At 64.0% G+C, this 57,671-nt stretch carries 48 protein-coding genes (1 of these 48 running past the window's edge); 36 read left to right on the forward strand and 12 right to left on the reverse strand.

What is annotated here, in order from left to right:
• Positions 1-108: 108 nt before the first annotated feature.
• The 8 genes from NCS28_RS14370 (at position 109) to NCS28_RS14405 (ending at position 10,190) form a co-directional block, all read left to right on the forward strand.
• Positions 109-639: a DUF5943 domain-containing protein gene (locus NCS28_RS14370; RefSeq protein ID WP_250514435.1), complete on the forward strand. Its 531-nt coding sequence runs from the start codon at positions 109-111 to the stop codon at positions 637-639.
• Between the two features lie 39 nt (positions 640-678).
• Positions 679-2,742 (forward strand): NADH:flavin oxidoreductase, encoded by a 2,064-nt coding sequence (locus tag NCS28_RS14375; RefSeq protein ID WP_250514436.1) that lies wholly within the window; start codon positions 679-681, stop codon positions 2,740-2,742.
• 14 nt (positions 2,743-2,756) lie between these two features.
• Positions 2,757-4,667 carry a (Fe-S)-binding protein gene (locus tag NCS28_RS14380; protein ID WP_250514437.1) on the forward strand — a complete coding sequence of 637 codons (1,911 nt, stop codon included), beginning with the start codon at positions 2,757-2,759 and terminating at the stop codon, positions 4,665-4,667.
• Positions 4,668-4,671: 4 nt separating this feature from the next.
• The gene (locus NCS28_RS14385) at positions 4,672-5,832 is read left to right on the forward strand and encodes an electron transfer flavoprotein subunit alpha/FixB family protein (RefSeq protein ID WP_250514438.1); all 1,161 of its coding nucleotides are present in this window, start codon (positions 4,672-4,674) and stop codon (positions 5,830-5,832) included.
• Positions 5,829-6,587, forward strand: a complete 759-nt coding sequence (locus NCS28_RS14390; RefSeq protein ID WP_250514439.1) for an electron transfer flavoprotein subunit beta/FixA family protein — start codon at positions 5,829-5,831, stop codon at positions 6,585-6,587. The genes NCS28_RS14385 and NCS28_RS14390 overlap by 4 nt, the downstream gene beginning before the upstream one ends.
• Positions 6,588-6,670: 83 nt before the next feature.
• Positions 6,671-7,972, forward strand: coding sequence for an aromatic ring-hydroxylating oxygenase subunit alpha (locus NCS28_RS14395; RefSeq protein ID WP_250514440.1), 1,302 nt, complete (start codon positions 6,671-6,673; stop codon positions 7,970-7,972).
• A 23-nt stretch (positions 7,973-7,995) separates the two neighbouring features.
• Complete coding sequence (locus tag NCS28_RS14400) at positions 7,996-9,207, forward strand: FAD-binding oxidoreductase (RefSeq protein ID WP_502801191.1); 1,212 nt, start codon at positions 7,996-7,998, stop codon at positions 9,205-9,207.
• A gap of 128 nt (positions 9,208-9,335) precedes the next feature.
• Positions 9,336-10,190, forward strand: coding sequence for a glycine betaine ABC transporter substrate-binding protein (locus NCS28_RS14405; protein ID WP_250514441.1), 855 nt, complete (start codon positions 9,336-9,338; stop codon positions 10,188-10,190).
• Between the two features lie 207 nt (positions 10,191-10,397).
• Here NCS28_RS14405 and purU read toward each other — a convergent pair whose 3' ends face one another.
• On the reverse strand, positions 10,398-11,273 hold the full coding sequence (purU, locus tag NCS28_RS14410; RefSeq protein ID WP_250514442.1) for a formyltetrahydrofolate deformylase: 876 nt from the start codon (positions 11,271-11,273) through the stop codon (positions 10,398-10,400).
• A gap of 118 nt (positions 11,274-11,391) precedes the next feature.
• A complete protein-coding gene (locus NCS28_RS14415) occupies positions 11,392-12,303 on the reverse strand; it encodes a choline sulfate utilization transcriptional regulator (RefSeq protein WP_250514443.1) in 912 nt (303 codons plus the stop codon).
• Positions 12,304-12,412: 109 nt separating this feature from the next.
• On the opposite strand from NCS28_RS14415, the gene betC reads away from it, so the two are divergent.
• Together betC and NCS28_RS14425 are read left to right on the forward strand one after the other, a co-directional pair.
• Positions 12,413-13,948 carry a choline-sulfatase gene (gene betC / locus NCS28_RS14420; protein ID WP_250514444.1) on the forward strand — a complete coding sequence of 512 codons (1,536 nt, stop codon included), beginning with the start codon at positions 12,413-12,415 and terminating at the stop codon, positions 13,946-13,948.
• A 45-nt stretch (positions 13,949-13,993) separates the two neighbouring features.
• Positions 13,994-14,941 (forward strand): choline ABC transporter substrate-binding protein, encoded by a 948-nt coding sequence (locus tag NCS28_RS14425; protein ID WP_250514445.1) that lies wholly within the window; start codon positions 13,994-13,996, stop codon positions 14,939-14,941.
• A gap of 31 nt (positions 14,942-14,972) precedes the next feature.
• Here NCS28_RS14425 and NCS28_RS14430 read toward each other — a convergent pair whose 3' ends face one another.
• A complete protein-coding gene (locus NCS28_RS14430) occupies positions 14,973-16,289 on the reverse strand; it encodes a glycosyltransferase family protein (protein WP_250514446.1) in 1,317 nt (438 codons plus the stop codon).
• Between the two features lie 371 nt (positions 16,290-16,660).
• On the opposite strand from NCS28_RS14430, the gene NCS28_RS14435 reads away from it, so the two are divergent.
• On the forward strand, positions 16,661-17,809 hold the full coding sequence (locus tag NCS28_RS14435) for a porin (RefSeq protein ID WP_250514447.1): 1,149 nt from the start codon (positions 16,661-16,663) through the stop codon (positions 17,807-17,809).
• 2 nt (positions 17,810-17,811) lie between these two features.
• On the opposite strand, the gene NCS28_RS14440 is transcribed toward NCS28_RS14435, so the two are convergent.
• The gene (locus tag NCS28_RS14440; protein ID WP_250514448.1) at positions 17,812-18,789 is read right to left on the reverse strand and encodes a GlxA family transcriptional regulator; all 978 of its coding nucleotides are present in this window, start codon (positions 18,787-18,789) and stop codon (positions 17,812-17,814) included.
• Between the two features lie 120 nt (positions 18,790-18,909).
• A complete protein-coding gene (locus NCS28_RS14445) occupies positions 18,910-21,978 on the reverse strand; it encodes an acetoacetate--CoA ligase (RefSeq protein WP_250514449.1) in 3,069 nt (1,022 codons plus the stop codon).
• Positions 21,979-22,422: 444 nt separating this feature from the next.
• Here NCS28_RS14445 and NCS28_RS14450 point away from each other — a divergent pair, with 444 nt between their 5' ends.
• The 4 genes from NCS28_RS14450 (at position 22,423) to NCS28_RS14465 (ending at position 26,398) form a co-directional block, all read left to right on the forward strand.
• Positions 22,423-23,373, forward strand: a complete 951-nt coding sequence (locus NCS28_RS14450) for a choline ABC transporter substrate-binding protein (RefSeq protein ID WP_250514450.1) — start codon at positions 22,423-22,425, stop codon at positions 23,371-23,373.
• A 628-nt stretch (positions 23,374-24,001) separates the two neighbouring features.
• Entirely contained in the window at positions 24,002-24,931 is a 930-nt protein-coding gene (cdhC, locus tag NCS28_RS14455) for a 3-dehydrocarnitine:acetyl-CoA trimethylamine transferase CdhC (RefSeq protein WP_250514451.1), read from the forward strand.
• Between the two features lie 29 nt (positions 24,932-24,960).
• Entirely contained in the window at positions 24,961-25,908 is a 948-nt protein-coding gene (locus tag NCS28_RS14460) for an L-carnitine dehydrogenase (RefSeq protein WP_250514452.1), read from the forward strand.
• Positions 25,909-25,918: 10 nt separating this feature from the next.
• Positions 25,919-26,398 (forward strand): thioesterase family protein, encoded by a 480-nt coding sequence (locus NCS28_RS14465; RefSeq protein ID WP_250514453.1) that lies wholly within the window; start codon positions 25,919-25,921, stop codon positions 26,396-26,398.
• On the opposite strand, the gene NCS28_RS14470 is transcribed toward NCS28_RS14465, so the two are convergent.
• Positions 26,341-28,581, reverse strand: coding sequence for a heavy metal translocating P-type ATPase (locus NCS28_RS14470; protein WP_250514454.1), 2,241 nt, complete (start codon positions 28,579-28,581; stop codon positions 26,341-26,343). The genes NCS28_RS14465 and NCS28_RS14470 overlap by 58 nt on opposite strands.
• 390 nt (positions 28,582-28,971) lie before the next feature.
• On the opposite strand from NCS28_RS14470, the gene NCS28_RS14475 reads away from it, so the two are divergent.
• The gene (locus NCS28_RS14475; RefSeq protein WP_250514455.1) at positions 28,972-30,435 is read left to right on the forward strand and encodes a DUF1254 domain-containing protein; all 1,464 of its coding nucleotides are present in this window, start codon (positions 28,972-28,974) and stop codon (positions 30,433-30,435) included.
• Positions 30,436-30,624: 189 nt separating this feature from the next.
• Positions 30,625-34,359 carry a DUF748 domain-containing protein gene (locus tag NCS28_RS14480; protein ID WP_250514456.1) on the forward strand — a complete coding sequence of 1,245 codons (3,735 nt, stop codon included), beginning with the start codon at positions 30,625-30,627 and terminating at the stop codon, positions 34,357-34,359.
• A gap of 304 nt (positions 34,360-34,663) precedes the next feature.
• Here the strand turns inward: NCS28_RS14480 and NCS28_RS14485 are convergent, their stop codons facing one another.
• Complete coding sequence (locus NCS28_RS14485) at positions 34,664-36,232, reverse strand: DHA2 family efflux MFS transporter permease subunit (RefSeq protein WP_250514457.1); 1,569 nt, start codon at positions 36,230-36,232, stop codon at positions 34,664-34,666.
• Between the two features lie 181 nt (positions 36,233-36,413).
• Between NCS28_RS14485 and NCS28_RS14490 the strand changes: the two genes are divergently transcribed.
• Together NCS28_RS14490 and NCS28_RS14495 are read left to right on the forward strand one after the other, a co-directional pair.
• On the forward strand, positions 36,414-36,701 hold the full coding sequence (locus tag NCS28_RS14490) for an AbrB/MazE/SpoVT family DNA-binding domain-containing protein (RefSeq protein WP_250514458.1): 288 nt from the start codon (positions 36,414-36,416) through the stop codon (positions 36,699-36,701).
• On the forward strand, positions 36,698-37,036 hold the full coding sequence (locus NCS28_RS14495; protein ID WP_250514459.1) for a type II toxin-antitoxin system PemK/MazF family toxin: 339 nt from the start codon (positions 36,698-36,700) through the stop codon (positions 37,034-37,036). Before NCS28_RS14490 ends, NCS28_RS14495 begins: the two co-directional genes overlap by 4 nt.
• Before the next feature lie 43 nt (positions 37,037-37,079).
• Here NCS28_RS14495 and NCS28_RS14500 read toward each other — a convergent pair whose 3' ends face one another.
• Positions 37,080-37,862 carry an ABC transporter substrate-binding protein gene (locus NCS28_RS14500; RefSeq protein WP_250514460.1) on the reverse strand — a complete coding sequence of 261 codons (783 nt, stop codon included), beginning with the start codon at positions 37,860-37,862 and terminating at the stop codon, positions 37,080-37,082.
• Between the two features lie 23 nt (positions 37,863-37,885).
• Complete coding sequence (locus NCS28_RS14505; protein ID WP_250514461.1) at positions 37,886-39,040, reverse strand: methionine aminotransferase; 1,155 nt, start codon at positions 39,038-39,040, stop codon at positions 37,886-37,888.
• A 138-nt stretch (positions 39,041-39,178) separates the two neighbouring features.
• Between NCS28_RS14505 and NCS28_RS14510 the strand changes: the two genes are divergently transcribed.
• Complete coding sequence (locus tag NCS28_RS14510; protein ID WP_250514462.1) at positions 39,179-40,105, forward strand: LysR substrate-binding domain-containing protein; 927 nt, start codon at positions 39,179-39,181, stop codon at positions 40,103-40,105.
• A gap of 6 nt (positions 40,106-40,111) precedes the next feature.
• Here the strand turns inward: NCS28_RS14510 and NCS28_RS14515 are convergent, their stop codons facing one another.
• Entirely contained in the window at positions 40,112-41,266 is a 1,155-nt protein-coding gene (locus tag NCS28_RS14515; RefSeq protein ID WP_250514463.1) for a branched-chain amino acid ABC transporter substrate-binding protein, read from the reverse strand.
• Positions 41,267-41,633: 367 nt separating this feature from the next.
• On the opposite strand from NCS28_RS14515, the gene NCS28_RS14520 reads away from it, so the two are divergent.
• The 3 genes from NCS28_RS14520 (at position 41,634) to NCS28_RS14530 (ending at position 44,057) form a co-directional block, all read left to right on the forward strand.
• Positions 41,634-42,062: a MarR family winged helix-turn-helix transcriptional regulator gene (locus NCS28_RS14520; protein WP_250514464.1), complete on the forward strand. Its 429-nt coding sequence runs from the start codon at positions 41,634-41,636 to the stop codon at positions 42,060-42,062.
• Positions 42,063-42,142: 80 nt separating this feature from the next.
• On the forward strand, positions 42,143-42,850 hold the full coding sequence (locus NCS28_RS14525; RefSeq protein ID WP_250514465.1) for an SDR family oxidoreductase: 708 nt from the start codon (positions 42,143-42,145) through the stop codon (positions 42,848-42,850).
• Between the two features lie 13 nt (positions 42,851-42,863).
• A complete protein-coding gene (locus NCS28_RS14530) occupies positions 42,864-44,057 on the forward strand; it encodes a thiolase family protein (protein ID WP_250514466.1) in 1,194 nt (397 codons plus the stop codon).
• 9 nt (positions 44,058-44,066) lie between these two features.
• On the opposite strand, the gene NCS28_RS14535 is transcribed toward NCS28_RS14530, so the two are convergent.
• Complete coding sequence (locus NCS28_RS14535) at positions 44,067-44,483, reverse strand: YciI family protein (RefSeq protein WP_250514467.1); 417 nt, start codon at positions 44,481-44,483, stop codon at positions 44,067-44,069.
• 203 nt (positions 44,484-44,686) lie between these two features.
• On the opposite strand from NCS28_RS14535, the gene NCS28_RS14540 reads away from it, so the two are divergent.
• The 6 genes from NCS28_RS14540 to NCS28_RS14565 are packed head-to-tail and all read left to right on the forward strand — an operon-like array spanning position 44,687 to position 51,429.
• Entirely contained in the window at positions 44,687-45,706 is a 1,020-nt protein-coding gene (locus NCS28_RS14540; RefSeq protein WP_250514468.1) for a LacI family DNA-binding transcriptional regulator, read from the forward strand.
• Between the two features lie 2 nt (positions 45,707-45,708).
• On the forward strand, positions 45,709-47,196 hold the full coding sequence (locus NCS28_RS14545) for a sugar ABC transporter ATP-binding protein (protein WP_250514469.1): 1,488 nt from the start codon (positions 45,709-45,711) through the stop codon (positions 47,194-47,196).
• Entirely contained in the window at positions 47,177-48,193 is a 1,017-nt protein-coding gene (locus tag NCS28_RS14550) for an ABC transporter permease (protein ID WP_250514470.1), read from the forward strand. The genes NCS28_RS14545 and NCS28_RS14550 overlap by 20 nt, the downstream gene beginning before the upstream one ends.
• 32 nt (positions 48,194-48,225) lie before the next feature.
• Positions 48,226-49,191, forward strand: coding sequence for a substrate-binding domain-containing protein (locus NCS28_RS14555; protein WP_250514471.1), 966 nt, complete (start codon positions 48,226-48,228; stop codon positions 49,189-49,191).
• 46 nt (positions 49,192-49,237) lie between these two features.
• The gene (locus NCS28_RS14560; RefSeq protein ID WP_250514472.1) at positions 49,238-50,311 is read left to right on the forward strand and encodes a sugar phosphate isomerase/epimerase family protein; all 1,074 of its coding nucleotides are present in this window, start codon (positions 49,238-49,240) and stop codon (positions 50,309-50,311) included.
• Positions 50,308-51,429 carry a Gfo/Idh/MocA family protein gene (locus tag NCS28_RS14565; protein ID WP_250514473.1) on the forward strand — a complete coding sequence of 374 codons (1,122 nt, stop codon included), beginning with the start codon at positions 50,308-50,310 and terminating at the stop codon, positions 51,427-51,429. Before NCS28_RS14560 ends, NCS28_RS14565 begins: the two co-directional genes overlap by 4 nt.
• 59 nt (positions 51,430-51,488) lie before the next feature.
• On the opposite strand, the gene gnd is transcribed toward NCS28_RS14565, so the two are convergent.
• The gene (gene gnd / locus NCS28_RS14570) at positions 51,489-52,895 is read right to left on the reverse strand and encodes an NADP-dependent phosphogluconate dehydrogenase (protein ID WP_250514474.1); all 1,407 of its coding nucleotides are present in this window, start codon (positions 52,893-52,895) and stop codon (positions 51,489-51,491) included.
• A gap of 281 nt (positions 52,896-53,176) precedes the next feature.
• Here gnd and NCS28_RS14575 point away from each other — a divergent pair, with 281 nt between their 5' ends.
• The 7 genes from NCS28_RS14575 to ltnD form a co-directional block, all read left to right on the forward strand.
• Positions 53,177-53,518 carry a hypothetical protein gene (locus NCS28_RS14575; RefSeq protein WP_250514486.1) on the forward strand — a complete coding sequence of 114 codons (342 nt, stop codon included), beginning with the start codon at positions 53,177-53,179 and terminating at the stop codon, positions 53,516-53,518.
• A 30-nt stretch (positions 53,519-53,548) separates the two neighbouring features.
• On the forward strand, positions 53,549-54,484 hold the full coding sequence (gene panE / locus NCS28_RS14580) for a 2-dehydropantoate 2-reductase (protein ID WP_250514475.1): 936 nt from the start codon (positions 53,549-53,551) through the stop codon (positions 54,482-54,484).
• 413 nt (positions 54,485-54,897) lie between these two features.
• Positions 54,898-55,248 (forward strand): hypothetical protein, encoded by a 351-nt coding sequence (locus NCS28_RS14585; RefSeq protein WP_250514476.1) that lies wholly within the window; start codon positions 54,898-54,900, stop codon positions 55,246-55,248.
• Positions 55,249-55,314: 66 nt separating this feature from the next.
• Entirely contained in the window at positions 55,315-55,875 is a 561-nt protein-coding gene (locus tag NCS28_RS14590) for a hypothetical protein (protein WP_250514477.1), read from the forward strand.
• A gap of 85 nt (positions 55,876-55,960) precedes the next feature.
• The gene (locus NCS28_RS14595) at positions 55,961-56,299 is read left to right on the forward strand and encodes a thioredoxin family protein (RefSeq protein ID WP_250514478.1); all 339 of its coding nucleotides are present in this window, start codon (positions 55,961-55,963) and stop codon (positions 56,297-56,299) included.
• An 86-nt stretch (positions 56,300-56,385) separates the two neighbouring features.
• Positions 56,386-57,090 (forward strand): FadR/GntR family transcriptional regulator, encoded by a 705-nt coding sequence (locus NCS28_RS14600; RefSeq protein WP_250514479.1) that lies wholly within the window; start codon positions 56,386-56,388, stop codon positions 57,088-57,090.
• Positions 57,091-57,301: 211 nt separating this feature from the next.
• Positions 57,302-57,671, forward strand: the 5' end (the start) of a protein-coding gene (gene ltnD / locus NCS28_RS14605) for an L-threonate dehydrogenase (protein WP_250514480.1). Its footprint extends 527 nt past the window's final position; only the first 370 of its 897 coding nucleotides appear in the window; its start codon is at positions 57,302-57,304; its stop codon lies off the right edge, out of view.

The raw sequence follows: 57,671 nt of genomic DNA on the forward strand, positions 1-57,671 counted from the left end.
GCTGGAGCGAGTCGCGCATCAAGAAGGTGATGGGCGAGAACTGGATGCGCTTCTTCGGCGAAGTCTGGAACGTCTGAACGCCAACGACAAATACAAAGGAACCCTGCGATGCAACCTCAACTGCCTATCGACGTCGATCCGCAAACCGGCGTGTGGACCACCGACGCGCTGCCGATGCTCTACGTGCCGCGCCATTTCTTCACGAACAATCACGTCGCTGTCGAGGAAGCGCTCGGACGCGAGACGTATGCCGAGATTCTCTACAAGGCCGGCTACAAGTCTGCGTATCACTGGTGCGACAAGGAAGCGGAGAAGCATGGCATCAGCGGCATGGCCGTGTTCGAGCACTACCTGAAGCGTTTGTCGCAACGCGGCTGGGGCTTGTTCGACATCGTCGAAGCCGATCCGGCGACTTCGCATGCACGCATCCATCTGCGCAACTCGTCGTTCGTGCTTCAGCAGCCGGGCAAGCAGGGCAAGCTCTGCTACATGTTCGCGGGCTGGTTCGCCGGCGCAATGGACTGGGTGAACGACACCGCGCCCGACAGCGCGAAGAAAGGCCCGCGTTCGAAGTCGATCGAGACGCAATGCGCCGCCGAGGGACACGAGCACTGCGTGTTCGAAGTGTCGCCGCTGTAAGCGCAAGCCCGAAGTACATCCATTCCGAGGTCGATCGCAATGCGTTACCCGAACCTTTTCAAGCCTCTCCAGCTTAACAAGCTCACGTTGCGCAACCGCATCGTCAGCACCGCGCATGCGGAGGTCTATGCCGAACCGGGCGGCCTGCCCGGCGATCGCTATATCCGTTACTACGAGGAGAAGGCGAAGGGTGGCGTCGGCCTCGCCGTGTGCGGCGGTTCGAGTCCGGTTTCGATCGACAGCCCGCAAGGCTGGTGGAAGTCCGTGAATCTCGCGACCGACAAGGTCATCGATCCGCTGTCGCGTCTCGCCGAAGCGATGCATCGCCATGGCGCGTTCATCATGATCCAGGCGACGCACATGGGCCGCCGTTCCGCATGGCACGGCGAGCACTGGCCGCATCTGATGTCGCCCTCGGGCGTGCGCGAGCCGGTGCATCGCGGCAACGCGAAGGTCATCGAAGTGGAAGAGATCAAGCGCATCATCGCCGACTTCGCCGCGGCCGCGAAGCGCGTGAAGGATGCGGGCATGGACGGCATCGAGATCTCCGCGGCGCACCAGCATCTGATCGATCAGTTCTGGAGCCCGCGCACGAACTTTCGTACCGATGAATGGGGCGGCTCGCTGGAGAACCGCTTGCGCTTCGGCACGGAAGTATTGAAAGCCGTGCGTGAAGCCGTGGGCGCGGACTTCTGCGTCGGGCTGCGCATGTGCGGCGACGAATTCCACGAAGACGGCCTCTCTCACGACAACCTGAAGGAGATCGCGCAGGCGATGTCCGAAAGCGGTCTCATCGATTACGTCGGCGTGATCGGTTCCGGCGCGGACACGCACAACACGCTCGCCAACTGCATGCCGCCGATGGCGCTGCCGCCCGAGCCGTTCGTGCATCTGGCGGCGGGCATCAAGTCGGTCGTGAAGCTGCCGGTCATGCATGCGCAGAGCATTCGCGATGCGGGCCAGGCCGAGCGCCTGCTCGCGAACGGCATGGTCGATCTCGTCGGCATGACGCGCGCGCAAATCGCCGATCCGCACATGGTCATCAAGATTCGCGATGGCCGCGAGGACGAAATCAAGCAGTGCGTCGGCGCGAACTATTGCATCGACCGTCAGTACAACGGGCTCGACGTGCTGTGCGTGCAGAACGCGGCGACATCGCGTGAAGCGACGATGCCGCATGTCATCGAAAAGACGCGCGGCCCGAAGCGCAAGGTCGTCGTGGTCGGCGCGGGCCCTGCGGGTCTGGAAGCGGCGCGTGTTGCACGTTCGCGTGGACATGACGTCGTGTTGTTCGAGAAGAACGATTACGTCGGCGGCCAGATCATGCTTGCCGCCAAGGCGCCGCAACGTGAACAGATGGCCGGCATCGTGCGCTGGTTCGACATGGAGACGAAGCGTCTGGGCGTCGATCGCCGTCTCGGTGTCGCGGCCGACGACAAGATGATCATGGCCGAGAAGCCGGACATCGTCGTGCTCGCGACGGGCGGCTCGTCGTTCACGGGCCAGGTGCCCGCGTGGGGCGTCGATGAAGGCCTCGCCGTCAGTTCGTGGGACATCCTCTCGGGCAAGGTCGAGCCGGGCAAGAACGTGCTCGTGTACGACGGCGTGTCGACGCATGCGGGCGCGGGCGTTGCGGACTTCATCGCGTCGCGGGGCAATAACGTCGAGATCGTCACGCCGGACGTGAAGGTCGCCGACGACACCGGCGGCACCACGTTCCCGATTTTCTATCGGCGTCTCTATGCGCAAGGCGTGATCCACACGCCGAACTACTGGCTCGACAAGGTGTACGAGGAAGACGGCAAGAAGATCGCCGTGATCCGCAACGAGTACACGGAAGAGCAGGAAGAGCGCGCGGTGGATCAGGTCGTGATCGAGAACGGCATCACGCCGAACGACGCGCTCTACTGGAAGCTCAAGCCCGAGTCGCTCAATCGCGGGCAGATCGATGTGCACACGTTGTTCGCATCGCAACCGCAGCCGTCGTTGAGCGAAGAACTCGGAAACGGGCGCTTCCTGCTGTTCCGCGTCGGCGACTGCATCTCGATGCACAACATCCACAGCGCGATCTACGATTCGCTGCGCCTCTGCAAAGATTTCTGACGAGGTATTCGACGATGAACCCCGTGTTTGTCATCACCGCTTTGCTGTGGCTTTCGGTGGCGGGCCTCGCGTTCGCCTTGGCGAAGCGCGCAGCCTATTGGCGCGAGGGCCGCGCGACGACGGCGGGCGCGTACGGATGGGCGAACTTGCTCACCATCCCGAAGCGCTATTTCGTCGATCTGCATCATGTCGTGGCGCGCGACCCGTATATCGCGAAGACGCACGTCGCGACCGCGGGCGGCGCGATTGCCGCAATGGCGCTCGTCTTCATCAACTACGGTCTCGCGATCTACTCGCCTTGGCTCGATCGCGCGATCTTCCTCGCGGCAATCGTCATGCTCGCGGGCGCGGTGTTCGTGTACCGGCGCCGTCGTGCGAAGGACGTGCCCGCGCGTCTGTCGCGTGGCCCGTGGGACACCCTGCCGCTCTTGCTCGGCTCGTTCGCCGTGGGTCTCGCGTTGTTCATGCTGTTGCCCGCTTCGTGGATGTCGGGATCGCTCGCGATCATCGTGGCGCTGCTGATCGCGGCGGGCGCATACACGATGACCTTCAGCGCGGCGCAGGGCGGCCCGATGAAGCACGCGATGGCGGGTCTCTTGCATCTCGCGTTTCATCCGCGTCAGGAGCGCTTCAGGGCGAAGACAGAGCACGAAGTGGTGCCGCCGACCGCCCTGAAAAAGCCCCTGCTCGACGCGAAGGAATACGGCGTCGGCAAGCCGGTCGAGTTTCGCTGGAATCAGCTCTTGAGCTTCGATGCCTGCGTGCAATGCGGCAAGTGCGAAGCCGCGTGTCCCGCGTTCGCATCGGGTCAGCCGCTCAATCCGAAGAAGCTGATTCAGGATCTGGTCGTCGGCATGGTCGGCGGTTCGGACTCGCAATACGCGGGCAGCCCGACGCCCGGCATTCCCGTCGGCAGGCACACGGGCGGTCCGGCGAAGCCGCTCATCTCGCAGATGATCGAAGCGGACACGATCTGGTCCTGCACGACATGCCGCGCCTGCGTGCAGGAGTGCCCGATGCTGATCGAGCACGTCGATGCGATCGTCGACATGCGCCGCAATCAGACGCTCGTCGAAGGCGACGTGCCGGGCAAAGGTCCGATCACGCTCGCGAATCTGCGCGAGACGGGCAGCCAGAACGGTTACGACATCGGCGCACGCTATGACTGGTCGGTGGATTTGCAAGTGCAGGTCGCGCAACCGGGCCGTCCTGTGGATGTATTGCTGATCGCGGGCGAAGGCGCGTTCGACATGCGCTATCAACGCACGCTGCGCGCATTGGCGAAGGTGCTGAACAAGGCGGGCGTCGATTATGCGGTGCTCGGCGGCGTCGAAACGGATACCGGCGACACGGCGCGGCGTCTCGGCGACGAGGCCACATTCCAGCAATGCGCATCGAAGCTCATGAACACGCTGTCGCAGTATCAGTTCCGCCGCATCGTCACCGCCGATCCGCACGTGCTGCACAGCCTGCGCAATGAATATCGCGCGCTCGGCGGCTATTACGAAGTGCAGCATCACAGCGCGTTCATGGCCGAACTCGTCGCGAGCGGCAAGCTCTCGCCGAAGGCCGCCGCCGTGCTCGCGGACAAGAAGATCACGTATCACGATCCGTGCTATCTCGGCCGTTACAACGGCGAAACGGAAGCGCCGCGCAAGTTGTTGAAGACCATCGGCATCAAGGTCGTCGAGATGGAACGTCACGGCATGCGTGCGCGCTGCTGCGGCGGTGGCGGCGGCGCGCCGCTCACGGATATCCCCGGCAAGCAGCGCATTCCCGATATCCGCATCGCCGATGCGAGATCGGTCGGCGCCGACGTGGTCGCGGTGGGTTGCCCGCAATGCACCGCGATGCTCGAAGGCGTGGTCGGTCCGCGTCCCGAAGTGCTCGACGTGGCGGAACTCGTCGCCGCGGCGCTGGAGTGAGTCCATGAACGACATCAAACGAATCGATCCGCGCCGGCCGTTCATCGTCACGTCGGCGGGGCTCAAGCGCATCACGCTCGGTGAAGCCGGCAATGGCGTCGTGCTGGAATTCACGCATGGCGGTCACAAGGACGCAGCGAAGCCGCGCCGCACGACGAAGCCCGCGACGCGCTCGCTGCTCGTCGCGGCGCATACGGATCGCGGCGCGCTCGACGATCACGCGCGCCAGGCGCTCGCCGCCGCCGCCTTGCTCGCCGACGATCAGACCGAAGTGGTGCTGATCGCGTTCGGCGAATTCAAGGACGATGCCGCGTCGCTGGGCGCGGATCGCTATATCGAACTGCCCGCGTTCGACCGGCGCAACTACGCGCCCGATGAAGAAGTGCGGGCGTTGACGGCATGCGTCGCGGCGTTCGCGCCCGCGCATATCTTCATGCCCGACAACGCGACCGGCGACGGCGATCTCGGCCGCCGTTACGCGGCGCGCGCCGATGCGTCGCTCGCGACGCAGGTCGTCGAGCTGGATGCGGCGCATGTCGCGTCGTATGCGCATGCGGGGCGCGCGCTCGCATCGCGCGCATTGCCCGATGTCGTTTTGCTTGCAACCAATGCCGTCGATGCGAAGCTGCCGTTCGTCGGCGCGGGCGAGGCGGCGAGTCCGGAAGGCATCGTGCCGGCATCGAAAGCGAGCGCCTATATCGATCTCGGCATCGAGGAAATGGACGCCGCCCAGGTCGCGCTGGAAGAAGCGGACTTCATCGTGTCGGCGGGCAACGGCGTAACCGACATCGCCGCGTTCGAGGCGCTGGCGGGCACGCTGGGAGCGGCGATCGGTGCGAGCCGCGTCGCCGTCGACGATGGCAAGTTCACGCGCGACAAACAGATCGGCGCAACGGGCAAGACCGTCGAGGCGAGCGTGTATATCGCGTTCGGCATTTCGGGCGCCGTGCAGCACTTGCAGGGCATCAAGGATTGCCGTCACGTGATCGCCGTGAATCTCGATGCGAGCGCGCCGATCGCGAAGCGCGCGAATCTCACGATCGTCGCCGACACGCAGGAAACGATCAAGGCGCTGACCGATGCCGCCGCCGCCGCGCGCGCCGCGCGTGCGAATGGCGCGTCGATCGTGGAAACCGCGCACGTTGCCGAGGGAGTTGCAGCATGAAGATCGCCGTTCTCGTTTCCACCGGGCGTCATCCCGTGAGCGGCGCGCCGCGCTATAGCCGCAACGATGCGGCAGCGCTCGCGATCGCCATCGACATCGCGAAGGCGCAGCGCGCGCAACTCGACGTGCTGTATGCAGGCGATCCCGCTAATCCGGCGCTCGCGGAATATCTCGCGCTCGGCGCGCCGAAAGTCGAAGTGCTCAATACGCAAGGCGACGCGTGCGCCGCGCTCGGTAGCCGGCTCGCGGGCTACGACCTCGTGTTCACCGGCACGCGCGCCGAAGGCGCATTTGACAGCGGCACGCTGCCCTACAAGCTCGCGGATGCGCTGAACGTGCCGATCGTCGGCGCGGCCGTCGATGTCAACGTGACGAAGGAAGGCGTCGAAGTGCGGCAGTTCATGCCGAAGGGTTTGCGCCGCCGCGTGCGCACGACGCTGCCCGCGCTCGTCGCCGTGCATCCGCTCGCCAACGCCGCGCCGCGCTATGCGTATGCGCGCATGTGCGAAGGCCGCGTTGCGCCGGTCGCGGCGAGTGCGCCCGCCGACAAGGAAAGCGCGGCATGGAGCATCGGCCCGATTACGGCGAAGCCGAGGAAACTGGCCGCGCCCGAGAAGCGCTCGGGCCACGCGCGCATGCTCGGCGCGACGACGACCGAAAGCCGCGGCGGCAGCGTCGTAATTGAAGGGAGTTCCGTCGAAAAAGCACAAGTGATTCTGGCGTATTTGCGCGAGCATCAACTCGTCGATTACTAGGTCTTGACCCACACAAGAAAGCAGCAGCCCGCGTTCAAAGGTGTTTGGCGGGGCACCAGACGTGACGCAAAACGGAGCACACGATGAAAGTTTCGGCAGACGTTCGCGCTTTGATCGAACGCCGCAAAAAGGGCCATACGCTCGAGGCGCCGTTCTACACGAGCGAAGAGATTCACGCGCTCGACCTCGATGCCATTTTCCGCAAGACCTGGATTCAGGTCGCCGTCGAACCGGACATTCCCGAGCCGGGCGATTACACCACCATCGAGATCGGCAACGATTCGATCCTGATCGTGCGCGACGACGACATGGAGGTCCGCGCCTTCTACAACGTGTGCCGTCATCGCGGCGCGCGCCTGTGCAATCAGGAGAAGGGTTCGCTCGGCAATATCGTGTGCCCGTATCACAGCTGGACCTATAACCTCTCCGGCGACCTGATGTTCGCCGAGCACATGGGCGACCAGTTCGACCGCTGCAAGCACAGCCTGAAGAAAGTGCACGTGCAGAATCTGGCCGGCCTCATTTTCATCTGCCTCGCCGACGAACCGCCCGCCGACTTCGCCGTGATGCGCGAAGCGATGGAGCCGTATCTCGCGCCGCATGGCCTGAAGGATACGAAGATCGCGGCGAGCATCGACATCGTCGAGAAGGGCAACTGGAAGCTCACGATGGAGAACAATCGCGAGTGTTATCACTGCGTCGCGAACCATCCGGAGCTGACCATTTCGCTCTACGAATACGGCTTCGGTTATCAGCGCTCGCCCGCCAACGAAGAAGGCATGGCGGCGTTCGAGAAGACCGTCGAAGAGCGCACGAAGCAATGGGAAGCGATGTGCCTGCCGTCCGCCGAAATCGAACGCCTCGCGGATCTCGTGACGGGCTTTCGCACGCAACGTTTGCCGCTCGACCGCGAAGGCGAATCGCAGACGCTCGACGCGAAGGTCGCATCGAAGAAACTGCTCGGCGGTTTCGAACGCGCGGACCTGGGCGGGCTGTCGTTCTGGACGCAGCCGAATTCGTGGCATCACTTCATGAGCGATCACATCGTGACGTTCTGCGTGATTCCGCTTGCATCGGGTGAAACGCTCGTGCGCACGAAATGGCTCGTGCACAAGGATGCGCGCGAAGGCATCGATTACGACGTCGACAACCTCACCGCCGTGTGGCGCGCGACGAACGATCAGGACCGCACGCTCGTCGAGTATTCGCAACTCGGCGTCGCGAGCAACGCGTACCAGCCCGGTCCGTATTCGCCGTTCACGGAAGGACTCGTCGAGAAGTTTTGCGAGTGGTACATCGGACGTCTTGTCGATTACGCCGACACGCCGGAGCACGGCGGCGTCGATGCGTCGCGCGGCGAGAAAGTCGTTTCCTTCATGCGCTAAAGCAGTCGTAGTAGGAGCAGAACATGATGCGCGATCAGGCTACGTTCGAGCCGACCGAAAGCCGCGTGACCCAGCCGAAGTTCTGGGGAACGCTGCCCATGCGCTGGGATTGCGACACCGACGAGACGCTCGTCTGCTGTCACGTCCGGCAGGAAACGCACGACGTCAAAAGCTTTTTCTTCAAGGCGCCCGGCGAACGCACGTTCGTGTTCGAGCCGGGGCAATTCATCACGCTCGAACTCGATATCGACGGCGAGCAGATCAACCGCTGCTACACCATCTCGTCCGCGCCGACTCGCCCCCACACGATTTCCATCACGGTGAAGCGCGTGCCGGGTGGCAAGGTGTCGAACTGGCTGCACGATAACGTCGTCGCAGGCACGACCGTGCGCGTGCTCGGGCCATCGGGCGAATTCACGTGCGCGCGTCATCCGGCGCGCAAGTACCTGTTCCTGTCGGCGGGCTCGGGCATCACGCCGCTCATGTCGATGAGCCGCGCGCATCACGAGCTCGGCGACGATGCCGACATCGTGTTCGTGCACAGCGCGCGCACGCCCGACGACATCATCTTCGCGCGCGAGCTCGATTTGATCGCGTCGAATCACAAGAACTTTCGCACGTCGTTCGTGTGCGAGCGCATCGGCGCGCGCACGAGCTGGCCGGGCGTGACGGGCTTTCTGAGCCTGCCGTTGCTGAAGCTGATCGCGCCGGACTTTCTCCAGCGCGAAATCTTCACGTGCGGTCCCGCGCCGTACATGAAGGCGGTGCGCGATCTGCTCGACGAAGGTGGTTTCGATCGAAGGCATTATCACGAGGAGAGCTTTTCGTTCGGCGTCGTCGAAGAAGTCGCGGCGGAACTGACGACCGCGCATGTCGCCGATGCACTCGCGGCGCAGACGGATTTCATCGAAGCGCGTGAAGAAGCGGTCGGCTTCGAACCGGCGCCACTGGAACCTGTCGAGACGATCGAAACCAAGTTCAAGGTGAGCTTCGCGAAGAGCCGTCGCGACATCGAATGCGGCAGCGGCGAGCACGTGCTCGATGCGGCGAAGAAAGCGGGCGTGCGTCTGCCTTCGTCGTGTACGCAGGGCATGTGCGGCACGTGCAAGGTGAAGCTCGTGTCGGGCGAAGTGAGCATGAAGCATGCGGGTGGCATTCGTCAGCGCGAGATCGATCAGGGCATGGTGCTGCTGTGCTGCAGCAAGCCTTTGAGCGATCTCGTCGTCGACAAGTAGAGGCCTCGGAGCCCTGATCGGGGGGGCGTCGTTTCATGACAACTGAGTGTCGGAAAAGTGCGTTACGGGCCAATTCTGGCTGGTGATTCTGTACGCTACACGGCGTGGGGCCGCTAAGGGGAAACCAAATGAAACCGATGAGAAGAATGCTCGTGCTCGGGGCGATGACTGCCGCCCTGGCTTCGAGCTTGATGGCAAGCGCCGCGGATAAGCCGACGATCAAAATCGGTTACGTCGAGGGCTGGGACGATAGCGTGGCGACGTCGAATGTCGCGGCACGGGTCATCGAGAAGAAGCTGGGTTATCCGGTGCAGCTCGTGCCGGTTGCGGCCGGCGTGATGTGGCAGGGTGTTGCGCGCGGCGATCTGGATGCGACGCTCTCGGCGTGGCTTCCGGTCACGCACGGCGCGTACTGGAACAACTTCAAGTCGAAGGTGGTGAATCTCGGTCCGAACTTTCAGGACGCGAAGATCGGTCTGATCGTGCCGGAGAACGTCGACGTCAACAGCCTGTCGGATCTCGAGGCGAAGAAGGCGGAATTCGATTCGCGCATCGTCGGCATCGATGCGGGCGCGGGCGTGATGCAGAAGACGAGCGAGGCGATCAAGGCCTACAACCTCGACTACAAGTTGCTGCCGAGCTCAGGTTCTGCGATGACGGCGGAACTGGCGCGTTCGGAGGCGGCCAACAAGCCGATCATCGTGACGGGCTGGAAGCCGCACTGGATGTTCGCGAAGTACAAGCTGAAATTCCTCGAAGATCCGAAGAAAGTTTTCGGTGATTCCGAGCACGTGGATAACGTGGTCAATCCGGATCTGGAGAAGAAAGCGCCGCAGGTGGTCGCGTTCTTGAAGAAGTTTCAGTGGAAGCCGGGTGAGATCGATAGTGTGATGCTTGCCACGCAGAATGGCGAAAAGCCGCAGGCGGCTGCCGATGCGTGGATCAGCGCGCATGGGGATCGGGTGGATAGCTGGACTAAGTGAGGTTTTTTTTTTGCGTTGGGCAACGCTGGAGCGTCGTGGGTTTTATTTCCTGCGGCGCTTTTTTTTTGGCGGGTCCCGTATTGGTGTTGGTCTATTAGCGTTGCCCCGCATAGGGGCCGTGCTAATAAACCAAAAAGAAAACGGGATCCGGCGAAAGCCGTTCTTCGGGGCAGCGCTAATAAACCAAAAAGAACCCGGAATCCGGCGCTACCGCAAAACCACCGTCCGCTCCCCATTGATAAACACCCGCCGCTCGATAAACGCCTTGACAGCCCGCGCCAGCGTAATGCACTCCACATCCCGCCCGGTAGCCAACAACCGCTCCGGCCCATAAGAATGATCGACCCTCTCGACTTCCTGCTCGATGATCGGCCCTTCATCGAGATCATCGGTGACGAAATGCGCCGTCGCGCCGATCAGTTTGACCCCTCGCGTATGCGCCTGATGATAAGGCTTGGCCCCCTTGAACCCCGGCAAGAACGAATGATGAATATTGATCGCGCGCCCGCCAAGCCTGCGACTCGTCTCGCCGGAAAGAATCTGCATATATCGCGCAAGCACCATCAACTCCGCCCCTGACGTCTCGAACAGATCGAGCAAACGGGCTTCCTGCTGGGACTTGGTATCGGCCGTGATGGGCAGATGATGAAACGGCAACCCATGCTGCTCGGCTAGATGAGCAAGATCAGCATGATTGGACCCGATCCCGACGATATCCATCTTCAACTCGCCCATGCGCCAGCGGAACAGCAAATCAGCAAGACAGTGCTCCAGTTTCGACACCATGATGAGCACCTTCGGCCGCACGGCGAGATCGTGCATCGCCCAGGTCATCGAGAAGCGCACGGCGATCGGCTCGAATTCGCGCTTGAGCATCGCGAGATCGAGCGCCTCTTCAGGTCGCGCGCCATGAAACACGCAGCGCACGAAAAAGCGTTCCGATAAGTCGTCGTCGAAGACGGTGAGCTCGTCGATATAACCGTGATGCCGCTCCAGAAATCCGACGATGGCGGCCACCTGCCCCGCCGCGCTCGGGCACGAAACGGTAAGCACCAGTTGATCAAAGCGGGAATCGGCTGCCATGCGTGCTCCACATTCAATGGTTGCAACGCCGCGAAATGCGGCGAGGGTACGCGCTAGTAGAGCAAACGCGAGCATGCCCGGGATAGAAGCGAACCGCCGCGCAGATAGTACGAAAGCGTCAGCCGGCAATGTCGCATTCGTCGAGCAGCCACTCGCTGAACGCGCGCACGGCCGCCGTCGGCTCGCGCGGCGTCACGAGCACATAGCCGCGATCGGTGACGAGCGGCGCATCGCAGAGCGCGACGAGCTGCCCCGTCGCGATGAGTTCGTCGATGAGCGGCGCCCAGCCGAGCGCGACGCCCTGTCCCATCACCGCCGCGTGCGCGACGAGCGCATAGCTGTTGAACGTGATGCCGCCTTGCGTTGGCGGCGCGGCGAGGCCTTGCGCCTCGAACCAGGCGCTCCATGAAAGCCAGCGCTCGGGGATCGTCGGTTCGAGATGCAGCAGCGGCAGTCCAAGCAGATCGGCGGGCGAAACGGGCTCGCTTCTGCCCGCGATCAGCGCGGGGCCGCACACCGGCATCACGCGCTCGTCAAAGAGCTTGACGGCGCTTTTCGTGCCCCATTCGGCTTGCGTATCGCCGAACACGATGACGACATCCGCATGATCGCCCGATGCGCTCGGCAAGCTCTGCGACGTGATGATCTTCACATCGACATCGGGCATCAGCGCCTTGAATTGCGGCAGGCGCGGCATCAGCCAGTAAGTGGCGAAGCCGAAGTCCGTCGAGAGCGTGAGCGTGCGCTGCGCATGACGCGAGCGGATATCCGATGTCGCCGCGCGAATGAGATCGAGACCGCGACGCACCGCATCGAAAAGACGCGCGCCGTCTTCCGTCAACGTGACGCCGCGATGCCCGCGCTCGAAGAGCGGCGCGCCGAGCGATTCTTCGAGCTGCACGACGCGCTGGCTCACGGCGGGCTGCGTCGAGCCCAGCTCGCGCGCTGCTGCCGTGAAGCTCGCGAGACGCGCGGCGGATTCGAACATCGATAACGCCTGCATCGGTGGCAAGCGGTCCGGCCGCGGCATAACTCCCCCTTATGAACGCATAACGTTTTGCTGTCTTCACAGCCGCGATTTAAACGGCAATAGTGACGCTGAACGCTTCAATCAAAGATTCTATTCGAGGCACGCATTCATGCTTGAGACGAAACAAAATATCCTCGTGTTGATGGCCGATCAACTCACGCCCTTCGCACTCTCCGCATACGGCAATCGCGTGACGAAGACGCCGCGCATCGATGCGCTCGCGAAAGAAGGCGTCGTGTTCGAATCCGCGTATTGCGCCAGTCCGCTGTGCGCGCCGTCGCGCTTCTCGCTGCTCGCGGGCAAGCTGCCATCGAACATCGGCGCATACGACAACGCCGCCGAATTTCCCTCCGAAACGCTGACCTTCGCGCACTATCTGCGCGCCGAAGGCTATCGCACGATCCTCTCGGGCAAGATGCATTTCTGCGGCGCGGATCAGTTGCACGGCTTCGAGGAGCGCCTCACGACCGACATCTATCCCGCCGATTTCGGCTGGACGCCCGACTGGCAGAACTTCGATGCGCGCCCGACGTGGTATCACAACATGAGCTCGGTCATCGACGCGGGGCCGTGCGTGCGCACCAATCAACTCGACTTCGACGACGAAGTGACGTTCACCGCGCGTCAGAAGCTCTTCGATATCGCACGCGAGCGCAATGCGGGCCGCGACGCTCGGCCTTTCATGATGGTCGCGTCGCTCACGCATCCGCACGATCCGTATGCGATTCCGCGCAAGTACTGGGACATGTATCGCGATGACGAGATCGACATGCCTTCGCATCGTGATTCGCTCGATGCTTGCGACCCGCATTCGAAGCGTCTGCGTCACGTGTATGAGGCGGACCGCACGCCTCCGACCGAGCAGCAGATTCGTCACGCGCGCCGCGCGTATTACGGCGCGGTGTCTTACGTCGACGATCAGTTCGCATCGATCCTCGAAGCGCTGGAACAGGCCGGCCTCGCCGACGATACGATCGTCGTCGTCACGTCCGATCACGGCGAGATGCTGGGCGAGCGCGGCCTCTGGTACAAGATGACGTTCTTCGAAGGCGGCTGCCGCGTGCCGCTCATCGTGCATGCGCCGAAGCAGTTCGGTGCGCGTCGCGTGGCGGAATCGGTCTCGCATCTCGACGTGCTGCCGACGCTCGTCGAGTTCGCGCGTGGAGAAGCGCCGCAATCGTGGCCCGATAGCATCGACGGCCGAAGCCTCGTGCCGCATCTGCGCGCTAGCGGCGGCCATGACGAAGCGATCGGCGAATATCTCGCGGAAGGCGCGATCGCGCCCATCGTGATGATCCGTCGCGGACGCTTCAAATTCATTCATACGAGCGTCGATCCCGATCAACTCTACGATGTGAAGGCGGACCCGTTCGAGCGCGAAAATCTCGCGAGCGATGAACGTCACGCCGCGCAAGTGGCCGAATTCCGCGCGGAAATCGCGCGCCGCTGGAACCTCGGCGCGTTGCATCAGGACGTACTGAAAAGCCAGCGCCGGCGCCATTTCCATTTCGCCGCGACCACACGCGGCACGATTCAGTCATGGGACTGGCAACCCCACGTCGATGCGAGCCAGCGCTATATGCGCAATCACATCGATCTCGACGATCTCGAAGCGATGGCGCGCTTTCCCGCCGTCGAGCACTGAAGCCGCGATCCAACGTTCATCATCCATATTCGACAGGAATGCACCATGAAAAAGGGCTTCATCCATGCGCTCTTCGCCGCCGCGCTGGTGTGCGTGGCTTCCCATGCGTTCGCCGCCGAGCCGCAGGCCTGCACGCAGGTGCGCATGGCGGGGCCCGGCTGGACCGACATCGACGCGACCAATGCGATGAGCGGCATCGTGCTCAAGGCGCTGGGTTATCGGCAGAACGTCGCGAACCTTTCGGTGCCGATCACGTATCAGGGCATGAAGAAAGGGCAGATCGACGTCTTCCTCGGCAACTGGATGCCCGCGCAAGCGCCGCTCGTGAAGCCGTTCTTCGAGGAGAAATCGATCGACGTGGTGCGCCCGAATCTCTCCAACGCGAAGTTCACGCTCGCCGTGCCGGACTATGTGGCGGCGGCCGGCGTGCACTCGTTCGCGGACCTCGCGAAGAACGCGGACAAGTTCGATAACCGCATCTACGGCATCGAGCCGGGCGCGCCCGCGAATCAGAACATCAAGCGCATGGTCGACGACAAAGCCTTCGGCCTCGGCGACTGGAAGCTGGTCGAATCGAGCGAAACCGCGATGCTCACGCAAGTGGAGCGCGCGGTGCGCGACAAGAAGTGGATCGTGTTTCTCGCGTGGGAGCCGCATCTCATGAACACGAAGTTCAAGCTCGCCTATCTAGATGGCGGCGACAAATATTTCGGCCCGAACTACGGCGGCGCGACGGTCAATACGGTGGCGCGCAGCGGCTACGAGCAGCAATGCCCGAACGTGAGCCGGCTCTTCAGGCAGATGGCGTTCAACGTCGATCTGGAAAACGGCGTGATAGCCGACGTGCTGGAGAAGAAGACCAATGTCGATGCAGCCGCGACGGATGCGCTGAAGCGTCATCCGGAACTGCTGAAGTCGTGGCTCGACGGCGTGACCACGGCGAGCGGCGGGAACGGCCTGGAAGCCGTTCAGACCGCGCTCGGGGTGAAGTGAAGAAAAGTGAAGAGAGAAGCGGAGAACTCGATCAGCCGAGCTGCATGCTGGCGCGATCCTGTGCGCCCATCAGCACGGCGCGCATGGACGACTGGATCGCGACGAAATGCACCATCAGGCTGTCCGCCTGCTGGAAGTACCACGGCGTGTTGATGGTCATGCAGTCGAGGCCGTGCTCGAGCTTCCAGCCGAGCCGGTCGATCAGCAGATTCGCGATGATCGTCTGGTCGCCGCCGTTCGCGTAAGTGGTCGATTTATCGGGCGCCGCGCTCACGTGCTCGTAGATCTCTTCGACGAACGCGATGGTCGCGGGCTTGCTGCGGAAACCGAGCACGCCGGCGTTGATGACCCACGGGCCGATGTCGTGCGCCGCGAGAATGTCGCGTCCGACGAGCAGCGGTTCGAGCGGCTTGCGCTGATTGAAGAAGAGGATATCGGCATCGACCCAGATCACCCATTCGTGATGCGGCAGATATTTGCGCAGGAACCACGGCTTGAGCCACGTGCCCGATGTGCCCGGCCCGACTTCGGCGGGCGTCTCGCGATAGACGTAGAGCGTGTAGCCGTGGCGTTCGCAATAGCGGCGCATGTTCCGTTCGGCGATTGCACCGTACGCGCGCACGTTGGGCGTGTAGTACGTGACGAGCGCGATGGGCTTGCCGGGGTTATAGACGCTGCACGCCTCGTCCGGCGTCGCGCTTTGTGCCGGAAACTGCAGCAGCGGCAGGCCCTTCTGCTGACAGTCGTTGATGTGCCCTGCGAGCGCGTTGCGAAAGCTCGACGGGATGCCGCCGTAGACCGCTTCCTCGGCCACCACGATGGTCCAGAGGTGCGGGTACTTCGTCCAGACCGGTTCGAAGCGCGGACCGCAATGCATCGTGCACGTGATGCCGCCGCGTGCGCCGTGCGGCTCGATGTAGTCGAGCGACGAGAGCATCGCGACCTCGTTTTGCGGCGCGCCGCCGAGCTTGCATTGCCCGATGAAATAAACGATGAGCTGACGGATTTCCGCCGTGTTGCGCCAGATCTGCACGGCCGTCTGATGCGCTGCGCCATTCCCGGATACGGCCATGAGCGTGTGTTGCCGTCCGTCGGCGATCGGTTCGACGGGATGCATATTCAGCACGATGCAGTCTTCGCCCATGCACACGAGCAGAGCCAAATCGGCCATCTGACGCAGGTGATGCAGGACGGCTTCGTACTTGAGCAGCAGACGTTGTGAAGGGCAGGGTATGCCCGCCATCGAGATGGTGGCGTGGTCGTAGCCCAGGCGGGCCGCGTAATGCTTGTGGTTGATGAGAACTTCGGGTGCGTCGGCTTGGAGGATGCTCAGGCAGCGGGTCGTCATATCGTTCGGATCGAATTCAGGTCGTGCGGCAATGCGGGTTTTTTACAGATTCGGAAGTATGGGAGCCATGCCCCGCCGTGCATATCGGGCATGTCCGAAATCGAACGAGTTCTATCGACGCCGCACGCTGCAATGCCGTAGTCGCAACTGGGCAGATTTGCGTCGCACCGGGTCGAGCCGCGACATATATGGGGCCTTATTTTTAACACCGTCGACGCAACGCTTCTTCGTCGCATCGGATAGCCGCTCAGAGGCGGTCTTCGGCAGTTCCCGGCAACGTCATCTCGACGCTATGTCCTCACGCCGCGCGCGCGAGGCAGGGCATCGCTTTTTCCAACGCAATACGAACAAGACGAGCAAAGGACCAGCACATGAGAAAAGGACATGCCGCGAAGATCGCAGGCCTCGCGTTCGCATCGGGCACGGCGACCATGCCGACGGCGGCGCATGCACAAAGCAGCGTGACGCTCTATGGCGTCCTCGATGCCGGCGTCACCTGGGTCAGCAACACCGGCGGCTCGCACGTCGTGAAGTTCGACGACGGCATCTCCTACGGCAACCGTATCGGTTTTCGCGGCACGGAGGATCTCGGCGGCGGATTGCAGGCGGTCTTCGTACTGGAGTCCGGCTTTCATCTCGGCAATGGCCAGTACGCATTCGGCGGCGCGGAGTTCGGCCGGCAAGCGTATGTCGGCCTGAAGAACCAGTGGGGCACGGTCTCGCTCGGCAATCAGCTCGACATGACCGAGGAGTTCGTCTATCTCTACAACATCTCGGCGTGGGCAAGCGGCTACGCGATTCATCAGGGCGACTTCGACCGCATGAACGGCGACCGCCTGCCGAATTCGATCAAGTTCCTGTCGAACAACTTCGGCGGCTTCACGTTCGGCGGCATGTATTCGTTCGGCAATCAGGCGGGCAACTTCCATCGCAACAGCGCGTGGAGCGTCGGCGGGCACTATGCGACGAACAGCTTCAACGTCGGCGCGGCGTACACGCAGCTCAACAATCCGAACGGCATCTATGCGTTCGATCCCTACGCGATGATCGGCGCGCGCACCTTCCTCGGCCAGCCGACCGTATCCGTCGATCCGGCGACGGGCGCGCTCACCGATCTCTACAGCGCGAACGCGTTCCCCGTCGATAAACAAGGCGCGTTCGCCGTGGGCGCGGCGTGGACCATCGGCAATCTGATGCTGTCGGGCAACTTCACGTACACGACCATCAAGGGCCTGGGCCAGACCTCGCACATGCAGGTGTATGAAGGCGGCGCGTCATACAGCTTCATGCCCGACCTGAGTCTCTACGGCGGCTATCAGCACACGCGCTTCGAAGGCAATCACTGGAATCAGGGCTCGCTCGGGCTGCACTATCTGCTCTCGAAGCGCACCGATGTCTATGTTTCCGGCGACTATCTGCGCGCGTCCGGTCCGATCGATGCGGTGATCGGCTACAGCTTCACGCCATCGTCATCGAACACTCAGGCCGATGTGCGTATCGGCATGCGGCATTCGTTCTAGTTTCAAGCCGCGGCGAGCCGCGCGGGCAGGACGGCGCGCAGTGCGCTGCGGTCCTGCCTCGGGCTCGTGCCGAAGCGCGTGCGATACGTGCGCGAGAAGTGCGACGGCGATTCGAATCCGCACGCGACGCACACGGCGAGAATCGACATGTCGGTCTGCTGAAGCAGTTCGCGTGCGCGAACGAGGCGCAGGCCGAGATAGAAATGCGTCGGTGTGTCCTTCAATATTGAACAGAAGAGCCGTTCGAGCTGACGCCGCGTGACGCCGATGGACTCGGCGAGCGCATCGGGCGAGAGCGGTTCCTCCATGTGCTGCTCCATCAGCTCGATTACCTGAATCAGCTTGCGATTGTGGATGCCGTAGCGCGCCGCAATTTGCAGACGCTGATGATCCGAGCGCTGCCTGATGCGCCCGAGCACGAACTGCTCCGACACCTGCGCGGCGAGGCTCGCGCCGTGCTCGCGCCCGATCACGTCGAGCATCAGATCGATCGACGCCGTGCCGCCCGCGCACGTGATGCGCCGCGTGTCGATTTCGAAGAGTTCCTGACTCGTCTCGATGGCCGGATAGCGTTCGGCGAACGCCGCCGCCGCTTCCCAGTGCAGCGTCGCGCGCTTGCCCGCGAGCAGCCCCGCTTCGGCGAGGATGAAGCTGCCGGTGTCGATACCGCCGAGCGTCGCGCCCGCGCGGTCGAGCCGCTTGAGCCAATCGCCGATCGCGCGCGTGTAGCCCGAGAGCGGCTCGAATCCCGACACGACGAACACCGTGCGCGCGCCGCTCACCTGATCGAACGCGCTCTCCGCATTGAGCGTGATGCCGTTGCTCGCGGCGACGGGCCCGCCATCGGCACTGACGATATGCCAGCGATACAGATCGCCCGCGAAGCGATTGGCGACGCGCAGCGGCTCGATCGCGGACATGAATCCGATCGACGAGAATTCGGGCAGCAAAAGGAAATGGAAATCGTGGGGAGCGGACATCGGATCGATCGATAGAGGCGGGTCGATGAGCAAGCCGTCCACGCTAGCAAGCGCAAAAAACGCGCGCAATCCGGCGCGCCCCGTAGGGCGGCCGAAGTCGATGCCGATATCGATGCCGAGTCAGGCGCTCGCGAGCGCGTTGGTGAGCGTGCGCGCGACGGTCGCGAGCTGCGGTTCGACGACGAGATCGGTGTGCCTGCCATCGATCTGCATGACCTGCAAGCCGTGCTTCGCGACGCGTTGCCAGACCGGCAGCGGATCGCTGCGCGAGTTGTCGAGCAGGCTCGCGCGCACGTAGACGATCGGGCCGCCTTCATAGCGGCGCGGCTTGTAGGTCGACATCGCGACGCGCATCGATTCGCGCACGCGCTGCAGCACGGGCGGCAACGCGGCCGCATCGGGCGCGGGCTTGTGCGCCTGCTTGCCCATGCGCATGCGCACGCGGTCGGTGATCACCGCCGCCTTGCCGCGCATGTAGCCGAAGCGCTGGCTCGCTTCGAGCGAGCGCAATTCGCGCAGCCGTTCCACGACCACCGCGGCCTGATAGCGCGTCCACTGTGTCAAAGGCAGGCAGCGCGTGTGGACGTAGGTATCGAGCAGGCAGAGCATCTCGATCTTCTCGCCCGCCGCGACGAGCTGTTGCGCGATCTCAAACGCGATCAGCCCGCCGAACGAATAGCCGACGAGCGCATACGGCCCGTTCGGCTGCACCTCGCGCATGCGCTGCAGGTAGCCGCGCGCCATTTCTTCGACGTTGTGCTGCGGCGCTTCGTCGCCGTCCAGGCCGAGCGCCTGCAGGCCGTAGACGGGCCGCTCGTTTTGCACCATGCCCGCGAGCGTCAGGCACTCCATCACCGAACCGGTGATGCTGTGCAGCATGAAGAGCGGCCGGCCGCTGCCCGCGCGCATCTGCACGAGCGTCGAGTCTGCCGCGCGCGTGTCCGGATCGGCGGCGAGCACGGTGGCAAGACGCGCGATGGTCGGCGCGACGATCATCGTCGAAAGGGGCAGCGTGCGGCCGGTCGCGCGCGGCACGTCGGCGAGCATGCGCGCAGCGAGCAGCGAATGGCCGCCCAGTTCGAAGAAGTTGTCGTCGCGGCCGATCGGCGAGAAGCTGAAATGCTGCTCCCAGAGCGCGCACAGATACGCTTCGATTGCTTCGGCCGAATCGCCCGGCGCGGGCAGATCGCGCTTCACGCGCGTGAGCGACGGATGCTCGCGAATCTGATCGAGACACTCCGGATTGGCCAGCGACGACACGTTGCGCGCGGGCAGGCCGTTGACCGCATCGCGCGCGGCGGCTTCCGAAGGCTTGTTGTTGTGCGTGACGGGCAGCCCGTCGACCTTCACGATCACGTCGGGCACGAGCGCGGCGGAGCCCTGACGCGTGAGTTCTCGGCGCACGCGCGCGGCGAGCGCCGCATTCAGTTGCTCGCCTGGCCGCAACACGAGCAGCAGCACGATGCGCTGGCCTGCATCGCCCGCGTTGGCGCCGGTCTGGGCCACGACCATCGCATGACGGATTTCGTGAATCTCGCTCAGGATGCGGTAGATCTCTCCCGGGCTCACGTTGATGCCGCGCACGTTGAGCACGCCGTCGCTGCGGCCGTGCAGGCGCGCGGAGCCTTCCGGCGAGAACTCGATCACGTCGCCGTGCGTCCACACGCCTTCGTTGGCCGCGAAATACGCCTTGTGAAAGCGCGAGCCGTCGTCGTCGCCGAAGAAACCGAGCGGTCGCGACGGGAACGGGTTCGTGCAGACGAGCTCGCCCGGCATGATCGTGCTTGCGCCCTGATCGAAGGCCTGCACGTCGAGGCCGAGGCTCTTGCACTGCGCTTCGCCCGCATAGACGGGCAGATTCGGATTGCCGAGCACGAAGCAGCCGATGATGTCCGTGCCGCCCGAAATCGATTGCAACTGCAACTGCTTGACGTGATCGTAGACCCACTGGAACTGCGAGTCGTAGAGCACGGCGCCGGTGGACATCATCGCGCGCAGGGCGGACAGATCGAACTGCGCGCCGGGTTCGATGCCCGCATCCTCGCTCATCTTGAGATAGGCGGGACTCGTGCCGAAGACAGTCGCGCGCTCTCGGGCGACGAGGCGCCAGAGTGTGTCGACGGCGGCGACGGGACCGTCGTAGGTAATGATCTCGACGCCCGACGCGAGCACCGACATCTGCCAGTTCCACATCATCCACGAGCAGCTCGTGTGGAAGAAGAGCTTGTCGCCGGGACCGAAGTCGCTGTGCAGGCGATGCTCCTTCACGTGTTCGAGCAGCGTGCCGCCCGCGCCATGCACGATGCATTTCGGCTTGCCCGTCGTGCCGGACGAAAACATGACGAAGAGCGGATGATTGAACGGGAAGCGCTTCCATGCGAAGCGCATCGCGTCGCCCCGCACGATCAGCGAGCGCAATTCGTGCTGGCGCTGCGTCACCGTGCTCGGCAACTCCGTATCGTCGAGGCAGACGATATCGGTCAGCGTCGGCAGTTGCGCGGCCACCGCGGCGACGTGCCCCGAGAGCGAGCCGCCGGTGTCGAACGGGCGCTGCATCGTGTGCGCGAACATCATCGTCGGGTCGAGCGGCGCGAAGCGGTCGAGAATCGCCTGCACGCCGTTTTCCGGCGCGGCCGTCGAGAGTGTCGCCCCGAGCGCGGTCACGGCGAGCGCGGCGGTGATCGCTTCGCAGTCGTTGCGCATGATCGCGACCACACGGTCGCCCGGCTTGAGGCCGAGCTCGGAGAGGGTCTGCGCGAGGCGCACGACACGCTCGCGCAACTCGCCGCGCGTGTAGGCGACGCGGCGGCCATCGGCGAAGCACGAGGTGATCGCGGGGGCGTCATCGGGCGCGATGCGTTTGCCGAGCAGATTCTCGGCGTAATTCAATTCGACGTTGGGAAAAAAGCGCGCGGTTTCGCATTGATTGCCGATGCAGACCGGTTCATCCGATCCCGACCATTCGAGTCCGTGCGCCGATTCGAGAAAGCATTTCCAGAATTGCCGATATTCACGCGCCGAATAGACATGCAGTGCCGAATAGTCGGCGAATTGCTCGCCGGTCGCTTTCTGGAAGGCCTCGGTAAAGGCCGTCACGCGCGATGCGGAAATCTGGTCGGCGGAAGGCGAGAACAGCGGTTCGCGCGCGTATAGCCGCGCTGTCTCTCGGATGGCGTCTTGGCGGTCCATTATCCAGGCCTTTGATTTGGAAGCGTGTAGTAAACAGCTATGGGCTCGGCGGCGTCGCGGGAAACCTCTCCATTTCGTTTGGCCGAGCCATTGCCGAGCCGAGCATAGCCCTTTGCCGGCACATTACCCGGTTAGAAATCCTTGCTATGTGCGACCACCCACAAAGGCCGTGGCGTTTCGGCAAAGATTGCCCTTGCGCAAGGGCCTCGGGCGTGCATTCCCGCGCCGAAGGACGGAATAAATGCGCATCCATTCCGGGCTTGTCAGTTCAATGCGCGTTAACACTATGGTGTCCGTGTGCTCCGCGCCGTCATGGCCGCGAGGTCGCAAGCGGTCAAGTGGCGGTCGCACGCGGGCGTTCGGGCGCTTTTATGCGGCGGTACTTTTGATGCACGCCGGCACTCGAACCGGCGCATCGATTCAACCCTCAATGGAAGGCTCGTCATGACACAACGCCTGATTTTCACTTTGCTCTTCGCCGGCGCGTGTGCCGCGTTCGCCGTTGCGCCGGCCGCGCATGCGGAGGATGCGAGTTGCCGCACGGTGCGCTTCGTCGATATCGGCTGGACCGACATCACGTCGACGACGGCGCTCGCGTCGGTCGTCTTCGAGGGGCTCGGCTATGCGCCGCGGACCACAGTCGCGTCGGTGCCGATTTCGCTCGCGGGCTTGAAGAGCAAGCAGATCGACGTGTCGCTCGGCTACTGGTGGCCGGTGCAGCAAAAGGCGGTCGAGCCGTTCCTGGAAGCGAAGAGCATCGAGAAGCTCGAACCGCCGAATCTGTCGGGCGCGAAGGCGACGCTCGCGGTGCCGTCGTACGCGTATGACGCGGGCATCAAGACGTTTGCGGATATCGCGAAACATCGCGACGAGCTGGGCGGCACGATCTACGGCATCGAGCCTGGCAGCAGCGCGAACGCGAAGATCCAGAAGATGATCGACACGAACCAGTTCGGACTGGGCGGATTCAAGCTCGTGCAGTCGAGCGAGGCGGGGATGCTCGTGACGGTGGAGCGCGCGATCCGCGAGAAGAAGCCTGTTGTGTTTCTCGGCTGGGAGCCGCATCCGATGAACATACAGATGAAGATCAATTACCTCGCCGGTGGGGATGAGGTGTTTGGGCCGAACTATGGCGAGGCGCGCGTTTATACGCTGACCAATACGGATTTTTTGACGCGGTGTCCTAATGCGGGGAAGTTTGTTTCCAATCTGCGGTTTACGACCGATCTCGAGAATCGGTTGATGCAGCCTGTGATGAATAAGGAACGACCTGCCGATGCGGCCAAGGCTTATCTCAAGAAGAACCCGCAGGTGTTGGATGCCTGGCTCGCAGGTGTGAAGACTGTCGATGGGAAGGATGGGTTGCCGGCGGTTCGGCAGTATCTGGGGCTTTGAAGGTTTTGTCTTTGCTTTCGCCGGATCCCGTTGTCGTGTCGTCTTAGCGTTGTCCCTCTGTGCTGCTGCAAAGAAAGTAACCAAAGAAAGCACCTCACTCGCCTAAGTGTCGCCCCCAAGGGCCTATTCGGGCTTGGCTCGCGCGCGGTTCGACGAGCCGGTTGTTGTAGGGCGCTGGTTCAGCACGAAAGAGCTTCGGCACAGCGCTACGCGCTGCCTTCGGGTCTGCAAGGGAAGCAAACGGAGCACATGTGCAGTGCATTGAGATGACGGTGTCAGCAACGAAGCGCACGCAGACCCGATTGACCCATCGGCCGCGAAGCGGGCCGGAGCCATTTCGTGCTGAACCAGTTCGTTCTTTGGTGCGATAAGTCAGACCGTGCGCGGTCCAAGTCCTTATCTGCTTGTGAGGGCACTCGCTACAGCCGGGCCATTTCGCCAATCGCCTGTGCCGCGGCCGGCGTGAAGTGCTTAGGCTGGGGATAGCTGTTTCTTTGGTCACTTTCTTTGCAGCAGCAAAGAAAGTGACCCCCGCCCCGGGGAGGGGCAGTGCTAATAGACCGACAAGAAATCAGGACTTCATAAAAAAGAACAGGAAACCTAACCAAGTTCCAAAAGGAGAAAAACCGTGAACTACGAAGTGATAGTAACGTGCGCAGTAACGGGCGCCGGCGACACGACGTCGAAACACCCCGCCATCCCCATAACACCGAAGCAAATAGCAGAAGCAGCAATAGAAGCGGCCCGCGCTGGCGCAACAGTCGCCCACTGTCACGTCCGCGATCCAAAAACGGGCAGAGGCAGCCGAGACCCCGCGTTGTACAGGGAAGTAGTGGACCGCATTCGATCGTCGGAAACCGACGTCATCATCAACCTCACAGCCGGCATGGGCGGTGACCTCGAAATCGGCCCGGGCGAGGACCCGATGCGCTTCGGCAAGGGCACGGACCTCGTCGGCGGCTTGACGCGCCTCGCGCACGTCGAAGAGCTGCTGCCCGAAATCTGCACATTGGATTGCGGCACGCTCAACTTCGGCGACGGCGATTACATCTACGTCTCGACGCCCGCGCAACTGCGAGCCGGCGCGAAACGCATCCAGGAACTCGGCGTAAAGCCCGAACTGGAAATCTTCGACACGGGCCACCTGTGGTTCGCCAATCAGCTGCTGAAAGAAGGCATGCTCGATGACCCGCCGCTCTTTCAATTGTGCATGGGCATTCCGTGGGGCGCGCCGCCCGACACCGGCACGATGAAAGCAATGGTGGACAACCTGCCGCCCGGCGCGCACTGGGCGGGCTTCGGGATCGGGCGCATGCAGATGCCGATGGCCGCGCAGGCAATGCTGCTCGGCGGCCACGTGCGCGTCGGGCTCGAAGACAACCTGTGGCTCGATCGCGGCGTGCACGCGACCAACGGCTCGCTCGTGCAGCGCGCCGTCGAAATCATCGAACGTTTGGGCGCACGCGCGCTCACGCCCGCCGAAGGACGCAAGAAGCTCGGACTTCCTCCACGCGGCGAACGTCCGCTGGAAAAGCGCATCGCCGAACAATTCGCCTGAATCCAAGAGAACACAAAGGACACATCGACATGCAAGTGAAGCAATTCGCCGCGCTCGGCGCGGGTGTGATCGGCAGCGGCTGGGTGGCGCGCGCGCTCGGAGCAGGCCTCGATGTCACCGCGTGGGACCCGGCCCCCGGCGCCGAGGCGCAGCTTCGCGCGAACGTCGCGAACGCGTGGCCCGCGCTCGAACGCGTCGGCTTGGCGAAGGGAGCGTCGCAAGAGCGGCTGCGTGTCGTATCGACGGTCGAGGAATGCGTCGCCAACGCGGATTTCATCCAGGAAAGCGCGCCCGAGCGCGAGGAACTGAAGCTCGCGCTGCACGAGCGCGTGAGCCGCGCGGCGAAGCCCCAAGCGATCATCGCGTCGTCGACGTCCGGGCTCCTGCCGAGCGATTTTTACGCGCGCGCCGTCAATCCCGCGCGCTGCGTCGTCGGGCATCCGTTCAATCCGGTGTATCTGCTGCCGCTCGTCGAAGTGCTCGGCGGCGAAGCGACGTCGGGCGAGGCGATCGATGCGGCCATGAGCTTCTACGCGTCCATCGGCATGCGGCCTCTGCGCGTGCGCAAGGAAGTCCCGGGTTTCATCGCCGACCGGCTGCTCGAAGCGCTGTGGCGCGAGGCGCTTCATCTCGTGAACGACGGCGTCGCGACGACCGGCGAAATCGACGACGCCATCCGCTACGGCGCGGGCATCCGCTGGTCGTTCATGGGCACGTTTCTCACCTACACGCTGGCGGGCGGCGAGGCGGGCATGCGACACTTCATGCAGCAATTCGGCCCCGCGCTCGAATTGCCGTGGACGAAGCTCGTCGCGCCGGCGCTGACCGACGAGCTCATCGACCGCGTGGTGGACGGCACGTCGCAACAGACGAACGGGCGCGGCATCAAGGAGCTGGAGCGCTATCGCGACGACTGCATCGCGAGCGTGATCGAGGCGATTGCACAGGCGAAGGCGCGTCACGGCATCGAAGACTAGAGGAACCACGATGATCTATCGCGATACGGTCAAGCCGGAATGGGTCGATTACAACGGCCATCTGCGCGATGCGTTCTACATGCTGATCTACAGCCTCGCGACCGATGCGTTCATGGACCGCATCGGTCTCGACGACGCGGGCCGCCGCGCGCGGCAGCGCACGCTCTTCACGCTCGAAGCGCACATCAGCTATCTGCGCGAGATCAAGGAAGGCGCTGCGGTGCGGGTCGAAGCGCGCGTGATTGCGCACGACAAGAAGCGCATTCATCTGTACATGGAAATGTTCGAGGGCGATGCCGCCGAGCCGGTGTCGGCGTGCGAGCAGATGATGATGCACATCGATTCGAGCGGCGCGCCGAAGTCCGCATCGTTCGATGACGACATCGCCGCGCGCATCGCCGCCGAGCCGGCCGTCGCGTTGAAGGACGCGCGTTACGCCGGCCGCGTGATCGGCTTGCCCGCGCGCGCTTGCTCGACAGCGCCGGCCTGAGCGCGCCACGTTCTCAGCAACAGCGCGTTGGTCACCACGCTCACGCTGGAGAACGCCATCGCCGCGCCCGCGAACATCGGATCGAGCAAGCCGAACGCCGCGAGCGGAATGCCGATCAGGTTGTAGACGAACGCCCAGAAGAGGTTCTGCTGGATCTTGCGGTACGTGCGCCGCGAGATGTCGATCGCGTCCGCAACGAGCGCCGGATCGCCGCGCATCAGCGTGAGGCCGGCCGCTTCGATCGCCACGTCGGTGCCGCTCGCCATCGCGATGCCGATGTCGGCGGCGGCGAGCGCGGGCGCGTCGTTGATGCCGTCGCCGGCCATCGCCACGATGCCGCCCGCCGACGCCTTCAGTTGCGCGACGACGCGCGCCTTGTCGTCGGGCAACGTCTGTGCAAATACGAGATCCGATGGAATGCCCAACGCGCGCGCGACGCTTTGCGCGCTGCCTTCGTTATCGCCGGTGACGAGCGCGCTCTTCACGCCCATGCTCGCCAGGCGATCGACGGCGGCGCGCGCGGTCGGCTTGATCGTGTCGCCGAACGCCATCAATGCAAGCACGCCGCTGTCGAGATCGATGAGCCAGGAAATCGTATTGCCTTGCGCTTCGAGCCCACGCGCCGGCGCATCGAGCGATGCGGGCACGTGCGCGCCCAGTTCCGCGACCCAGCGCGCGCTGCCGATCGCGATGCGCCGCGTCCCGACATTCGCCTCCACGCCACGCCCGGCCACCGCGCGCGCCGCGCTTGCATCGAAACGCGGCGCGTCGCTCGCGGCGGCCACGACGGCCTTCGCCAGCGGATGGTCGCTCATGCGCTGCACGGCGGCGGCGAGTCCGAGCGCTTCGGTCCGATCCTGCCCGGGCGCGGCATCGAACGCGACGAGGCTCGGGCGGCCGACGGTCAGCGTGCCCGTCTTGTCGAACGCGACGACGCGAATCGCATGCGCCTGCTCGAGCGCCTGAGCGTCCTTGATGAGAACGCCTTGGCGCGCCGCGACGCCGGTGCCGGCCATGATCGCGGTCGGCGTCGCCAGACCGAGCGCGCACGGGCACGCGATCACGAGCACCGCGACCGCATTGAGCAGCGCCGTTTCCGCGTTCGCGCCATGCAGCAGCCAGCCGGCGAGCGTGACGAGCGCGATCGCTAGAATCGCCGGCACGAATACCGCCGACACGCGATCGACGAGCCGCTGGATCGGCGCCTTCTCCGCCTGCGCCGATTCGACGAGCCGGATGATGCGCGCGAGCGTCGTTTCCGCGCCGATCGCCGTGGTTTCGATCGCGATCACGCCTTCGCCGTTGATCGAGCCGCCGGTCGCGCGCGCGCCCGGTTCCTTCACGACGGGCAGGCTCTCGCCCGTGATCAGCGATTCGTCGATATGCGTGCGGCCCTCGCGCACGATGCCGTCGACCGGCACGCGCTCGCCCGGCCGCACGATGGCGATATCGCCGACGCGCACCTCGGCAAGCGGGACTTCCCGTTCGCGCGCGGGATCGTCGCGGTCGCGCACGCGCGCCTTGTCGGGACGCAGCGCGTTGAGCGCGCGGATCGCGTCGGTGGTCTGGCGCTTGGCGCGCGCTTCGAGCCACTTGCCGAAGCGCACGAGCGTGATGACGACCGCCGACGCCTCGAAGAACAGATGCTCCGTCATGCCGCCGTGGGCGAACATCTGATAGACGGACAAGCCCCACGCCGCCGACGTGCCGAGCGCGACGAGCAGATCCATGTTGCCCGCGAACGCGCGCACCGCGCGATAGCCGCCGACGTAGAAACGCGCGCCGAAGCCGAATTGCACGACGCTCGCAAGCACGAGTTGCAGCCACGGATTCAGCGCGAGGCCGAACATCGGCGCGAGCAGCGGCACGGTGAGCACGGCTGCTGCGAACACCGCGGCGAGCTCGCGATCGAATGCGGGCGGCGCGGTAGCGGAAGGCGCGGCGTCGGGCAAAATCGGCGCGGCCTCGTAGCCGGCCTTCGCGACGGCGGCGACGAGCTGATCGTCCGTCACGGCGCCGCTCGCGTGCACGGTCGCCTTTTCGGTGGCGAGATTGACAGCGACGCTTTCGACGCCGGGCACGCGCCTGAGCACTTTCTCGACGCGCGCGACGCACGACGCGCACGTCATGCCGCTGACGGCCAGTTCCGCGGTTCTCGGATTCTCGGATGATGCTGTGGACATGATGAAACGCTCCGGTGTGGCTGGGATTGCAAAGATCCCTCACGAGACGAGTATCGACCTTCCAATGATTGGAAGGTCAAGGGCGCAATGCACGGCGTCGCGCGATCGTGGAATACGTCGGAAACGATCGTATTCGAACGACGAAACGCGCGTCATTCAGTGCTTTTAACCGGCATCTGGTGCATTCTTCGGCATGCCGGAGCGCTTTTATACGCTTCGTCTTGCCTATCGTCAGCGGATAAGTTAAAACCCGAATTTCGAGATAATGCTCGTGGCGCGCCGCGCGGGGAAATGAGGCGGCGTCGGGCCGCTTGCGAGCGTGCCGTAGATCGATCCCGAACCGGGTCGCGCGACAACCCATATCGAAAGAAGAACCGGATTTCCATTCGAATGAAGAACAACCGACGCTGGACGTTTCCGCTCAACACCGCGACCTGGATGAGCGTGAGTCTCGCCGGCATGGCGGTCCTGGCTGGCTGCGCGACCAGACAGCCCGAAGTGAAACCGACCAGCACGGGCTGGGTGAAGAATCAGGTCGCCGATTCCTACACGTTCGGCTTTCCGCTCGTCGCCTCCGATATCGCCCGCGAGCGCGCCAGCGGCCGCGCCGGACAGCCGGGCCAGACGCCGCTCAACGCGTTCCGTCATGCGAGCGCGCTGCCGTCGGCGGGCGCGGCGGGCTGGCCGAGCGTCGACACGCTCGAATCGACCGCGTGGCTCGATGTCTCCGCCGATCCGGTGATCGTCTCCTTGCCCGCCGCGCCGCGCGGCCGCTATCTCGACGCCCGCGCCTTCGATGCGTGGACCAACGCGCTCTATTCCAGCGCCGACACGACGCCGTATCCGAAGATGCAGCTGATCGCGTTCGTGCCCGCGGGCTGGACCGGCACGCTGCCCGCCAATGCGACGCGCGTCGAGACGCGCACGCGTTACGTGTGGCTCTCGGTGCGCGTGCGGGTGAGCGGCGCGCGCGACTTGCGCGAGGCGCGCAAGCTGCAGGCGTCGATGCGCATCGACACGCTGACGCCCGCGAAGGGCTCCGCCGCCGATCCGACGCCCGCGGTCGCCGGCGCCTGGCCCGCGAACGGCGCGCAGCAGCCCGCGGTGCCGCCGCTGTCCTCCGCGCTGGCGACGGTCGCGCCGGGCGCGCAGGCCGAGGCGCTCGACGCGAACGCGTTCTTCGCGCGCCTTGCCCGTTCGCTCGACGACAATCCCGCCGCCACCGACGACGCCCACGCGATGAGCCAGCTCGCCGATCTCGGCGTGAAGCCCGGCGAGCCGGTGCAGTTCAAGAAGACCGACGCGCCGCTCCTCGATTCCGGCCTCGCCGATGCGCGCGAGCGCCTCGCGACGGTGCCGCCGAACGCGATCACGAAGAACGGCTGGATCTGGTTCGGCGATGGCGTCGGCATCTACGGCACGGACTACACGCTGCGCGCGTATCTCGCCCGCCGTCAGACCGCGACGAGCACGAAGGAAGGCGAAGTGAAACCGGTGACGCGCGTGGACAGCGAAGGCCATGCGCTCACCGGCGCGAACACGTACACGCTGCACTTCGCGTCCGATCAATTGCCGCCGGTGCGCGGCTTCTGGACGATCACCGCTTATACGAAGGACGGCGCGCTCGCGGACGAGAACGTGCCGCGCCTGTCGATTTCCGATCGCGACCGGCTCAAGAAGAATCGCGATGGTTCCATCGACGTGATCGTGTCGGCGAAGTCGCCGGGACGCGCGCGCGAGGCGAACTGGCTGCCCGCGCCCGAAGGCGAATTCCAGCTCGCGATGCGTCTCTATGCGCCGAAGCCGCAGGCGAGCGACGGTTCGTGGGCGCCGCCGCCCGTCCAGCGGCAGTGAGTCAGCCGCGCGAAACCGGCGAGATCGAAACATGAACATAGAGGCCGCGATTCTTTCGCGGCCTTTATCTTTTTGAGATGCGGTTTGGCCAACGTTTGCGGCTCGCCTCGTCGTATACTCGAACATCATCTTTCCGGGACGGCGAAGCTCGGGCGGCGCTCATACGGGCGGCTCGTCGCCGCGCATCGAATGTCAAGCATCACCAGGTCTTCACTTGCTTCCGCCGGTCAAACCCTGCGCGGCGTCGTTCACGCGCGGCGCACGCGGCGCATCTTCATCGGCTTGCTGATCGCGTTACTCGTGATCGGCGCGTTGGGATTTTTCGTCGCGCCGCCGGTCATCCGGCATATCGCCGAGCAGCAACTCGCGCAGCAACTCGATCGCCCGGTCAGCATCCGGCGCATTTCGCTCAATCCCTACACGCTGGATATCGAAGCCGATGGCGTGCATATCGGCGAATCCCCCGCGAATCTCGCGAAGACGCCGGGCGCGTCGACCGATTTCGTCGATGTGTCGCGGCTCGTCGTGCGTACGTCGTGGGCGTCGGTGTTCAGGCTCGCGCCGGTCGTCAATGAACTGAAGATCGATTCGCCGCGCATCAACGTCGTCCGCTTCGACGGCGAGCATTTCAATTTCTCCGATCTGCTCGCGAAGTTCTCGAAGCCGTCGTCGCCGCCGTCGGACAAGCCCGCGCGCTTTTCGGTGTCCAACATCCGGCTGGAAAACGGCCAGATCACATTCGACGACAGGCTGCTGAAGGCGAAGCACGTGATCGACCGCTTCGCGCTCGGCATCCCTTTCATCGCGACGCTGCCTTCCGCCGCCGATATCTTCGTGACGCCGCTGTTGCAGGCGCGCATCGACGGCTCGCCGCTCGTCGTGAAAGGACGCACCAAGCCGTTTGCGCAGTCGCGCGAATCGGAGATCGCGCTCACGCTCGACGGCCTCGACGTGCCGCAGATGACGTCTTACGCGCCGGGCGCGGTGCCTGTCGCGGTGAAGAGCGGCAAGCTTTCGACGGACCTCAACGTGAACTTCGCGATCTCGGGCGATACGCCGACGATCCGCATCGCGGGCACCGCCGATCTCGCCGATCTCGCCGTCACCGACAAGTCGAACGCGCCGCTCGTCGCCGCCCGCGCGCTGCATGTGAAGATCGCGAACGCGGAGCCGTTGCGCGACATCTATCACTTCGACGAAGTGACGCTGACCAGTCCCGATGTGCATCTCGCGCGCGATGCGGCGGGGCAGTTCAATATGCAGAAACTGGCCGGTCCCGCGCCGAAGCCCGAAACGGCGAAGGAAGCGAAGGAAGCGAAAGAAGCGAAAGAAGCGAAAGAAGCGAAGGAAGCGCAGAAGGCAGCCCCGCCGCTCGATCTGGCGATCCGCCATCTCGCAATCGACGACGGCAAAATCGCGCTCGACGACCAGGTGCTGAAAACGCGTGTGCAGGGCTCGCTGACCGGCCTCGCCGTGACGCTCGACGATTTCTCGACGCTCGCGAAGACGCCCGCGAAATACACGCTCAAGACGGCGTTCGACAAGGGCGGCGCGCTCGATGCATCGGGCAACGTGACGCTCGCCAGAAAGACGGCGGATGCGAAGCTGGCGCTGAACGCGTTCGCGCTGCCGCCGCTGCAGCCGTATTTCGCGAACATGATGGCCGCGCGCGTGACGAGCGGCACGCTCGGCGCGAACCTGCCGGTGTCGGTCGACTGGAGCAAGCCGGATGGCGGCGTGCAGGTCGGCGCGGGCGACGTGAAACTCGATGCGCTCACGCTCATGCCCAATGCGGGCGGCGCGCCGATCAAACTGGCGTCGGCGGTGGCGAAGATCAACAAGGTCGACGTATCCGCGCGCAACGCATCGCTCGACAGCGTGCAACTAAGCGGCCTCGCGCTCGATGCGACGCGACGCAAGGACGGCAGCATCGACCTCGCCGCGCTCGCGGGGCCGCACGAGGCCGCGCCCGAGCAGACCGCGACGCGCAAGATCCAGAAGGCTCAGGAGGCCGGGCCGGCGTGGCGCTATCAGATCGGCGAGATCGCGCTCGCCGATGCATCGGCGAATATCACCGACGAAACCACCGCGCGGCCGGTCAAGCTGCACGTCGCGCCGCTCGCGGTGAACGTGAAGCAGTTCAGCGACGATTCTACGAAGCCGCTCGCCGTCGACGGCAAGCTCACGTTGAACGGCAAGGGCGCGCTCGCTGTCGGCGGCAATGTCACGGTCACGCCGCTCAAGCTCGCGCTGCACGTGAAGGGCGATCAGGTCGATGCCTCCGCGTTCGAGCCGTATTTCGGCGACAAGCTCAACATCGAAGTGACGAGCGCGTATCTGAGCGCGAACGGCGATGTCGCAATGTCGGGCAGCGGAAAGACGCTTGCGGCGTCGTACAAGGGCGATGTGTCGTTGTCGGACGTGCGCATGCTCGACAAGGCGACGTCGGACCGCTTCGCGGGCTGGAAGCTGCTCGGCCTCACCAACGTGAAGGTGAACTACGGCGAACGCGGCACGGATGTCGACGCGGCGCGCGTGACCTTCGCGAAGTTCTACGGCCGCGTGCTGCTCGACGCGCAGGGCAAGCTGAACCTGAAAAGCGTGGTGGCTGGCGAGGGCGGGCCGCAATCGGTGACGCGCGGCAGGACGAAGGAGGACGGCACGTCCGCCCCCACGGCGGCGAGCGCGCCCACGACGGTGCCGGTGAAGACCGCGCCGGCATCCGGGCCGCCGGTGAACATGCGCTTCGGCCAGCTTGTGCTGCAGGACGGCCGCGTGACCTATACCGACAACTTCATCAAGCCGAACTACACGGCGAATCTCGTCGCGATCAACGGCACGATCGGTGCGTTCGGCACGCGTTCGACAACGCCCGCGCCAGTCGATGTATCGGCGAAACTCGCGGCGAACGGGCCGGTAACGATCAAGGGGCAAATCAATCCGCTGATCGACAAGCCCGCGCTCGACCTGACGGCGAGCGCGCACGGCGTCGAGCTGACGAACCTCACGCCGTACTCGTCGAAGTACGCGGGCTATCCGATCACCAAGGGCAAGCTCAACGTCGATCTGCACTACATGCTGGCCGACAACAAGCTCACGGCGAACAATCATCTCTTCATCGATCAGTTGACGTTCGGCGATCACATCGACAATCCGACGGCGACGAAGCTGCCGGTGAGGCTCGCGGTGTCGCTCTTGAAGAATTCGCGCGGCGAGATCGACGTCAACATTCCGATTTCCGGATCGCTGGACAATCCGGAATTTTCGATCGGCGGGCTCGTTTGGCAGGCGATCGTGAATCTCGTGCAAAAGGCGGTGACCGCGCCGTTCACGCTGCTCGCGCACGCGTTCGGCGGCGGCAGCGGCGAGGATCTCAACTACATCGAGTTCGTTGCGGGTTCGGCCACGTTGAACGATGCCGCGCAAAAGAAGCTCGATACCATCGCGAAGGCGCTGGTGGACAAGCCCTCGGTGCGGATGGACGTGACGGGACGCGTCGATCCGAAGACGGACGAGCCGGCGTTGCGCGCCGCGTGGCTCGACAGCCAGGTCAAGCGGGCGAAGGTGCGCGACATGTCCGACAACGGCGAGAACGTGGACTGGAACGCGATCAAAATATCGGATGCCGATTACGACAAGTATCTGACGAAGGTGTACAAGTCGGCGGATTTCAAGAAGCCGACCAACTTCATCGGCATGACGAAGACAGTCCCCGATACCGACATGAAAGCAGCGCTGACGAAGAGCGCACCGGTGGATGAGGGCTCGCTGCGCGATCTGGCGCAGCGTCGCGCGCAGGCGGTGCAGGAGTACTTCGACGGCAAGATCGACAGCAAGCGGATCTTTATGGTTGCGCCGAAGATGAGCGCGGACGATATCAAGGACAAGGGGGCGGGTTCGCGCGTGGAACTCGGCTTGAAGTGAGCAGCGTTAGCCGTCTGGACGATCGGGACTTACACAGGAATGCAAACTAGCATGGGTGATACCGAAAATTCGAAGGAAGACGGGAATCAGCCGATGGGAACACCTGATGAGAAGGACGTCGTGGCGCGGTCTGAAGCCTATGCTCACCGAGGAGGACTGGATTGCCGATATGTGGGGCGACGTGCGCGAACAGGCGGCGAATGAAACGCGTATCCCGGCGTCGCCGATTTTCGGGACAACTGTCCGTGGACGAGACGTCGGTACTGGAGCAGGGGTTTTTGCCCGAGTAGAACGCGGCTCGCGCTCAATGCGCTCCCGAAGCCGCCCCGCCCCCGCCGCCCTTCGCCACCTTCGTAATCCAGATCAGCGGAATGATCAAAATAAAGATCACCGCCGAGATCAGAAAGATATCGTTGAGCCCCATCATCGCGGCTTGCGTGTTGACGGTGAAATTGAACATGCCGCGTGCTTGCGCCTCGCTGACATCGAGTGTCGATTGCGATAGCCCGAGCGACTGCAAGAACGCCGGGTTGTAGATATTCGCCTGCTCGGTGAGCCGCTCGTGATGGAGCGCGATGCGGTTATCCCACGCGTTGCCCGCGAGCGACGTGCCCACCGCGCCGCAAAACACCCGCGCGAAATTCGACAGCCCCGCCGCCGCCGGAATCTTCGACGGCGGCAATCCCGACAGCACGATCGCCGTGAGCGGCACGAAGAACATCGCCATCGGGATGCCCTGCAGGAGCGTCGGCAGGACGAGATGCCACGTGTCGATCTCGATCACGTACTTCGAGCGCAGCCAGAACACGAACGCGAAACCGACGAACGCCATCGTCGCGATGATGCGCGCGTCGCTGCGCGGCAAGACTTTGCCCATCACCGGCGCGAGCATGACGGCGAAAATGCCGAGCGGCGCGGTGACGAGCCCCGCATCGACGGATCGGTAGTTCAGATATTGCTGCATCCATTGCGGCAGCAGCACGAGATTGCCGAAGAACACGCCGTAGGCAACCGAGATCGCCACCGTCCCGCCGAAAAAATTGCGCCCGGCGAAAAGCCGCAGATCGACGACCGGATTCGGGTCCGTCAGCTCCCACACGACGAAGAACGCAAACGCGATGACCGCGACGATCGCCAGCACGACGATCAGCGGCGACGAGAACCAGTCGAGGTCGCGCCCCTTGTCGAGCATGATCTGCAGCGACGCGACCCACGAGACGAGCAGCAGGAGACCGACCACGTCGATCGGCGCCTTGCGTGTCGGCGATTCGCGATCGCGGTAGATGAGCCACGTGACGCCCGCCGCGAAGATGCCCACCGGAATGTTGATGTAGAAGATCCATGACCACGAATAGCTGTCGGTGATCCAGCCGCCGAGCGCGGGACCGGCGATCGGGCCGACGGTCGCGGTCATCGCCCAGAGCGAGAGCGCCATCGACGACTTCTCTTTCGGATACGAGCCGAGCAGGATTGCCTGCGACAGCGGAATCAGCGGCCCGGCGACCGCGCCCTGCAAAACGCGTGCGAACAGCAGCACCGGCAGATTCGGCGCGAGGCCGCACAGCCACGACGACAGCACGAACATCAGAATCGCGCCGACGAAAAGGTGCACTTGCCCGAGCCGCTGCGTGAGCCAGCCGGTCAGCGGAATGGAGACGGCATTCGACGCCGCGAACACGGTGATGACCCACGTGCCCTCGTTGACGGACACGCCGAGATTGCCGGAGATCGTCGGGATCGCGACGTTGGCGATCGACGAATCCAGCACGTTCATGAAGGTCGCGAGCGCCACCGCGAAGGTGGCGAGGACGAGCTTGCCGCCCTGGAGCGGCGGAGGCGGTGCTGGCGCAGTGGACGTCGGCGGTGTGCTCATGCAGCTCGTGATCCATGGGTTCGAGACGCCAGTGTGCCTGCGTTGCAAAAAGGCTGCTTATCCGAATGGCCGATGCCCGGCAAATGGATCGTTCCGGAACGTGTATCGATGTGTTGACACCTTATGTACCGTCCGAATAGGATGAATGTATCGACAAGTATCTACGTCGCTTGAGGACGTCATGCCAAAGCAGATCCTAAAACGTTGGGGCAATAGTCTTGCGGTGCGCATTCCTGCCAACATTGCCAGCGAACTTTCATTGGAGGAGGGACAGGAAGTGCATGTGGACGTTGAGGATGGACACGTTGCGGTGCGGCCGCATCGGGCGATTCGGCGTTTTTCGCGCGAACGGCTGATTCAGCAATTTCGCGAGGGCACGCTCGAGCGGCACGAGGAGATCGACTTCGGCGATCCCGTCGGCGAGGAGTGGGGTGGTCCGGGAGACCCGACGCGCGAGGGTCTCGAATGAAAGATGGCATTCCGGATGCGGGCGACGTGGTGAGATTGCACGTCGGCCCGGTGAGAGGCAATGAGCAGGATGGCTATCGCGCGGTGCTCGTGATCTCCGATATCGTGATGAACGACATCACGGGCCGCTTCACGGGACTGCCGATCACGCCGACGATTCGCGGCTGGGAAACCGAAGTGCCCATCGCGAGTCTCAAGCGCCCGGGCGTCGCGCTCGTCGATCAGCTTCGCAGTTGGAGCCATCTCCACAGGGAACTCGCGTTCCGTGGCGAGACGGTCACCGAAGAAGAACTCGACGCGGCGAAATACGCGATTCGCGCCTTTCTGCAGCTATGAATGCAGGCGCGCGACGCATACGCCGCCGCGCGCCCGCGTCATGTCACTTCGCCGAAATATCGATATTCCCCAGATACTTCTTCGCGTACTTGTCGATCGTCCCGTCCGCGCGGACCTTCTCGATCGCCGCGTTGAGTTTCGTCTTCAGCGCATCGTCGCCCTTGCGCACGCCGTACGCGATGCCGCTGCCGAGGATCTTGTCGTCGCGCACCGGCGCGCCGACGAACGCGAAGCCTTCGCCGTCCGGCTTCGACAGGAAGCCGCTCTGTCCCGCCGGCGCGAGCACGAGCGTCGCGTCGAGACGGCCCGACTTCAGGTCCGTGTACACCTGGTTCTGGTCCTGATACGGCACGACCTTCACGCCGTCGTTTTCCCAGTGCGCCTTCGCGAACGTCTCCTGAATCGAGCCTTGCAGCACGCCCACGCTCTTGCCCTTCAACGATGCCGGCGTCGGCTCCAGACCGCTGCCTTTCTTCGCGATCAGTTGCGTCGGCACGCGATACACGACCGTCGTGAAGTCGATCGCCTGGCGGCGTTGATCGGTCGCGTTCATCGCGGAGTTGATCGCGTCGAACTTGCGGCCCTGCAACGCGGGAATCAGGCCGTCGAACGACGTCTCGACCCACTTGCACTGCATCTTCGCGGCGGCGCAGACCGCATTGCCGACGTCGATATCGAGCCCCTGCAATTCACCCGTCGACGATTTCGATTCGAACGGCGGATATTGCGCCTCCAGTCCGAAGCGCAGCGTATCGGCGGCAAGCGCGGCACCGCTCGCGAAGCTGCATGCGAAGAACAAGGCGCCGGCGATGTGTTTGAGTTTCATCGTGTTGGTCTCCAGAGAAATCGTCAGATCGAAGAAAGGCGGCGCGCGCCTTCGACGAGCGTATCGTCGTCCTTCGCGAACGAAAGACGGATCAGGTGATTGTCGGTGCCGTCGGTGTAGAACGCGGACAGCGGAATCGTCGCGACGCGCGCCTCGCGGATCAGGCGCAGCACGAAGTCGCTGTCGGATTCGTTCGAGATCGCGTCGTACCGCGCCAGCATGAAGAAACTGCCCGCGCTCGGCAACAACTCGAAGCGCGAGCCCTTCAGCGATTCGGCGAGCAGGTCGCGCTTGTGCTGATAGAACGGTCCGAGATTCAGGTAGCTCGATTCGTCCGCGAGCGCTTCGGCGAAGGCCATCTGCATCGGCGTATCGGCGGAAAAGGTCATGAACTGGTGAATTTTGCGGATCTCGGCCGTCAGCGCCGCGGGCGCGAGACAGTAGCCGACGCGCCAGCCCGTCACGTGATATGACTTGCCGAACGACGACACGATCACGCTGCGTTGCGCGAGTTCCGGATACCGCGCCATGCCGTGATGCGGCGCGCCGTCGAACACGACGTGCTCATAGACTTCGTCCGACAGCACGACGATCTTCGTGTCGCGCGTGAGGGCGGTCAGCCGTTCGATGTCGGCGGAGGCGAACGCGCTGCCGGCCGGATTGTGCGGCGTGTTGACGAGAATCATGCGCGTGCGCGGCGTGATCGCGGCGGCGACTTCGTCCCAGTCGATGTGGAAAGTTTCGGGCGAGAGCTTGATCGCGACGGGCGTGGCGCCCTGCAACTGCACGATCGGCGCATAGCTGTCGAAGGACGGCTCGAAGTAGATGACCTCGTCGCCGGGATGCACGAGCGCGCTGATCGTCGCGTACAGGCCTTCGCTCGCGCTCGCGACCACGGTGACTTCCGTGCCCGGATCGTATTGCGCGCCGTACAGCTTTTGCGTCTTCACGGCGATCGCCTCGCGTAGCGCGAAGACGCCGGACATCGGCGAGTACTGGTTATGTCCTGCCCGCATGGCTCGCTCGACGCCTTCGATCAGCTTCGGATCGCACGCGAAGTTCGGCGCGCCCTGCGACAGGTTGAGCGCGTGATGCTCTTCGGCCAACTGGCCGATGACGGTGAAAATGGTCGTGCCGACATTCGGCAGCTTCGACTCGGGAATCCAGGCGCTTTGCACGGCAAGTGTCTCCGGAATTGCGTTTCGGCGATGACTGCCGTCGATTCAACCGCGGCAATAAAGCGCGGACAATCGAAACTTTGTCATACTAGCCATGCTTGCAGATCATGGCTACATGCCAAAAACCCGATGCCTCCGATGAAACCGCTTCCGTCCCTCGACGTGCTCAAAACGTTTCTGGTCGTCGCCCAGAAACTGAATTTCACGCGCGCGGCGGAGGTGCTCAACGTGACGCAGGGCGCGGTCAGCCGCCAGATCGCCGGACTGGAGGCGCATCTCGGCTACGCGCTTTTTACGCGGCAGGCGCGCGGGCTCGCGCTGACGCATCACGGCGCGCTGCTCGTCGCGCCGTTGAAGCAGGCGTTCGCGCATATCGACGATGCGCTCGCGAAAGGCGGCGCGCAATCGGGCATTCTGCGCGTGAAATGCCCGACCTGCGCCATGCGCTGGGTGCTGCCGCGCGTCATCCGCTTGCAGAACGAGCGCCCGGAGCTGGTGGTCGAAGTGACGGCGTCGGTGTCGCACGGCGTCGAGTTCGGCGCGGAGCCGTTCGATGCCGCGATCGTCTTCGGCGCCGCGCCGTCGCTCAAGGGCGTGACGGCGGATCATCTCTTCGATGAAGTCCTGACGCCCGTCTGCGCGCCCGAATTGTGGAAGCCGAAGAAGCACGCCGCGCCCGCGCCCGGCGATCTCGCCGGCAAGACGCTTCTGCATCCCACGCGCGACCGCCGCGACTGGCTTCTGTGGCTCGGCGCTTACGGCTACGCGGGCTTGCCGTCGACGAAAGCGCAGCATTTCGACACGCTCGATCTGGCGATGTCGTCGGCGATGCAGGGTTTGGGCGTGACGATCGGCGATCTTTCGCTGATCGAAGAGGACTTGCGCGCGAAGCGCGTGATCGCGCCGTTTTCGTTATGCGTGACGAGCGGCGCGGCGTATTACCTCGCGTATCCGGAGCGGCCCGCGCCGTCGCCCGCATTGCAGCAATTCGCGCAATGGCTGGGCGACGAGGCCGCGACCACGCGCGCGAGGGTTCAGGCCCGCACGCACGCGGCGCAGGCCTGAAGCGCGTCACATGCCGTGCTTGGTGACGACCGACGCCCACTGTCCGTTCTTCACCTGATAAAGCGTCGACGATGCGTTCTTCAGCGCGCCGTTGCTGTCGAACGCGATCGGCCCGGTGATGCCTTCGAACGAGTTCGATTTCAGCACCGGCCGGTACACGTTCGGATCGATGGAATTGGCCTTCTGCATCGCGTTGATCGCCGCCCACGCGGCGTCGTAGCCGAACGGCGCATACGAGAGAATCGCGACGCCGAAGCGTTTCTGGAACTTGTCGGCGAACGCCTTGCCTTCGGGCAGCTTGTCGAGCGGGCTGCCGTATTCCCACGCCTGCGCGCCCTCGGCGGCATCGCCCGCGAGCTTGAGGAAATCCGCGTCCATCACGCCGCCGCCGCCCACGAACTGCGCGTTCATGCCGAGCTGCTTCATCCGTTTGACGACCGCCGCCGCCTGCCGGTCGAGGCCGCCGAAGAAGATCAGATCGGCGTTGGCCGCCTTGATGCGCGTGAGCTGAGCGCTGAAGTCGACGGTCTGGTTGTCGCTGTACTCGCGCGTGACGATCGTGCCGCCCTTCGCCTTCACCGCTTTCTCGAACTCGTCGGCTTCGCCCTGACCGAAGGCCGTGCGGTCGTCGATGATCGCGATGCGCTTCGCCTTCGTCGTCGTCACCGCATAGACGCCGGCGTTGCCCGCGTTCTGCGCGTCGCTCGAAATCACCGTGAACATGTTTTCCAGACCGCGCGTCGTGATGGTCGGATTGGTCGCGGCGGGGTCGATCGTCGGGATGCCGGCGCTGTTATAGATCGGCGAGGCGGGCAGCGTCGTGCCCGAATTGAAGTGTCCGACGACGACCGCCACGCCGTCATCGACGAGCTTCTGCGCCGCCTGCACGCCGACGCGCGGGTCGGCCTGATCGTCTTCCGCGCGGATCTCGAACTTGGCCGTCTTGCCGCCGATCGTGATCTTCTTCGCGTTGGCTTCGTCGAGCGCGAGCTGCACGCCGTTCTGGAGGTCCTTTCCGTAACCCGCGTTCGCGCCGGTCAGCGGCGCGGCAAAACCCACTTTCACCAGCAATTCGTCGGCGCTCGCGGCGAAGGGCGCGGCGGCGAATGTGGCCGCGGCGCATGCCACGAGCCATGCCAGACGTTTGGTACGGATGCGCATGGTTTTCCTCTCCTTTTTGATTTGGCAATCGAATGGAACACGACCGGTTCAGTGCCGGCAAGAGGGACTTGCCCTCGATGGCCGGCAATCCGGCGATGAAAGCAGCCGCTTCGCGCGCGGCCCGGCACAGGCAGCGGACATGCGCAATGTAGGAAACCAATTTCGTCGCGTCTTGGTGTTAAGTCGCGCGTCCGATGCGGATTTCGGCACAGGCCCGACAGGCCGCGATCGCAGGCCCGGAGCGGCTCGGCGCGTTTCGCCGCCGCGCCGCGCACGACGATTCCCGACCATCTTGGAGATACGTCTATCGCAACCATTGGGAATTCCTCCCTTGACAAAGTGTATATGCACTCATATGCTGCCCGACATGACTTCCAACTCTTCTCCGCTCGACTGCAACTGCTTCGCGATCCGTCAGGCGGCGCGTTTTGTGTCGCAGATGTACGAGCGGCATCTCAACGCGGCCGGCATCACGGCGGCGCAGTTCACGATTCTCGCGGCGATCGGGCGCAAGCCCGGCGCGCAGATGGCCGAGCTCGCGGAATCGATGGTCATGGACCGCACCACGCTCGTGCGGGCGCTCAAACCCTTGCAGCGCGACGGCCTCGTCGAGGCGGCGCAGGAATCGGCGAGTTCTCGCGCGGTCGGTTTGCGGCTCACGGCGACCGGCAAGGACACGCTCGTGAAGGCGTCGGCGCAATGGCGCCTCGCGCAGGCGGAATTCGAGGCGAAGTTCGGCGAGAAGCGCGCGAAGGCATTGCGCCAGTCGCTCTTCGAACTGACGACGATGGAGTGAGTGGCTAAAAGCAGGCTCGCCGTGCGCGTGCCTTTTTCGTATCGATATAAGTGCATATGCACAGTTTGATGGAGCGCACCATGCAGATCAAAGGAAAAGTCGTTCTCGTCACCGGCGCCAATCGCGGCCTTGGCAAGCAATTCGCGAAGTCGCTGCTCGAAGCGGGCGCGTCGAAGGTGTACGCCGCCGCTCGCGACCCGAAGAGCGTCGATATTCCCGGCGTCGAAGCGATCCGTCTCGACGTGACCAACGCCGCCGATATCGCCGAAGCCGCCGCGACTTGCACCGACGTGCAAGTGATCGTCAACAACGCGGGCGCGACGACGCGCGGCCTGCTCGTCGATCCGGCATCGACGCAAGGCGTGCGCGATCTGCTCGAGATCAACACGTTCGGCCCGATCGCGCTCACGCAGGCGTTCGCGCCCGCGCTGAAGAAGAACGGCGGCGGCGCGGTCGTCAACATTCTGTCGGTGCTGAGCTGGGTCTCGTTGCCGGCGGGCGGCGCGTATCACATCTCGAAGGCGGCGGCGTGGGCGGCCACCAACGCATTGCGCGAGGAACTGCGCGAGCAGGGCACGCTCGTCGTGGCGGCGCATCCCGGCTACATCGACACCGACATGACCGCGCAAGTCAGCGCGCCGAAATCAACGCCGGCGCATGTGGTGAACGAAGTGCTCGCCGCGGTGGAAAAGAACCAGGAAGAAGTGCTCGTCGACGACACCGGCCGCGAGGTCAAGCGTTCGCTGTCGAGCGACACGCCGATCTATCTCACCGGCATTCCCCGCTAAGCGAGGCAACGACATGTTCGTGCAAGACATCGTGTTGTGTCATCCCGTGCGCACGGCGATCGGCGCGTTCAACGGCGCGCTGAAGGACACGCCCGCCGTCGATCTCGGTGCGGCGGCCATCGCCGAAACGCTGCGGCGCGCGGGCGGCGCGCTCGATCCGGCGTCGGTCGATTCGGTCGTATTCGGCAACGTGATCCAGGCGGGCAACCGCATGAATCCGGCGCGGCAGGCGTCGGTCGGCGGCTGCGTGCCGGTTTCCGTGCCCGCGCTGACCGTCAATCGCGTGTGCGGCTCGGGCGCGCAAGCCATCGCGACGGCCGCGACCGATATTGCGGCGGGCATCGCCACGCTCGCGATCGCGGGCGGCATGGAGAACATGGATCGCGCGCCGTATCTGCTCGATGGCGGGCGGCGCGGCTATCGCATGGGCAATGCGCAGATCCATGACAGCATGCTGCGCGACGGCCTCGTCGATGCGTTCTCGGGCGAGCATTCGGGCTGGCATACCGAAGACCTCGTGACGAAGCTCGATATCACGCGTGAAGCGCAGGACCGCTGGGCCGAGCGCTCGCAGCAGTCGTTCGCGGCCGCGCAGAGAGATGGCGCGTTCGATGCGGAAATCGTCGGCATCGATGTGAAGGCGGGCCGTGAAACCGTCGCGTTCGCGCGCGACGAGCAGCCGCGCCCCGACACGACGCTTGCGACGCTCGCGAAGCTGCGCCCGGCGTTCCGTCCCGACGGCACGATCACGGCGGGCAACGCGCCGGGGCTGAATAGCGGCGCATCGGCGATGATCGTGACGAGCCGCAAGGAAGCCGATGCGCGCGGTATCGAACCGTTCGTGCGGCTCGCGGCGTTCGGCGTGGCGGCGGTCGAACCGGGCATGTTCGGGCTCGGGCCGGTGCCTGCGGTGCAGCAGGCGTTGCAGCGCGCGGGATGGAACCTGGCCGATGTCGAGCGCTTCGAGATCAACGAAGCCTTCGCGGCGGTGCCGATCGCGGTGGCGAGGACGCTCGGCGTGCCCGAAGACATCGTCAACGTGGAGGGCGGCGCGATCGCGCACGGGCATCCGATCGGCGCGACCGGCGCGGTGCTCACGACGCGTCTCGCGCACGCGATGCGCCGCGACGGCGTGAAGCGCGCGATCGTCACGCTTTGCATCGGCGGCGGGCAGGGCATTGCGCTCGCGCTGGAGGCGATCGCGTAGACGCACGCATCAGGGCTTCGCCGCCTTCTGCATGTCGTCGAATCCCGCCGCGGCTTGTTGCACGTCCGGCGGGAAATCGTCCATCTCCATCACCTGCCGCACTTCGATCATCTCGTTGTCCGACCCCGGGCAGCGCTTCGCCCATTCGATCGCTTCCTCGCGCGATTTCACCTGAAGCATCCAGTAACCGCCGAGCACTTCCTTCGCTTCGGCGAACGGTCCGTCGGTGACGCGCGGCTTGCCGCCTTCGAACGTGACGCGCGCGCCCATCGACGGCGGATGCAGTCCGTCGAGCGCGAGCAGCACGCCGGCCTTCTGCAATTCCTCGTTGTACTTCATCATCGCGGCGACGGCGTCCGCAGTCGGCATCGCGCCGGGTTCCGCGCTTTCGTAGCCGCGCGGGATCATCAGCATCATGAATCGCATGTGGATCGCTCCGTCAAAAGAGTGTATTGGTGTCGGGCGACATTGCCCGCTCACACCTTACGACGAGCCACACCACAGAGGATCGACACATGCGCGTGAATTTCTGTCTTAAGCGTTTGTCCCTAGTCGATTGCTGTTGCCATCGCGCTCGTACGATCAAATAATGTAATCCATTACATCTCGATCGCGCGAGCAACGCCGCAATGTCGGATACGGTTCGTCCACGTGAGGAAGTATCGATTGCCGACGTCGCCGAGCGCGCGGGCGTGTCGGTCGCGACCGTTTCGCGCGTGCTCAACGGGCATACGAACGTTCGCGAAGCCACGCGCGGCAAAGTCCTCGAAGCGGTTGCGGCGAGCGGCTATCGCATCAACGAGCTCGCGCGCAATCTGCGCACGGCTGAAAGCCGCCTGCTGCTCACCATGGTCCCCGACTTCGGCAACCCGTTCTACGCGGCGATCGTGCGCGGCATCGACAGCGTCGCGCGCCAGAACGGCTACTTCATGCTGTTGTGCGACACCGGCGCGGACCCGCTGCGCGAGCGAAGCTATTTCGATCTCCTGCGCGGACGCCGCGCCGATGGCGCAATCTGCCTCGATCCCGCCGCCGTGCAGAACGCGCTCGCCGAAGAAGCGTCGGCGCTGCCGTGGGTCGCGTGCTGCGAGTTCGATCCCGCCGCGGGCGTGCCGTATGTCGGCATCGACAATCATCTCGCCGCGGGCGATGTCGTGCGCTATCTGACGGCCAAGGGTCATCGGCGTATCGCGCTCATCAACTCGGGGCAGGGTTATCTATACGGGCGTCAGCGGCTCGCGGGTTATCGCGACGCGCTGAAGGACGCGGGCATCGAGCCGCGCGCGGAATGGCTGATCGAGCTCGACAGCCTCGATTACGACGCCGGCGAACGCGCGGCCGCGCAACTCGCGTCTCTCGGCGATGCGAGGCCGACCGCCGCCTTCGCCGTCTCCGATACGCTCGCCATCGGTGTGATGAACGGCTTTCGCGGCGCGGGCCTCGCGGTGCCCGACGATGTCGCGGTCGTCGGCTTCGACGACATCGCCGTCGCCGCGCATGTCGATCCGCCTTTGACGACCGTGTCGCAACCGATGCAACTGCTCGGCGAAACCGCCGCCGAACTTCTGCTCAAGCGCCTGCGCGATCCGCGCGCCGAAGTGCCGGGCGTGTTGCTGCCGCATCGGCTGATCAAAAGAAGGAGCGCGTGACGATGAGCCTCGCCGTGCGCTTTCAGGGCATCGAAAAACAGTTTGGCCCGGTGCGCGTGCTGCACGGCGTCACCTTCGATATCGCGCCGGGGCGCATCTACGGATTGCTCGGCGAGAACGGCGCGGGCAAATCCACGTTGATGAAGATCCTCGCGGGCTATGAGCGCGCGAACGCGGGCGAGCTGTACATCGACGAACGCGAGCGCGACTTCGCGAGTTCACGCGACGCCGAACAGGCGGGCATCGTGCTGATCCATCAGGAACTCAATCTCGCGGATCACTTGAGCATCACGCAGAACATGTTCCTCGGGCACGAGCTGAAGAAAGGCTTCTTTCTCGACGAACCCGCGATGCACGAAGCCGCGCGTGCGCGCCTCACCGACGTCGGCCTGCACACGAATCCGGATACCAAGGTGCGAGACCTGATCGTCGCGGAGAAGCAGCTCGTCGAGATCGCGAAGGCGATGCTGCGCGACGCGCGCCTGCTCGTCATGGACGAGCCGACCGCGACGCTCACGCCATCGGAGACGCAGCGCCTCTTCGGCCTGATGGCGCGTTTGAAGGAGGCGGGCACGACCATCGTCTATATCTCGCACAAGCTCGACGAAGTGGAGCGCGTGACCGACGAAGTGATCGTGATGCGCGATGGCCGCTTCGTCGCGCGCGCGCCGACCGACGAGCTCACGCGCCAGCAGATGGCCAATCTTATGGTCGGCCGCGAAGTCTCCGACATGTTCCCCGACAAGCCGCCATTGACCGACGACGCGCCTATCGCGTTCGAGGTCGAAGGCGCATCGGTTCCGGGCTGGGCGAACGGCATCGGCTTCTCGGTGCGCAAGGGCGAAGTGTTCGGCTTCGCGGGGCTGGTCGGCGCCGGGCGCACGGAGTTGTTCGAGGCGCTCGTCGGCTTGCGTCCGCTTTGCGCGGGACGCGTCGTGATCGACGGAAAAAACGTCAACCTCAAAAGCCCGCGCGAAGCGATGAAGCAAGGCCTCACGTATCTGAGCGAGGATAGAAAAGGACGCGGACTGCACGTCGACATGGCGCTGAAAGACAACCTGACGATGATGACGCTGGAGCGCTATGCGCATCCCTTCATCGACATCCACGCCGAACGCGAAGCGTTGAAAAAAGCGGTGAACGATTTCGGCATTCGCACGGGAAACCCGTCCATTCGCGCGCGCATGCTCTCGGGCGGCAATCAGCAAAAGCTCGCGCTCGCGAAGTTTTTGAATCCCGATCCGCGCGTGATCGTGCTCGACGAGCCGACGCGCGGCGTCGATGTCGGCGCGAAACGCGACATCTATTTTCTGATTCATCGGCTCGCCGCCGAGGGCCGGGCGGTGATCGTGATTTCATCCGAGCTGATCGAGCTGATCGGCTTGTGTCATCGCGTCGCGGTGATGCGCGCGGGCGAGCTCGTCGCGACGCTCGGCATGGATCTTTTGACCGAAGAGAGGTTGATCGCGCATGCGACCGGCACACACTGAAGACATCGAAAGCGAAAGCCGCCTTTCCGCCGCCGCGCGCTTTCTGTTCGGCGTCGGGCCGCTGATCGGGCTGATCGCGCTGTGCATCGGCGGCACGCTGCTCAACAGCGACTTCGCCACCCTCGACAACGCGATGAACGTGCTCACGCGCACGTCGTTCATCGGCATCATCGCGGTGGGCATGACCTTCGTGATCATCTCGGGCGGCATCGATCTGTCGGTCGGCTCGATGGCCGCGCTGATCGCGGGCAGCATGATCTACATGATGAACGCGCTCCTGCAGGGCTTTCACGGGCACGCGGTGCCGCCGCTTGTGATCATCGCGTTGGGCGTCGTGCTCGCGCTCGTGCTCGGTGCGCTGTTCGGCTTCGCGCATGGCGTGCTCGTGACGAAGGGGCGCATCGAGCCGTTCATCGTCACCCTGGGCACGCTCGGCATCTTTCGCGCGCTGCTCACGTGGCTCGCGGACGGCGGCGCGCTCACGCTCGACAACTCGCTCGTCGATCTTTACGGGCCGGTCTATTACGCGAGCCTTTTCGGCGTGCCGGTGCCGATCTGGATCTTCCTGATCGTCGCGGCGGGCGGCGCGCTCGTGCTCAATCGAACCGTATATGGACGGCACGTTCAGGCGATCGGTTCGAGCGAACAGGTCGCGCGCTATGCGGCCATTCGCGTGGATCGCGTGAAGATCGTCACGTATGTGCTGCTGGGCCTGTGCGTGGCCGTCGCGACGATTTTGTACGTGCCGCGCCTGGGGTCGGCCACGCCGACGACGGGCCTCTTGTGGGAGCTCGAAGCGATCGCGTCCGTCGTGGTCGGCGGCACGGCGTTGAAGGGCGGCGAAGGGCGCGTGATCGGCACGGTCATCGGCGCGATCCTGCTTTCGGTCATCAACAACATCCTGAACCTGACGAGCATCATCAGCGTGTATCTGAACGCGGCGGTGCAGGGCGCCGTCATCATCCTCGTAGCATTTTTGCAGCGCGGTCGTCGTTAGCCGGAATATCCACAAGACAAGGAGACATCGTCATGAAGAACATGCTTCGCGCGCTCGGCGCGCTCACCCTTGCGGCGAGTGCGTTCGCCGCCGCATCGCCGTCTGCTCATGCCGCCGACAAGGTCGTGCTCGGCGTCGCCATTCCGACCGCGGATCACGGTTTCACGGGCGGCATCGTATGGTGGGCCAACGAAGCGAAGAAGGAGCTGGAGAAGGCGCATCCTGACTTGAAAGTGATCGTGAAGACGGCCGGCACCGCGCCCGAGCAGGCGAACCAGTTGCAGGACCTCGTGACGGTCAACAAGATCAACGCGCTCGTGATCTTCCCGCAGGAATCGGCGTCGCTCACGCAGCCTGTCGCGCAGGTGAAGAAGAAGGGCGTGTACGTGACGGTGGTCGATCGCGGACTCACCGACACCAGCGCGCAGGATGCCTATGTCGCCGGCGACAACACCGCGTTCGGCAAGATTCCCGCGGAATACATCGCGAAGACGCTGAACGGCAAGGGCGACATCGTCGCGCTGCGCGGCATTCCGACGACGCTCGACAACGAACGCTGGACCGCGTTCGAAGGCGTGATCAAGCAGCATCCGGACATGAAGATTCTCGACGCGAAGTACGCCAACTGGAATCGCGACGATGCCTTCAAGGTGATGCAGGACTATCTCACGCGCTTCAAGCACATCGACGCCGTCTGGGCCGCCGACGACGACATGATGGTCGGCGTGCTCAAGGCGATCGATCAGGCGAAGCGCACCGACGTGAAGATCGTCTTCGGCGGCGCGGGATCGAAGGAAGCGGTGAAGCGCGTCATGGACGGCGACAAGCGCGTGCAGGCCGACGTGTCGTACTCGCCGAAGTTCATCTACGACGCGATCAAGCTGACCGCCGAGGCGCGCCTGAAGGGCGACAAGCTGCCGCCGACGACCATCATCCCGTCGGTGCTCATCACGAAGGACAACGCCAAGCAGTTCTATTTTCCGAACTCGCCGTTCTGATGTGCGAAGGCCGTTCACGCGGCCTTCTTTCCCGTAGAGGCGAAAGATGAAGACCATCAAAGGGCCGGCGATATTTCTCGCGCAGTTCATGGGCGAAGAGCCGCCGTTCGATACGTTGGAGAATCTCGCGTCGTGGGCGGCGTCGCTCGGTTATGAAGGCATCCAGGTGCCCGCCGATCCGCGTCTGATCGATCTGGAAAAGGCCGCGTCGAGCGATGCCTATTGCGATGAGATTCGCCGCACCGTCGACGATGCCGGCGTGGCGATCACCGAGTTGTCGACGCATCTGCAAGGCCAGCTTGTCGCGGTGCATCCCGCCTACGACACGCTGTTCGACGGCTTCGCCGCGCCGCAGGTGCGCGGCAATCCCACGGCGCGCACGGAGTGGGCGATATCGCAATTGAAGCTCGCGGCGGCGGCGTCGAAGCGTCTGGGTCTGAGCGCGCACGTGACGTTTTCGGGCGCGCTCGCGTGGCCGTATGTCTATCCGTGGCCGCAGCGTCCGGCGGGGCTCGTCGAAGCCGCGTTCGAAGAGCTCGCGAAACGCTGGCGCCCGATTCTCGACGAGTTCGATCGCGCGGGCATCGACGTATGCTACGAACTGCATCCCGGCGAGGATTTGCACGACGGCGTCACGTTCGAGCGCTTTCTCGCGGCGGTGGACGATCATCCGCGCGCGAACATCCTGTTCGATCCGAGTCACTTCGTGCTGCAGCAGCTCGACTACCTCGCGTTCATCGACATCTATCACTCGCGCATCAAGGCGTTTCATGTGAAGGACGCGGAGTTCCGGCCGAACGGAAAGCAGGGCGTGTACGGCGGCTATTCGGGATGGACCGATCGCGCGGGACGCTTTCGCTCCCTGGGCGATGGCCAGATCGACTTCAAGGCGATCTTCTCGAAGATGGCGCAATACGATTTTCCCGGCTGGGCCGTGCTCGAATGGGAATGCGCGTTGAAGCATCCGGAAGACGGCGCGCGCGAGGGCGCGGTGTTCATTCGAGATCACATCATCCGCGTGGCCGAGCGTGCGTTCGACGACTTCGCCGGCAGCGGCGCGAGCCGCGAACAGATGCGCGGCGTGCTCGGGATCGGCGACAAGACTGGAGAGACGCGATGAATCGCGTGCGGCTGGGCATGGTCGGCGGCGCCGAGGGCGCGTTCATCGGCGCGGTGCATCGGATGGCGGCGCGGCTCGACGATCGTTACGAGCTCGTCGCGGGCGCGTTGTCGTCGGATGCGCGGCGGGCGGCGTCGAGCGCGGCGGCGATAGGTCTTGCGCGCAGCTACGACGATTATCGCGAGATGGCGCGCGTCGAGGCGGGGCGCTCGGACGGCATCGAGGCCGTGGCGATCGTCACGCCCAATCATCTGCATGCGCCGATCGCCACGGCTTTTCTGGAAGCCGGCATCCACGTGATCTGCGACAAGCCGCTCGCGATATCGCTCGATGAAGGCGAGGCGCTGGCGAAACTCGCGCGCGAGAAGGATCGCGTGTTCGCGGTGACTTATACCTATACGGGCTATCCGCTGGTGCGTCACGCGCGCGGGATGGTGCGGCGCGGTCTCCTCGGCGATATTCGCGTCGTGCAGGTGGAATATGCGCAGGATTGGCTGTCGTTGCCCGTCGAGACGCAGGCGAACCGGCAGGCGGTGTGGCGCACGGATCCGGCGCTCGCCGGTCCGGCGGGCTGTCTCGGCGATATCGGCACGCATGCGTACCAGCTCGCGGAATACGTGACGGGCATGCGGCCGGCGGAGATATCGGCGGATGTGACGACGTTCGTGCCGAATCGCCGTGTCGACGATCACGTGCAAGCGATGCTCCGCTATGCCGGCGGCGCCCGTGGAATGCTGTGGACGAGCCAGGTCGCGGCGGGCGAGGAGAACGCGCTGCGCTTGCGTGTGTACGGCACGAAGGCGGGCATCGCGTTCGATCAGCAAAAGCCGAACGAGTTGTGGTTCACGCCGATCGGCGGCGCGTCGGAACGCATCACGCGCGGCCGCGTGCAAAGCCCGGAAGCGCTGCATGCGACGCGCGTGCCGGCGGGGCATCCGGAAGGGTATCTGGAAGCGTTCGCGCAGGTTTATACGGATGCGGCGGCGTGCATCGCGAGTGGCACCACGCAGGGCGATGAGTGGCTTACGACCGTCGAGGATGGGGTCGCGGGGTTGCGGTTCGTGGAGGCGGTGTTGAGGAGCAGCGAGCGTAATGGGGAATGGGTGGCGTTGGGGTGATCCGAAACAAAACGGGGCAACTCCATGAGCTGCCCCGTTCCGATCAAGCCGTCAATCCATCACGCCCAGTTCGCGTGAAAACTCCCCGCCTTATCCACCCGTTCGAACGTATGCGCACCGAAGAAATCCCGTTGCGCCTGCACGAGATTCGCGGGCAGCCGCTCCGAGCGATACGCATCGAAATAGGCAATCGCCGATGAAAACGCGGGCACCGGGATCCCCGCCTTCACTGCCGCGACGACCACATCGCGCAATGCGTCCTGATACTTCGCGGCGATATCGCTGAAATACGGATCGAGCAGCAGGTTCGCGAGCTGCGGATTCTTCTCATACGCGTCGGTGATTTTCTGCAAAAAGCGCGCGCGGATGATGCAGCCCGCGCGGAAGATCTTCGCGATCTCGCCGTAGTGCAAATCCCACTTGTACTCTTCCGATGCCGCGCGCAACTGCGCGAACCCTTGCGCATACGAAACGATCTTGCTGAGATACAACGCACGCCGCACCGCTTCGACGAACGCGGCGCGATCGCCATCGAACTTCGGCGCCGGGCCGCTCAGAACCTTGCTCGCCGCCACGCGCTGATCCTTCAGCGACGACAGCACGCGCGCGAATACCGCTTCGGTAATCAGGGGCAGCGGTGCGCCGAGGTCGAGCGCGTTCTGGCTCGTCCACTTGCCGGTGCCCTTTTGCGCGGCGCGGTCGAGAATCACATCCACGAGATCCTTGCCGGTTTCCTCGTCCTTCTTCGAGAAGATCTTCGACGTGATCTCGATCAGATAGCTGTCCAGCTCGCCCTGATTCCACTCGACGTACACCTTGCCGAGTTCTTCGTTCGACAAGCCCGCGACGCGCTTCAACACGTCATAGCTCTCGGCGATCAGTTGCATGTCGCCGTACTCGATGCCGTTATGCACCATCTTCACGAAATGGCCCGCGCCGTCCGGACCCATGTACGCGACGCACGGCTCGCCGTCCGGCGCCTTCGCGGCGATCTCGGTCAGGATCGGCGCGACGAGTTCGTACGCTTCCTTTTGTCCGCCCGGCATGATCGACGGGCCTTTCAGCGCGCCTTCCTCGCCGCCGGACACGCCCGTGCCGATGAAATGCAGGCCCGACTTCGCGAGGTCCTGATTGCGGCGGATGGTGTCGGTGAAATGCGTGTTGCCGCCGTCGATGAGAATGTCGCCCTTCTCGAGCAACGGACGCAGCGAAGCGATGGTCTCGTCGGTGCCGGCGCCCGCCTTCACCATCATCAGAATGCGGCGCGGCTTTTCGAGCGACTCGACGAACTCTTCGAGCGTGTAGGTCGGCACGAGCTTCCTGTCGGGATTTTCGGCAATCAGTTCGTCGGTTTTGGCGCGGCTGCGGTTGTAGACCGAAACGGCGTGACCGCGGCTCTCGATGTTCAAGGCCAGATTGCGGCCCATGACGGCGAGGCCCACCACGCCGATAGCTTGTTTGCTCATGCTTGATCTCCGGATGACCGAAGCGAACGCGGCTCGTGGCGCGGCTTCGGGATGAAAACGTGTCGATGGGAGCGGCGCTCGCGTGAGAGGTCGTCTCAGGCTCGATCGGCGGCTCGACGGGCCGTTTCGCGATCCGATCGTCTTGCGCGAGCGCAGACCGCCCCGAATTTACCACTTCGAGCCGCATCCGGCAGAGTGTGCGCCGGCCGATCGAGCGCAGGGCGCTATGCCGTCTTAGAATGAACGCCCGCAACGAGCACGCCGCGAAGGCCACCCGCAACATGCCGCCCTTCCGGCGCGCGCGCCGCCATCATTACTCCGTCTATGTGATCGAACTGTCCGGCACGGTCTGGAACGAAGCGCGTTTTCGCCGCGCGAATCCCGACTACGTGATCGGCATGCCGTTCGTTTATGTGGGCATGACCGGCATCGATCCCGACGTGCGTTTCGACAAGCACAAGGCGGGCATCCAGTCGAACCGTTTCGTGCGCGAGTTCGGGCTGCGGCTTCTGCCGCATCTGTACGAGATGTACAACCCGATGCCCTACGACGGCGCGCGCGACATGGAAGTGGAACTGGCGATCGGCTTGCGGGAAGCGGGCTATGGCGTATGGCAGGCGTGAAACGGTGCATCTGACCAATAGGAGCGAGACATGCGGATTCTGGTAGTGGGCGCGGGGGCCATCGGTGGTTATTTCGGCGCGCGGTTGCTCGACGTGGGCAGGGACGTGACCTTCCTCGTGCGCGAGCGGCGCGCCGAGCGGCTGCGGCAATGCGGCCTGAAAGTGAAAAGTCCGGAAGGCGATCTCGCGTTCGCCTGTCCGCCGATCGTGCTCGCCAAAGACATCGGCCAGCCTTTCGACCTCGTGTTGCTGAGCTGCAAGGCCTATGACCTGCAAGGCGCGATCGATTCCTTCGCACCGGCCGTCGGCCCGGACACCGCGATCCTGCCGCTCCTGAACGGCATGGGCCATCTCGACGCGCTCGATGCGCGCTTCGATCCTGCGAACGTGCTCGGCGGCCAGTGCGTGATCGCCGCGACGCTCGACGCCGGGGGCGAGATCCTGCATCTGAACAACATGCATTCGATGACTATCGGCGAACGCACCGGCGGCCGTTCCGTGCGCATCGATGCGATCGCCGCGCAACTCGGCGGCGCGGGCTTCGATCTGAACGTGAGCGAGGACATCCTGCAATCGATGTGGGACAAGTGGGTGTTCCTCGCGACGCTCGCGACGGGCACGTGCCTGATGCGCGCGCCCATCGGCGACATTCTCGCGGCGCCGGGCGGCGAAGCGCTGCTGTTCCAGCTCTTCGACGAATGCCGCGGCATCGCCGCCGACAATGCGCACGCGCCGGGCGAGGCGGTCGTCGCGCGCGCCCGTGCGTTCTTATCGGAGCGCGGCTCGTCGATGACCGCGTCGATGCTGCGCGATCTGGAGAACGGCGCGCCGATCGAGGCGGATCATATCGTCGGCGACCTGCTGGCGCGGCGGCGCGCGGCGGTGAACGGTGTCTCCGCTCTGGCGGTGGCTTACACACATCTGAAGGCCTATGAGGCGCGCCGCTCGCGCATGGCTCGCGCCTGAACATCCCACCGCAGACCGTACGATTCAGCGCCGCCGCAATGGCGGCGCTGCGTTTGTCGCCACGCAAAAAATGACAATTATCAAATTGACTGAGAGAATATTGATTCCGTAGATTCGAGCATATGACGCTCGCAAAAATCGCTCCGATTAATCGTTTTCCTGACCACATTAGTATTATTAAAAGCTGTCTTCGGACGCTCAACGCCTTCGGCGCTGCGCGCGCGCTTCGTTTAATCAACCGATTTTTGTCGACTAGACCGGGACCAGGCATGTTTAAGAAGATACATAGAAAGCCTGATATATGTGAATCGACGCAAAAATGAGAACAACCTTTCGAGAAAACGATAAGCCGCCTGCCCGGGATAATCATTCGATTTCCACGAAAGGCGGCGTTCCATATCAGGAGGCATCAAATGAAAATCAGAAGCTCGGCGGTAATCCCCTCGCTCATCTGCCCGGGGACTCCTTTGGGTGGCGCGCAGATAGGAGTGGTCGTCCGTATCGTCGACTCCGATGCGTCGGTCTATGTGAATTACCTCCTGCAATCGCCCGACGGCACGCAGTCCTGCGCGCAGATGGACGTGCGGCGCCGGCGTAACCGCGATGCGCTGCTGCGCCTCGCCCTCGAATCCGGGCGCTCCGTGATGGTGGTCGGCGCAATCAACAGCTATGTGAAAACGGCAGTCGTCGGCGCGCCGGGTCACGTGTTTTTCGATAGCGGCGGCCCGCAGCCGAACGATGCGCGGACCGATCACCCATACTGATCGCATCGCGCTACGCGGTTAAAGGGACGCGCGCGAATCAGAATTTTTGACAGAAAGGGATCACTAGTGAGAAACGTAGATAGTTCAATCAACCTGGGCATCGTTCGAGGTGGCATTCCGCTCACGGGTGTCAAGGGCGGGTTTCTCGCCCGCATTATCGATTCGAACGATCTGGATAACGTCAATTTCGTCCTGAGAACAGGCGAAGGCGCATTATATTGCGGCCAATTGAATATCGCCACGCATGAGAACAGAAACAATCTCTTGATGATGGCGCTGGATTATGGCCTGCCCGTCGCGCTTTCCGGCGACAATTCCGGAAATATAACGGGGCTCGCCGTTGCGCCGAGCGATTCGCCCATTCCGTCGTTGAATTGCGCATTTTTGAAATTGCACGACACACGTACGGGCATGGTGGTGAGAATCGTCGATAAGGACCAAGGTTCGGCGATCAGTTATGTGCTTCAGACGGGCGACGGGTCGCGTTATTGCGCGCAGATGTGGCCCAACAAGGATTACTTTGACAACAGAAACAGCCTTTTCATGATGGCGCTGCGAATGAACATACCGGTGACGATTTCGGGCGGCATCAATAACGAGGTGACGTCGATCGCAGTCGGATCGTAATCCGCGGTTTCGCGTCCGCTCGCCGCGGCGGGCGGGCAAGTTTTCTGCTAATTTCGTCGAGGGATAAAAAGCAAGGACGAGCGTCATGAGCATGAATACCGAGTACGCGAAGACCGCGCCCGCGCGCGAGGAAATCGACGCGCTGAGCGGCGCGACGGTCGTCGAGTTCGGCACCGACTGGTGCGGCTTCTGCCGCGCCGCGCAGCCGCTGATCGCGCAGGCGTTCCAGGATCATGGCGCGGTCAAGCACATGAAGATCGAGGACGGCAGCGGCCGGCCGTTGGGCCGCTCGTTTCGCGTGAAACTCTGGCCGACGCTCGTCTTCATGCTCGGCGGCAAGGAAGTCGCGCGCCTCGTGCGCCCAGGCGACGTCTCCGAAATCCGCGACGCGCTCGCGCTCATCGACGAACCGCTCGCGCAGTAACGGCGGCCGAGGGTTATTCCCCGGTTAAAGACTGTCGACGAAACTTGTATGATGACCCGATGACTTTACGTGCCTCATCGGATCGCATGTTCGAAAAAATCCCGCCGCGCGCGCTGTCCGACACGGTCGCGCAGCAATTGCAAAAGTTGATCGAGAAGGGCAGTTTCGCCGCGAGCGGCAAGCTGCCGACCGAAGCCGTGCTCGCGCAGGAATTCGGCGTGAGCCGCACGGTGATCCGCGAAGCCGTCTCGCGGCTGAAGAACGAAGGCATGGTCGAGCCGCGGCAGGGCAGCGGCGTGTACATCGTCGAGCGGGCGGGCATCCGGCCGTTGCGGATCGATTATGCGCAGGCGGTCGAGCCGGGCGCGGTCGTGCAGATTCTCGCGCTGCGCCGGGCGATCGAGGCCGAAGTCGCGTCCGAGGCCGCGCAGCGCCGCACCGACGAGCAACTCGCCGCCATCGACGACGCCCTTGCGCGCATCGACGAAGCGGTTCGCGAGGGCAGGGACGGTGTCGGGGAAGACGTGGCGTTCCACCGGGAAATTGCGAACGCGACGGGCAATCCATACTTTCTGAAAACCCTCACCTTTCTGAACCAGTATCTCGAAGCCGGCACGCTCGTTACGCGCGGCAACGAGGCGCTGCGCGAGGACTTCATGCGCCAGGTGCGCGAGGAGCACGCGGCGATCGTCGAGGCGATCCGCTCGCGCGATTCCGCTGCCGCGCGCAACGCCGCGCAGACCCATCTCATCAACGCCGCGCGCCGTCTGGCTGAAGCGGGTATCTGTTAGGTCTGTTCACTTATAAAAACGGCCATGCGAGCGCCCGAAATCGGCTGTAGTGCAAGGAGCGCGGCGCGCCGTTTGGCGCTCCCAAACAAGCGAAGCGCGACGCCGCAATACGACCGGTCCCGGCGTTCCCCTGGAATGGATTTCAAAGTCGGGGCAACGCATCACCGTTTTATATGTGAACAGACTTGAAATCATCGGAAAGAGAAACGCTATGACGAGAAACGTGGGAGTCATCGGGCTGGGCGCAATGGGCATGGGCGTCGCGCGCTCGCTGTTGCGCGCGGGTTTCGCCGTGCATGCATGCGATGTGCGCCAGCCCGTGCTCGATGCATTCGCGGCCGAAGGCGGCATCGCGTGCGCGTCGCCGGCGGAGATGGGCGGCAAGTGCGACGTCGTGCTGACGGTCGTCGTCAATGCGGCGCAAACCGAGTCCGTGCTGTTCGGCGAGAACGGTGCGGTCGACGCGATGAAACCCGGCAGCGTCGTGCTCGCGTGCGCGACGGTATCGCCGCAATTCGCCGCCGAGCTCGGCAAGCGCATCGCGGAAAAGGGCGTGCTTTTGCTCGACGCGCCCCTGTCCG

It is taken from the genome of Caballeronia sp. INDeC2 (genome assembly GCF_023631325.1).
GTDB lineage: Bacteria > Pseudomonadota > Gammaproteobacteria > Burkholderiales > Burkholderiaceae > Caballeronia.

What these genes read in the sequence shown, in the direction of transcription:
- betC (WP_250514444.1), top strand. Translation starts at nt 12,413, where the DNA reads ATGCTTGAGACGAAACAAAATATCCTCGTGTTGATGGCCGATCAACTC.
- NCS28_RS14585 (WP_250514476.1), top strand. Translation starts at nt 54,898, where the DNA reads ATGAAAATCAGAAGCTCGGCGGTAATCCCCTCGCTCATCTGCCCGGGG.
- NCS28_RS14495 (WP_250514459.1), top strand. Translation starts at nt 36,698, where the DNA reads ATGAAAGATGGCATTCCGGATGCGGGCGACGTGGTGAGATTGCACGTC.
- NCS28_RS14405 (WP_250514441.1), top strand. Translation starts at nt 9,336, where the DNA reads ATGAAACCGATGAGAAGAATGCTCGTGCTCGGGGCGATGACTGCCGCC.
- NCS28_RS14425 (WP_250514445.1), top strand. Translation starts at nt 13,994, where the DNA reads ATGAAAAAGGGCTTCATCCATGCGCTCTTCGCCGCCGCGCTGGTGTGC.
- NCS28_RS14465 (WP_250514453.1), top strand. Translation starts at nt 25,919, where the DNA reads ATGATCTATCGCGATACGGTCAAGCCGGAATGGGTCGATTACAACGGC.
- NCS28_RS14470 (WP_250514454.1), bottom strand. Translation starts at nt 28,581, where the DNA reads ATGTCCACAGCATCATCCGAGAATCCGAGAACCGCGGAACTGGCCGTC.
- NCS28_RS14450 (WP_250514450.1), top strand. Translation starts at nt 22,423, where the DNA reads ATGACACAACGCCTGATTTTCACTTTGCTCTTCGCCGGCGCGTGTGCC.
- NCS28_RS14540 (WP_250514468.1), top strand. Translation starts at nt 44,687, where the DNA reads ATGTCGGATACGGTTCGTCCACGTGAGGAAGTATCGATTGCCGACGTC.
- NCS28_RS14550 (WP_250514470.1), top strand. Translation starts at nt 47,177, where the DNA reads ATGCGACCGGCACACACTGAAGACATCGAAAGCGAAAGCCGCCTTTCC.
- NCS28_RS14575 (WP_250514486.1), top strand. Translation starts at nt 53,177, where the DNA reads ATGCCGCCCTTCCGGCGCGCGCGCCGCCATCATTACTCCGTCTATGTG.
- NCS28_RS14445 (WP_250514449.1), bottom strand. Translation starts at nt 21,978, where the DNA reads ATGGACCGCCAAGACGCCATCCGAGAGACAGCGCGGCTATACGCGCGC.
- gnd (WP_250514474.1), bottom strand. Translation starts at nt 52,895, where the DNA reads ATGAGCAAACAAGCTATCGGCGTGGTGGGCCTCGCCGTCATGGGCCGC.
- NCS28_RS14395 (WP_250514440.1), top strand. Translation starts at nt 6,671, where the DNA reads ATGAAAGTTTCGGCAGACGTTCGCGCTTTGATCGAACGCCGCAAAAAG.
- NCS28_RS14520 (WP_250514464.1), top strand. Translation starts at nt 41,634, where the DNA reads ATGACTTCCAACTCTTCTCCGCTCGACTGCAACTGCTTCGCGATCCGT.
- purU (WP_250514442.1), bottom strand. Translation starts at nt 11,273, where the DNA reads ATGGCAGCCGATTCCCGCTTTGATCAACTGGTGCTTACCGTTTCGTGC.
- panE (WP_250514475.1), top strand. Translation starts at nt 53,549, where the DNA reads ATGCGGATTCTGGTAGTGGGCGCGGGGGCCATCGGTGGTTATTTCGGC.
- NCS28_RS14490 (WP_250514458.1), top strand. Translation starts at nt 36,414, where the DNA reads ATGCCAAAGCAGATCCTAAAACGTTGGGGCAATAGTCTTGCGGTGCGC.
- NCS28_RS14595 (WP_250514478.1), top strand. Translation starts at nt 55,961, where the DNA reads ATGAGCATGAATACCGAGTACGCGAAGACCGCGCCCGCGCGCGAGGAA.
- NCS28_RS14515 (WP_250514463.1), bottom strand. Translation starts at nt 41,266, where the DNA reads ATGCGCATCCGTACCAAACGTCTGGCATGGCTCGTGGCATGCGCCGCG.
- NCS28_RS14460 (WP_250514452.1), top strand. Translation starts at nt 24,961, where the DNA reads ATGCAAGTGAAGCAATTCGCCGCGCTCGGCGCGGGTGTGATCGGCAGC.
- NCS28_RS14510 (WP_250514462.1), top strand. Translation starts at nt 39,179, where the DNA reads ATGAAACCGCTTCCGTCCCTCGACGTGCTCAAAACGTTTCTGGTCGTC.
- NCS28_RS14400 (WP_502801191.1), top strand. Translation starts at nt 7,996, where the DNA reads ATGATGCGCGATCAGGCTACGTTCGAGCCGACCGAAAGCCGCGTGACC.
- NCS28_RS14600 (WP_250514479.1), top strand. Translation starts at nt 56,386, where the DNA reads ATGTTCGAAAAAATCCCGCCGCGCGCGCTGTCCGACACGGTCGCGCAG.
- NCS28_RS14440 (WP_250514448.1), bottom strand. Translation starts at nt 18,789, where the DNA reads ATGTCCGCTCCCCACGATTTCCATTTCCTTTTGCTGCCCGAATTCTCG.
- NCS28_RS14535 (WP_250514467.1), bottom strand. Translation starts at nt 44,483, where the DNA reads ATGCGATTCATGATGCTGATGATCCCGCGCGGCTACGAAAGCGCGGAA.
- NCS28_RS14545 (WP_250514469.1), top strand. Translation starts at nt 45,709, where the DNA reads ATGAGCCTCGCCGTGCGCTTTCAGGGCATCGAAAAACAGTTTGGCCCG.
- NCS28_RS14435 (WP_250514447.1), top strand. Translation starts at nt 16,661, where the DNA reads ATGAGAAAAGGACATGCCGCGAAGATCGCAGGCCTCGCGTTCGCATCG.
- NCS28_RS14530 (WP_250514466.1), top strand. Translation starts at nt 42,864, where the DNA reads ATGTTCGTGCAAGACATCGTGTTGTGTCATCCCGTGCGCACGGCGATC.
- NCS28_RS14485 (WP_250514457.1), bottom strand. Translation starts at nt 36,232, where the DNA reads ATGAGCACACCGCCGACGTCCACTGCGCCAGCACCGCCTCCGCCGCTC.
- NCS28_RS14555 (WP_250514471.1), top strand. Translation starts at nt 48,226, where the DNA reads ATGAAGAACATGCTTCGCGCGCTCGGCGCGCTCACCCTTGCGGCGAGT.
- NCS28_RS14380 (WP_250514437.1), top strand. Translation starts at nt 2,757, where the DNA reads ATGAACCCCGTGTTTGTCATCACCGCTTTGCTGTGGCTTTCGGTGGCG.
- NCS28_RS14370 (WP_250514435.1), top strand. Translation starts at nt 109, where the DNA reads ATGCAACCTCAACTGCCTATCGACGTCGATCCGCAAACCGGCGTGTGG.
- NCS28_RS14430 (WP_250514446.1), bottom strand. Translation starts at nt 16,289, where the DNA reads ATGACGACCCGCTGCCTGAGCATCCTCCAAGCCGACGCACCCGAAGTT.
- NCS28_RS14385 (WP_250514438.1), top strand. Translation starts at nt 4,672, where the DNA reads ATGAACGACATCAAACGAATCGATCCGCGCCGGCCGTTCATCGTCACG.
- NCS28_RS14475 (WP_250514455.1), top strand. Translation starts at nt 28,972, where the DNA reads ATGAAGAACAACCGACGCTGGACGTTTCCGCTCAACACCGCGACCTGG.
- NCS28_RS14415 (WP_250514443.1), bottom strand. Translation starts at nt 12,303, where the DNA reads ATGCCGCGGCCGGACCGCTTGCCACCGATGCAGGCGTTATCGATGTTC.
- NCS28_RS14375 (WP_250514436.1), top strand. Translation starts at nt 679, where the DNA reads ATGCGTTACCCGAACCTTTTCAAGCCTCTCCAGCTTAACAAGCTCACG.
- NCS28_RS14560 (WP_250514472.1), top strand. Translation starts at nt 49,238, where the DNA reads ATGAAGACCATCAAAGGGCCGGCGATATTTCTCGCGCAGTTCATGGGC.
- NCS28_RS14390 (WP_250514439.1), top strand. Translation starts at nt 5,829, where the DNA reads ATGAAGATCGCCGTTCTCGTTTCCACCGGGCGTCATCCCGTGAGCGGC.
- NCS28_RS14525 (WP_250514465.1), top strand. Translation starts at nt 42,143, where the DNA reads ATGCAGATCAAAGGAAAAGTCGTTCTCGTCACCGGCGCCAATCGCGGC.
- NCS28_RS14500 (WP_250514460.1), bottom strand. Translation starts at nt 37,862, where the DNA reads ATGAAACTCAAACACATCGCCGGCGCCTTGTTCTTCGCATGCAGCTTC.
- NCS28_RS14565 (WP_250514473.1), top strand. Translation starts at nt 50,308, where the DNA reads ATGAATCGCGTGCGGCTGGGCATGGTCGGCGGCGCCGAGGGCGCGTTC.
- NCS28_RS14480 (WP_250514456.1), top strand. Translation starts at nt 30,625, where the DNA reads ATGTCAAGCATCACCAGGTCTTCACTTGCTTCCGCCGGTCAAACCCTG.